Below are 57,671 nucleotides of genomic sequence, written 5' to 3' on the forward strand. Positions count from 1 at the left end.
GGTTAGAACCGTCGGCAACACTCACGACGGGAGGCCCGTGAGGTCACGAACGTGCTGGGCCGGTGCTGCCTCGCTCGGTCAGGCGCGGGGAGAGCAGCCGGACTTCGGGCCTGCCGTCTTCGTCGAGCTGACGCATCGCCATTTCGACCGCGAGTCTGCCCACTTCGCCAGCCGGGATGGCGATCGAGGTGAGCGGCGTCGAGTGGGCTTCGGCCATGTCTTCCGGGCAGACCGCGAGTACCGAGATGTCGCGGGGCACTTTCTTGCCGTGTCGGCTCAGTTCCGCGAGCAGCGGGCCCAGTATTGCTTCGTTGTGGACGACCAGCCCGGTCACATCGGGGTGCTTGGTGAAGATGTCGTCGAGGCAGTCGCGGAGCGCGTCGTAGGAGGGAGCGCAGGGGAAGGACCCGGCGTGCACCTTGCGTTTGGTGGCGGCCTTGCGGAAGCCGCGCAGGAAACGTCCGGCGTAGCTCGTGCCTCGCCGGTAGACGGCGGGGGACGGGCCGATCAGGGCGATCTCGGTGTGCCCGAGGTCGGCGAGGTGGGTGATGGCGGCCGCGCCCGCCGCGGTGAAGTCGAGGTCGACGCAGGTCAGCTCGCCAGGCTTGCCGGGTACTCCGATGAGCACAACCGGCCGGTTCAGCGAGCGCAGCACCGGAAGCCGGGGCTCGGCGTTCTCCACGTCCATCACGATCAGCGCGTCCGCGAGCGAGGACGCGGCCACCCGATGCAGGCCGTCCGGGCCTTCGTCCTTGGTCAGCAGCAGTACGTCGTTGTCGTATTTGCGGGCTTCGGTGACCGTGGCCGCGACGAACTGCATGACGACGGGAACGTTCAGGTCCGTCCGCAGTGGAACGACCAGTGCGAGGACGTTGGTGCGGTTGCTGGCCAGCGCCCGCGCGCCCGCGTTCGGGACGTAGCCCAGCGCGCTGATGCTGCGCTGGACCCGCTGTTGCGTGTCCGCGGAGATCGCTCGCCTGCCGGAGAGCACGTAAGACACCGTGCTCGGCGCGACCCCGGCCGCTCGGGCGACATCTGCGATGGTGACCATGCGGCGATGATAGTGCGTGGTCGAACCGTTTCGACCCCTTTTCGACGACAACGCGTGTGTTCGATCACGGACCCGTTACAGCCGACAATGAAAACCATTAATGTCTGACCGGTGAACGAAGCTGTCACGCGCCGTCAGACGGTGGCGCGGTTCGGGGAACTGCCGCCGGTCGTGCGGCTCCTGATTTCCACCCAGCTGCTGTTCAACATCGGCTTCTTCATGGTCCTGCCGTATCTGGCCGGGCACCTCGTCGACGATCTCGCGCTGGCAGGCTGGCTGGTGGGACTCGTGCTCGGCCTGCGGACCTTCAGCCAGCAGGGGATGTTCCTGGTGGGTGGCCTGCTCGCCGACCGGCTCGGCGCGAAGCCGGTGATCCTCGCCGGTATCGCGGTCCGGGTGGCGGGCTTCCTGCTGCTGGGTGTCTCGCCGAACCTGGCGGGCGTGGTCGGGGGCGCGGTGCTCACCGGTGCCGGCGGCGCGCTGTTCTCGCCTGCCGTCGAAGCGTCGATCGCTCGAGAAGCCGGGCCTGGGCAGCGGACCGCGGCGTTCGCGATGCTCGCCGTCTGCGGTGAGCTCGGCGCGGTGACCGGACCATTGCTGGGCGCTCTGGTGCTCAAGGACTTCGAGGTCGCCTGTCTGTTCGCCGCGGGCCTGTTCGCCTTGGTCGCTGTTTGCCACGCCCGGTTCCTGCCGCGGTGGCCTGGCGAGCACAGGTCCGAGCCGCTGCTCGCAGGCTGGCACGAGGTGCTCCGGAACCGCGCTTTCCTGGTCTTCGCCGTCGCCTACTCCGGCTACCTGGTGTCCTACAACCAGCTGTACCTCGCCTTGCCCGCCGAGCTGCGCGCGGTAACCGGTGACGAGGCCGCGCTCGGCTGGATGTTCGCGCTGGCCTCGGTGATCGTCGTTGTCGGCCAGCTGCCGACGACGGCGATCGCCCGACGGCTGCTGGGCCCCGCCAAGTCCGTGGTGACGGGATTCGGCCTCATGGCAGCCGCGTTGGCCGTCGTCGCGTTGCCGTTGCCAGGGCTCGTGCCCGCGGTGTCGATGGTCGTGTTGTTGACACTCGGCCAGATGCTCGCCGTCCCCTTCGCGCAGGAACTGCTGCCCACCCTGGCCGGCGAACGCCGATTGGGCGCCTATTTCGGGTTCCTGGCGTCGGTGGGCGGTGTCGCGGTGCTGCTGGGCAGTACCGCGAGCGGTGCCGTGCTCGATCTCGGACCGGGGGCGTGGCTCCTGCTCGCGCTCGTTCCCTTCGGCGGCGCTGTCGTGCTCGCCGTGCTCGTGACCCGCGGTGCGTTCGCCCGCTGATGGAAAGGCATGTCATGTTCCGAGCTCTCCGACTGGGAGCGTCGCTGCTCGTCGTCGCGATGGTCACCACCGGTTGTTTCGCGGGTTCCGCGGCGGGTGGTGACGACGGTGCCAGACTCCGGGTCGTCCTGCCGTTCCCGCCGGCGCAGGGGTTGTCGCCGTGGGGCGACGACGCGCTGTTGCTGACTCGCCTCGGCGTCGCCGAACCGCTGGTCGACCTCGACCAGGCAGGCTCGCCGGTCCCCGGTCTCGCGGAAAGCTGGACCAGGACCGGCGACACGACCTGGCGGATTCACCTCCGCGCCGGGGTGAAGTTCCACAACGGCGCCGTCCTCACCGCGGCGGACGCGGCGAACGCGCTCACCAAGGCCGGCGCCGCGAGCCCGGTTCCCCGCGCGCTCAAGGGCGTCGGCCTGGTCGCGGTCGCCGAGGGCGACCGCGATCTCGTCATCACGACCGCGAAGCCGGATCCGGTTCTGCCACAACGGCTCTCCTCGCCGAACCTCGTGATCCTCGCGCCGTCGGCGTACCGGCCGGATCGAGTCGACCCCGCCGGCGCGGCGACCGGACCGTTCGTGCTGAAGTCCCCGGTCAAGGACGTGGCCACACTCGACGCCTTCGCGGGCTACTGGGCGGGCGCGCCCCGATCGCCGGGCGTGGACGTCAGGTTCGTGCCCGACGGCACCACCCGGGCGAGCACGCTGCGCGCCGGTGAGGCCGACGTCGTGTACGCGTTGCCGGTGGCCGCGAGCGTCGACCCTCAGCGGGTGCTGGGCGTTCCGCTGCCGAGGACGGTTTCGCTGCACCTCAACACCGCCAAGGCGCCGTTCGCCGACGCGGGACTGCGCGCCGCCGTCCGCGCCGCCGTCGACCCGGCCACGCTGGCTCGAGGTGTCTACGAAGGACAGGCCGACGCCGCCCGCGGCATCTACGGTCCGGCCAGCCCGTGGGCACCGCCGCAACGGGAACTCGCGCCGGTTCCCACCCCGGCCGCCCCCGCTGGGCAAAAGATCGTGCTCGCCACCTACGGAGATCGGGCCGAGCTGCCTGAGGTCGGTTCGGTTGTCGCGGAGACATTGCGAGCCAAGGGTTTCGTGGTCGAGCAGGTGGTGCGCGCGTACAGCCTGCTCGAACCGGACCTGCTCGCCGGCAAGTTCGACGCGGTGATCTCGAGCCGCTCCTACCTGCTCGACACCGGTGACCCGTTCGCCTATCTGGGCACTGACCTGACCTGCAAGGGCGGCTACAACCTGTCCGGGCTGTGCGATCGGACGATCGACACCACGATCACCGAATCCGCGGCGCTGGCCGATCCGAAGGCGCGCGTCGCGGCCGCACTGAAGATCGAGGCCGACGTACTCGCGACCGGCGCGTTGATTCCACTGGTACACGAACGCGCTCGCATCGGCGTCGCCGCAGGCGTCGCGGACGTTCCGGCGGACGTGTACGAGCGTCATCTCATCACCAAGGGGACGCACCGATCGTGATCGTGCTGCGCCGGTGCGCACTGCTGCTGGCGGTCACGGTCACTGTCGGCCTGCTGCCCGTGCTCGCCGGGCGCGACCCGGCGCTCACGGTGCTGCGGGCGCGCCTCACCGACCGCGAGCCTGACGCGGCCGCGCTCGCTTCGGTTCGTGCCGAGCTCGGTCTCGACGCGGGGCCGTTCGGGCTGCTTCGTGACTGGCTCGCCGGACTGCCCCGCGGTGACTTCGGCCGGTCGTGGGTCTCCGGCGAACCGGCCGGGCCCGAGTTGCTCCACGCCTTGCTGGTTTCGCTGAGCCTGGCCGGGTTCGCCACGGTGGTGGCCGTGCTCGTGGCCGCGGTGCTGGTCTCCGTCCAAGGTGGACGGTCGGCGGCCGCGCTCGCGGCAGTGCCGGAGTTCCTGATCGCCGCGGTGCTCCTGCTGGTCTTCGCGGCGCGCCTGCGGCTGCTGCCGACGTCGGGGTGGGACGACCTGCGGTACGCGGTGCTGCCGTCGATCGCGCTCGGTGTGCCTGCCGGGGCGGTGCTGGGCACCGTCGCCCGTGACGCGGTGCGCGCCGCGCAAGCCGAGCCATGGGTGCGCACCTGGCGTGCCGCGGGCTTCACCCGCCACCGTGTGCGGGCAGCGGTCGCGAGGCGCGCGGCTTCGGTGGTCGGCGCTCAGCTGGCGCTGGTGGTGGCCGGTTTGCTCGGCGGCGCGGTGGCCGTCGAAGTCGTGTTCGCGGTACCGGGCATCGGCAGGCTCGCGGTGAACGGCGCGCTGGCGCAGGACATGCCCGTCGTCCAGGGCTGCGCGCTGGTGGTGCTGCTCGTCGGCACGGTCACCGGCGCCATCGCGGCCGGGGTGCAGCGGCTTGTGCTCGGCCCGGCTTTCGCGGAGCGCGGCATGCAGTCCCCGCCGATCCGCCCCGTCCCGCGTCCCGGCCGATTTTCACTCGTGCCCGTTTTCCTGATCGTGGCCGTCCTGCCAGCGGGTCTGTGGCGCGACCCGCTCGCCGTCGACCTCACGGCCCGGCTGCTGCCACCTTCCGCGCGGCATCCGTTCGGAACGGACGCACTCGGCCGCGACCTGCTCGCCAGGATCGCACACGGCACGGTGAGCACGGTCGGCCTCGCGATCGTGGTCACCGCGGTGGCGCTGCTGCTCGGGCTGGCCTGGGGCTTGGCGGTGCGTGGCTCGGGCGCCGCCGACCTGGCCAACGCCCTGCCACCGACGATCGCCGCGCTGCTCGTGGCCACCGTCGCGGGGCCCGGAGTTTTCGGCGCGGCGACGGCCGTCGCCTGCGTTTCCTGGGCGCCGCTGGCCGCACACGCTCGCTCGCTGGCGCTGGAACAGCACGCCGCCCAGCACCTCGACGCGGTGCGTGCCATCGGCGCGGGCCGGTTCTGGGTGCTCAGGCGGCATGTGCTGCCGGCCGTGGTGCCCGCGGTCACGCGCAACGCGGTCGTCCGGCTGCCCGGTATCGCGCTTGGCTTGGCTTCGCTGGGTTTCCTCGGCCTCGGCGCCCAACCACCCCGTCCGGAATGGGGACTGCTGCTCGCCGAAGGCATGACCTACGCCGAGCGAGCGCCATGGACGGTCGCGTTCCCGGTCGCGATGCTGGTCTTGCTCGGTGTTTCCGCCCTCACCCTGGCATCCCGCATTCGCTGAATCCGCGGCGGACACCTGTGTCGCGGCGCCTTGGTTCAGTAACCGCGGTACGCGCCGCCATGGGACATGGCGGTCAGTCCCGGCGTGTGCTGGATATCGCCGTACCGGCCGTAGATGTAGCGGACGCCGGCGATGATGTTGTCGACCGGGTTGTAGATGTCGTCGTGCCCGGGCAGTTTGTAGGCTCGGAACGTCGAGTCGATGGTCTGCATGAGCCCCTTCGACGGATGCCCTGCGGCGGCGTTGGAGTCGAACTTGTTGATCGCGTGCGGGTTGCCAGCGGACTCGTGCTGGATGATCGACTTGATCCTCGCGATGTCGGCGTCGGTCACCGGCACGCCATGGGCGCGCAGGATCTCGACGGCCTCCCTGACCCAGGCGTCGACGTCGCCAGGCAAGGCGATGGCAGGCGGAGAGCCGCTCGGGCCATCGGACACGGTGGCCGGCGGGCGGGCCGAGCCTGCCCCGGAGCCACCTCCGCCACCACCGCCGCCGGTGTGTCCCCGCGACGGCGGCGTGCTCGCCTTGGCTCCTGATACCGGCGTGCTGTGGCCAGTGGACTGCCGCGACGGAGGCGGCGTGGTGACGGTTTCGTTCGGCGTCCCCGCGCGACCGTCGGTGAGCGCGGGCATGGCGCCGTGCGGCGGCAGCTGGGAGTAGCCGCCGCCGATGTCCTGGGTCAGCCCGTCGGACACCTGGTCAAGGAGCGCGTCTGCCTTCTCGAGCAGCCCGTCGAGATCTTCGCCGGCGGTCGTGGCGGTCGCCGAATTCTTCGTGGACGCCTCGGCGAAGATCGCGTCGGGGGTCTGGGCGGGTGGTACCGCGCCCAGCACCTGGCGGTTCACCGCGTCCAGCCGGCCAGCCGCCCTCGCCGCGGCAGCCTCGGCGGCCGCGTTGGCCTGCTCGATCGCGCTTCTGGCCTGGTGGACGCGTTCGCCGATCCGGCCCCGCAGGTCCGAGAGGTCCTGTCCCAGCCGATCAAGGTCGTCGGCCGCCGAGACGAGGCGGTCGTGCAACCGGCCGGCGGCCTTGCCGACCTTGTCGACGTAGCCGAGGAAGGCGGTCGCGCTTTCTCCTTCCCAGCTGTCGTCGCGCAAGCCGTTCGTGGCCGCGTTCAGCTTGTCCGGGTGGTTCGCGGCGTTGGCGGCGGCCGTGCGGAGCGTCGAGGCGGCCGCATGGATCGTCTCCGGGCGCAGGCCTTCGACGCGCTGGGCCTTGGCTTCCACCTGGTGCCATTCGGGTGGCAAGCCGAGGCTCATCGGCCGGGCTCGTCGTCCGCGAGGGTGATGTGCCGAGCGTTGTCCAAGTCGGTTTGCTCGACCTCGATGGCCAGCGACCGCAGCCATCGCGCGGACTCGGCGAGATGTGCCGCGCCGGTGCCGAACTCGTCACGTACCTTGTCATGAAAGCCGCGGATCGCGGCACAGGCCCGTTCTCCCGCGTCGAGAGCGCCGAACGGCGTGCCAGGGAGCATGTCACCGGCGAGCCCGCCGCGGCACTGGTCGAACTCGTCGCGCAACGACTCCAGTTCGCCAGCGGCTTCGCCCATCGCCTGCAGGTCGTATCGGGGCACCGCACCGTCCTCGCGCTAGGAGACCACTACCGGTGATCATGGCCTGTCGTGGGCGTTGACAGAGGTGCTCGGCCTGCTACCGGCGGAGAGTGGGGAAATCCTCCATGAACGCGTGTCAGCGGTCCATGAAAAGCAAAGGGCCGCCAGGCGCAAAGCCTGACGGCACTTCCAACAGCTTCATGCCTACGGCCGCGGAGTACACTCGGTCGTGCCGGAGCGAACCGAGCACGAAGGGTCCACCGCGCCCGCGAGAGCCGGCGCCTGCGTCGCCAACAGGGCTCCGAAGACTCCCAGCGTGATGACGGCCGTCGTGATGACCCGGCGAGACTTACTGATGACACTGGTCATGGTAACGCTCCCATCTGCTACGGAATACTTGCTGATGAACAAGCTCGATCCGTGGACTGTTCCTCTCGAACTTAACGTGCTGAAACACAAAAATTGACATTGTCTGCAAGGCACGGAATCAATTCCGCAATTCGCGGAAGCCGGTGGTTCAGGCAGGGGGAGGGGCTGTGGTCGCGCGGACGATCAGGTAGGTGTCGAGCGAGCGGTCGGTGCTCGCCCGGGGTGCGTCGTCGAGTTGCGCGAGCAGGACCCCGACCGCGGCCTTGCCCGCCGCTTCGGCGGGCATCGCGACAGTGGTCAACGGGGGCGCGGAGATGGCGGCGAACACCAGGTCGTCGCAGCCGACCAGGCTGACCTCGTCGGGCACCGGCACGCCGCGGGCGTTGAGCCTGGCCAGCACGCCGAACGCGACCAGGTCGTTGTACGCGATGATCGCCGTCGCGCCCGCGGCGAGCGCGAGGTCGGTGCCCTGCAGGCCGCCCTCGAACCGGGGTGGGAACGGGCCGAACTCGACCAGCTCCATGCCGTGCTCGTGCGCGGCCGGTCGCAGGCCGCTCAGCCTGGCCGCGTTGGACCAGGAACCCTTGGGCCCGCCCAGATACGCGCACCGCTGGTGCCCCAGCGCCGCGAGATGCTGGATCGCCTGGCGCATGCCGCCGGGGCTGTCCATGACGACCGACGGGATGTCTTCGCAGTGCCGGTTGAGCAGCACCACGAACGTCTGCCTGGCCAGATCCCGGAGCTGCTCGTCGCTCATGCTCGGGCTGCAGAGGACCAGGCCGTCGACCTGTCTGGCCATGTTGCGCGCCAGGTTCTCCTCGGTGGCCGGGTCCTGGTCGCTGTTGGCGAACAGGACCGCGACGTCGTCCTGCCGCGCCCGGGCCTGCACTCCATTGAGGACACCGGTGAAGAACGGGTTCGCCAGGTCGGACACGATGATTCCGATATGCCCCGTGCGGTTCACCGGCTTTCGCGGGCCGGGGGCGGGCTGGTAGCCGAGTTCACCCGCCGCCGCCAGGATGCGGACGCGTGTCTCCGGCTTGACCAGGTCGGGGGTGGTGAAGGCGCGCGAGACCGTCGAGATGGAAACCTTCGCCAGATCGGCGACGTCATGGATGGTGACGGTCACGAGGCTCCCTCGGTGCGGACTTGTGCAACATCATGTAAATGGCCTGCGGCGGTGTCAATTCGGCGGTACTACCGTACTGCGCGGGCTCGCCCCGTAAACAGCCTGTTACCAGCGCATTGTCCTTGACACTGCGCGCGGCCGACCCCTAGCGTGGCTTTGCAGAAAATCACGGGTGTTTGCAGGATCGGAGACCCAATGCCGGGCACCGCACGCCTTGCCGTCGTCGGCACGTCCGGCTTCGCGTTCACCTATCTCCAGCGCGCGCGGTACCTGCACGAGGAGGGCCACGCGGAGTTCGTCGGCGCGTGTGACATCCGGGAACCGTCCGCGAAGGCGCTCGGCATGCTGCCGCGTGGCGCCGCCGTGCACCGCGACGTCGACACCCTGATGCGGGTCGCCAGGCCGGATGTCGTCGTGGTCGCGACACCGCCGCACGCACACCGGCCGGTCGCCGCCGCGGTGCTGGCCGCCGGTGGGGACCTGCTGATCGAGACGCCGCCGGTGCTCGACCTGGCAGGCTACGACGAGCTCACCGAGCTGTCCGCCAGGTTCGGCCGGACCTGCCAGACGGGGTTCCAGAGCTTCGGTTCCGCCGCGTTGCCGCTGCTTGCCGACGCGATCGCCCGGGGTGAGATCGGCGCGGTGACCGGGGTGGGCGCGGCGGGGGCTTGGGTCCGCACCGACGCGTACTACGCGCGCAATTCGTGGGCCGGCCGCCGCTGGCTCGACGGTGAAGCGGTGGTCGACGGCGCGTTGACGAATCCGTTCTCGCACGCCGTGGCCACCGCGCTGCTCGTGGCAGGCGTCGCCGAGCGCGACCCCTCGGACATCGCACTCGAGCTGTTCGGTACCCGCGACTTGGAAGCCGACGACACGGCGTGCCTGCGGCTCGAGTTCGACGGCGGCCCGGACATCGTCGTGGCCGCTTCGCTGTGCGCGGAACAGGATCACGAGCCGTACGTGGTCGTCCACGGAACCGAGGGCCGGGCGAAGTTCTGGTACAAGACGCACCGGCTGGAGATCAACGACATGCGGATCACCGCGGCGGAACCGACCGACCTGCTGCGCAACCTGCTCGACCACCGGGCGGACCCCGCGACGACCCCGTTGCTCGCGCCGCTGACCTCGACGAGGGCGTTCGCGTCGGTGGTGCAGGCCGTGCGCGACGCTCCGGAACCCGCGCCGATCCCGGACGGCTGGATCCGCTCGGTCGGCGATGGGCCGGGCCGTCATCCGGTGGTGCGCGGGATCGGCGAGGAGGTCGCCGTCGCGGCCGAACGGCTCGCCCTGTTCTCCGAGATCGGGGTGCCGTGGGCGAGCCCGGCCCGCTGGTGGCGTGGCGTGCACCGGACGCCCGTCAAGCCCTGACGCGGCCGGTCGTGTCCCGCACGACCAGCTCGGCGTCCAGCCGGATCACTCCACCGCGCGGTGGCTCATCGAGCCCGCACGCGAGGCGCCCGGCCGCGGCGCCCGCTTCCCGCAGTGGCAGGTGGACCGTGGTCAGCGGCGGGCAGGTGTCCTGGCAGCACTCGATGTCGTCGAAGCCCGCGACCGACAGCTGGGCCGGTACGGATCGGCCATCGGCCCGCGCGGCGGCGAGCGCGCCGGCGGCCATCAGGTCGTTGGCCGCGACGATCGCGGTGAGGTCCTTGTGCCGCAACAACATTTGCCCGGCATGCCAGCCGGATTCCCAGGTGAACTCCCCGCCGGTCACGAGCCGCGGGTCGTGCCCCGGCGCGGCGGAACGGAAGCCGGCCAGCCGTTCGGTGGTGGTGGAGCGCCGCGGTGGTCCCATGATGTAGCCGATCCGGCGGTGTCCTGCCGCGGTCAGGTGCTCGACCAGCCGTGTCGTCCCGCCCGCGTTGTCGAACGTGACCGCGGGCACGCTGGGAAGACCCGTGATCGGTGGGCGTCCACAAAGGACTACGCGGATGCCAGCCCGCAGCAGGCCCGCCAGCCGCTCGGTCAGCTCGGGCCGAGGTCCGTCGACCGCGCCGCCGACGAGTATCACGCCACCGGCTCCCAGTCGCCGCAGCTGATCGAGGTGCGTGAGCTCACCCATGGGGTCACCGCCGGTAGCGCAGATCAGGGCCAGCCTGCCTGCCGGGGACGCCTGATCCTGGACGCCGGCGACGACAGGGGCGAAGAACGGGTCGGCGAGGTCGCCGACGACCACGCCGATCACCTCGGAGGTGCCGCGCATGCGGGAACTCCCATCGTTTGCAGAAAATCCAGATGCATCTTCCACGGGTTACGCCAGCTGGTCAATATGGCCTCTGCTAGGCCTTTTGGCCGTTGACAGGCCGGGAGACGTCACCTTAGTGTTCCCGGCCATCGGCAGTGTTTTCTGAAAACCTGCAAAGCGCCGGGAATGATGGGTGGGAACCGGTATGAGCGCTCGGAGACCCAGTCGCCGGACGGTGATCGCGGCACTGGTGGTGTCATCGCTGCTGACAGCGTGCGGATCGGAACCGGGCGGTGGGGCCGGTGGCGACGTGACCATCTCCTTCGCCTGGTGGGGAAGCGACAACCGGGCGACGATCACCAAGAAGGTCGTCGAGCTCTTCGAACAACGCAACCCCGGTATCAAGGTGCAGACCACGTTCGCGGCGTACAACGCCTACTGGGACAAGGTCGCCACCCAGACCGCCGGCGGCAACCCGCCGGATGTCATGACCATGGACACCCGGTACCTGTCCGAGTACGGGGAACGTAAGGTGCTGCTGGATCTGGGCGCCGGCGCGGGCAAGCGGATCTCGCTCGCCGACGTCAACCCGGAGCTGGCCGCCACGGGCATGATCGGTGCCAAGCGGTTCGCTGTTCCCTGGGCGCAGAACGCGTCGTCGCTGGTGTACGACTCGGCGGCTTACGCCGCGACGGGTGTGGACATGAGCAAGCCGCTGACCTGGGAGCAGTTCCGAAACGCCGCGGAGAAGGTCAGCGCAGCGTCGGGCTTCTCGAGGCGAGGCGTGACCGACTTCGGCATCCTGGACAGCGCGCTGGAGATGTGGCTGCGCCAGCACGGGAAGGCCTTCTTCACCGACGACGGCAAACTCGGCTTCGGCGCGGACGACCTGCGTGAGTTCTGGAAGCTCGCGAACTCGTTCCGGGTCGGCAAAGCGAGTTCCGGGGCCGACGTCACGGCCTCGTACAACACCTCGCCGGAACAGGCGCCGTTCGGCAAGAAGCTCACCGCCGCCGAGTTCGCCTACGACGGCATCTACCCCAGCTACCAGAAGGTCTACGGCACGACGGAACTCAAGATCGCGCCGTATCCCAGCGACGTGGCAGGCAAGACCGGGCAGTACCGCCGACCGGCGATGTTCCTGTCCGTCTCGGCGAAGGGCAAGGCTCAGGAGGCGTCCGCGAAGCTGGTGGACTTCCTGATCAACGACCCGGAAGCGGGCAAGCTCCAGGGCACCGACCGCGGGCTTCCGCCGAACCTCAAGATCCGGGCCCAGCTGGCGGCCGAAGCCACCGGTCCCAACAAGGTGGTCTTCGACTACGAGACGGCGGTCGAACCACTGCTCGCGCCCGCACCGCCGGTTCCACCCAAGGGCGCCGCGGCGATCCAGAAACTCCTGCAGCGCACCTACGAGGAGATCGCCTTCGAGCGGCTCAGCGTCGACGAAGCGGTCAGCCGGTTCATGGCCGAAGCCCAGAAGGACCTGAACTGACCCATGACCGTCCTACGCACCCCGGCCAAGCCCGCTCCCGCGGCGCCGGCCCCGCGGAACCGCCGTCTCCGCGGGGCCGGTCGGCGCCGCGCGGATCATCAGCCACAGGCGTACGTCTTCCTCGCGCCGTGGATCATCGGCGCGATCGCGCTGACCGTCGGCCCGATGCTCGTCTCGCTCTACCTTTCGTTCACCGAGTACGACCTGTTCACCGAGCCACGCTGGGTCGGGCTCGGCAACTACGTCCACATGTTCACCGAAGACGACCGCTACCTGCAGTCGGTCAAGGTCACCTTGGTGTACGTGTTCGTCGCCGTCCCGCTGAAGATGCTGGTCTCACTGCTGATGGCGCTGGCGCTCAACACCCGGGTCGCGTCCAACGGCTTCTACCGCGCCGCTTTCTACGCGCCGTCGCTGCTCGGTGCCAGTGTCGCAGCGGCGCTGGTCTGGCGTGCGATGTTCAGCGAAGGCGGGTCTGTCAACAACGTGCTCGAAGGGCTTGGCTGGGACACGCCGAGCTGGGTGGACGACCCCGGCTACACCATCTGGTCGATCATCCTGCTCGCGGTCTGGCAGTTCGGCGCGCCGATGGTGATCTTCCTGGCAGGGCTCAAACAAGTGCCCCGCGAGCTGTACGAAGCGGCCGAAGTGGACGGCGCGGGCGTGCTGCGCAAGTTCTGGCATGTGACGCTGCCGATGCTCTCGCCGGTCATCTTCTTCAACCTGGTGCTGGAGGCCATCCATGCGTTCCAGGTGTTCACGCCCGCGTTCGTGATCGGCGGCGGGCGTGGCGGCCCGGCGGACTCGGCGCTGGTCTACACGCTGTACCTGTACCAAACCGGGTTCGAGGACTTCGAGATGGGCTACGCCTCCGCGATGGCGTGGGTGCTGCTCGCGGTGATCGCGATCGTGACCGCCGTCATCTTCCGCAGTGCGCGGCTTTGGGTGTTCTACGGGGACAAGTCGTGAGCGCCAAAGCCAAGACCGTCGCCTGGCACGCGGTGTGCCTGGCCGCCGTCGCGATCGTGCTGTATCCGTTGGTGTGGCTCGCGTTCGCCTCGGTGAAGCCGCCGTCGGAAGTCTTGTCCAGCATGAACCTGCTCCCGAGCCGGGTGGTGCTGGACGGCTACCGCCAGGGCTGGGAGGGCGCGGCGGGTATCGGCTTCAGCACCTTCTTCCTGAACTCGTTCATCGTCGCGTTCGCCTCGGTGCTGGCCAACATGTTCTCGTGCACGCTGGCGGCGTACGCGTTCGCCCGCCTGCGTTTCCGGCTCTCCAGGCCGCTGTTCGTGTTCATGATCGCGACCCTGATGCTGCCGCACCACGCGACGCTGATCCCGCAGTACGTGATCTTCCAGGAGGCCGGGCTCGTCAACACGTACGTGCCACTGATCCTGCCGAAGCTGCTGGCCACCGAGGCGTTCTTCGTGTTCCTGATCGTGCAGTTCATGCGGGGGATCCCGCGCGAGCTCGACGAAGCGGCCACCATCGACGGCTGCGGGGTCTACCGGACGTTCTGGCATGTGGTGCTGCCGCTGGCGAAACCGGCGCTGGTCACCACGTCGATCTTCACGTTCATCTGGACGTGGAACGACTTCTTCACGCAGATGGTGTACCTCAACGACGCGGAGAAGTTCACCGTCCCCTTGGGACTGCGCCTGTTCGTGGACACCAGCAGCCAGTCCAACTTCGGCGCGATGTTCGCGATGTCGGCGCTCGCGCTGGTGCCGATCGTGCTGTTCTTCCTGGCCTTCCAGCGGCTGCTCGTCGAAGGCGTCAACACCAGCGGATTGAAGGGGTGATCGTGATGTGGCGCGATCGGCTGACGGCGTTCGCCGACTGTCTCCAGCTCGGCATGCTGGTGTGCGTGGCTTCGCTCCCCGTGGTCACGGCCGCACCGGCGTTCGCGGCCGGCTGCCGGGTGGTGAGCCGATGGCGCGACGGTGACTCACCGCCGATGTTCGGGGTGTTCCGGGAAGAATTCCTGCGCAGGTTGCGCGGCGGAATCCCGTTCTCACTCGGCGTGGTGGCACTGGTGGTGGCGCTGAGCGTCGACATGGCGCTGCTCGGCGCCGGAATTCCCGGCGGGCGCCTGCTTTTGTTCGCGCTGCCGGTGTTGCTGGTCGTGTTGGCACTGGTGGCGCTGCGCACGTGTGCCGGTGTGGCTGTCCACAATGGATGGCTGCCCGCGTTGCGTGCCGCCGCGCGGATCGGCATGGACATTCGCGGGTCGGCGCTGCTCGGCGGTGCCGTGGTGACCGCCGGTGTGCTCGTGTGGATGCAGCCGCTGATGCTGATGCTGGTGGCAGGCCCGCTCACGCTCGCCGCTGTCGGGACCACGCGGTGACGCCGCCGAAGGTCGTCGTGTTCGGCACCTCCGGCTACGCGGAGGTCCACCTGCGACGAGCCCGTGCGCTGCACGACCGGGCCGAGATCGTCCTCGCCGGTGTCTGTGACGTGCGCGAACCCTCGGCAGAGGCCATCGGGATACTGCCGTCGGGCACCCTGGTCTTCACCGACGCCCAGCAACTGCTGGAGCGCGCCACTCCTGACATCGCGATCGTGGCGACCCCGCCGCACACGCACCTGATGGTCGCGCTCACGGCGCTCGCCGCCGGGTGCCACGTGCTGGTCGAGAAGCCGCCCGTGCTCGACCTCGACGCCTTCGCGCAGCTCGCGGGCTGTGCCGAGCGCGCCGGAGTGTCCTGTCAGGTCGGCTTCCAAAGCTTCGGCTCGCGAGCGTTGCCGACGCTGCGCGCGGCCATCGGCGATGGCGCGATCGGTGCGCTGACCGGGGTCGGCGCCGCCGGTGCGTGGATCCGCCGTGACGCCTACTACGGGCGAAACGCCTGGGCAGGCCGAAGGCAGCTGAACGGAGTGTCCGTTGTGGACGGTTCGTTGACGAACCCGTTCGCGCACGCCGTCGCCACCGCGATACTGGTGACGGGCCAGGCGAGCACACTGCCACGGGCGATCGAGGTCGAGCTGTACCACGCCCGCCAGATCGAGGCTGACGACACCGCCGCCGCCCGGCTGCTCTTCGACGGCGGGATCGAGGTCGTCGCCGCGGCCACGCTCTGCGCGGACGACGAGGTCGAGCCGTACGTGGTGGTGCACGGCACCCAGGGCAAGGCCAGGTGGTGGTACCGGACGAACATGCTGGAGATCAACGGACGGCCGGTGCCACTCGGCCTCCCGATCGGCCTGCTGCGCGATCTGGTCACGCACGTCAGGGACAAGACCCCGCTCGCGGCCCCGCTGGCGCACACGCGCGCGTTCACCGCGTTCGTGCAGGCCGTGCGTGACCATCCGGGACCGAAGTCCATCCCGCCCGCTTGGGTGGGCACCGCCGACGAGGGTACGGAACGCCGGTACGTGGTGGACCGGATCGCCGAGTCCGTGGAAACCGCGGCCGACGAGATGCTGCTCTACTCCGAGCTGGGTGTGCCATGGGCGTCGTGAACGAGGAGTTGCGGCTGGAGACCGGTCCCGGCGGCGTGCGGGTGAGCGCCGGTGCCGTCGAGCTCGCCGAGTACGTCGTCGAGCCGGACACTCCGCGGCCGGACTCACCCAAGCCCTATCTGCATCCATTGCGTACCACGGCGGGCGACGTCGTCACCGCGGTCCGGCCGCATGACCATCCCTGGCACAACGGCCTGCAGTTCACCGCGGCGAACCTGTCCGGCGAGAACTTCTGGGGCGGTCGGACCTACGTGCGCGGACAGGGATACACCGAGCTGGACAACAATGGTTCGATCCGGCACCTGCGGTGGCAGCGAACTCACTGTGCGAGCGGCCTCGCCGAGCTGCGGCACAGTCTGGTGTGGGAGACGCGCGCGGGGGAGTGCTGGCTGACCGAAGACCGGTCGATCGAACTGAGCGACGTCGACCTGTGTGACGGTTCTTGGTTGCTTACGTGGAAAACGAGTCTGTGTAACACAAGTGACCGCCTGCTCGAATGGGGCAGCCCGGCGACGGAAGGCAGGCCGACGGCGGGATACGGCGGCCTGTTCTGGCGTGGCCCGCGGTCATTCGTCGGCGGGACGGCGTTCTCGTCGACCGGAGTTCCCGGTGACAGCGCGATGGGCGGCCGTGCGCCGTGGCTCGCCTACACCGGACAGCACGACATCAGCCTTCGCCATTCCACGCTGGTCTTCGTCGACTGCCCGGCCAATGTCCGTCATCCGACACCCTGGTACGTCCGGACTGAACCGTTCCCCGTGGTCAGTTTCGCGACGACCTTCCACGAACCGTTGCCGCTCGAGCCCGGCGGCCGGATCGACCTCACCCACCACGCGATCGTCGCGGACGGTAGCTGGGAGCCCGAGCGGATCGAGAAGTACATCGCCACTCGCATCGCTGCCCGCTGGGGCTGAACCGAAGTCTCCGTTCGCGCGTCACGTTCGAACAAAGGAGAACAGCCGATGCTGGTCAAGCTACTCTCGACGGTCACCGCCGTCATGCTCTTGTCAGCAGGTCAAGCGAGTGCCGACTCCGGGCATCTCGGCAGGCAGACACTCGGCGCGCGCGACGGCTGGGCGGCCGCGACCACCGGCACGACCGGAGGTTCGCCGGCCACCCGCGACCACGTGTACACAGTGGACAATCGCGCCGAGCTCGTCGCGGCACTCGCCGACACCGAATCGAAGATCGTCTACGTTCGCGGCACGATCGAGGGCAACACCGACGACCTCGACCGCCCGCTTGGCTGCGACCAGTACGCGGACCCCGGCTACAGCCTGGCCGCGTACCTGGCCCAGTATGACCCGGCCACCTGGGGCAGGACCGATCCAGCCGGACCGCTCGAGGAAGCCCGCGCGAGATCGCAGGCCAATCAGGCGAAGCGGGTGGTGGTACCCGTCAAGTCGAACACCACGATCGTCGGCCTCGGTGACGATGCGACGATGCTCGGCCTGACGCTCCGAGTGTCGGGTGCGGACAACGTGATCATCCGCAACCTGCGGTTCGAGGACGCCTACGACTGCTTTCCGCAATGGGACCCGACAGACGGCGACACCGGCAACTGGAACTCCGAGTACGACAACCTGGTGCTGACCGGTGCCACGCACGTCTGGGTCGACGGCTGCGAGTTCAGCGACGGCGGCAACACCTCGCAGCCTGTCTACTTCGGACGTAAGTACGAGGTGCACGACGGGCTGCTCGACGTGGTCAACGGTTCCGACCTGGTCACGTTGTCCTACAACAACTTCCACGACCACGACAAGTCGATCCTGATCGGCAACACCGACCGCCCGACCTACGACGTGGGGAAGCTGCGCGTCACGATGCACCACAACCTCTTCGAGAACCTCGGCTCACGTGTGCCTCGCGTCCGCTATGGGCAGGTTCACGTGTATAACAACCTATATGTCGTGCCTTTCACGAATTCGTACGAATACTCATGGGGAATCGGCATCGAATCGAAGATTTATGCCGAGAATAACTTCTTTCAGGTCGGTCGTGGTGTCATGCCCGGAACGTTCGCGAAATGGTGGAAAGGCACGGCACTGCACGCCACGGGCACGTTGATGAACTGGCGTCCGGTGGACGTGGTCGCGGAGCACAATGCTGTTTATGACCCTGACCTGGGTGTCGATGTCGGCTGGACGCCCACTCTCGCGCCGCGGGTGTACCCGACCGCGCTCGTCCCGCTGCGGGTCCGCGTGCATGCGGGCGTCGGCCGGAATCGCTGATCCGCGCTATTCGGAATTTGATACGCAGGGGCCGGATCTCGTCGTCGGCCGAGTAGCCTACCCGCCGGGTGTCAGAATGGACCCCAAGGAATGAATAGGGTGTGATAATGACGAGTACTGCTCTGTTGCGACGTCGTGTCAAGCTGACCGTGCCGCTGATGCTTGCCATCGTATTCGGCTCGTCGGTGGTCGTCACGGCTCCCGCGGCGGACGCCGTGACCGGACGTCGAGTCTGCTTCTACGGCGAGAACATCACCGGAGAAAATGTTCGCACGATTGTCGCGCGCAAGGATGGTGCGAATGCGTACACCAACCCCAAAGTCAAGCGCGCGGTCGGCGTGAACTACACCAAGAACAAGAAGTGTCCTCTGATTACCGATCAGGTGAAGAAGAACAGCTTTGCGCGGACCTTCCAGGGCCCTCCTCGTGCCGAGGTGAGCGCGCTGGACTGCGGCAAGTGGCTCGCTGAGATCGGCGCGAGTGGCAAGCTGCACGTTCCCAGGGGTGACAGGATGCTCTTCGAATTCGCATCCGGTACGCACCCGGGCGACGTGTGCACCGGGATGCGGAAGGACATCTTCTACGAGTTCAACGTCATCATCGAGACCTTACCCAACATGGTGCCCGCGGTGAACGACTTCACCGTCCAGGGCCTGTCGACGATGACCGTCCAGGACATGACCTGAGCCACTCGTGGGGTGTCGCGACCCCGAAGCCGAGTTGAGTGAGGGCCTCCCTGACCCAACTCGGTTTCAATGCTGGGTAGTTAACGCACAAAAGCCACTTTTGTGGCGGTGAGCGACACATAGGCCGCGTTCGTACCGTCCGGGACGCCCGGAAACGCGTGTGAATACGACACTAAGGGGCAAAACGGTCGCATGTGGTCCTTTGTGGATGGTTGATTGAGGTGTTTCGGCGTGGCCAGACACCTGGTCGCGCCGAACACCGGCACTGGGGAAGCAAGTGAATTCACGCTTGTCCCCGACGCGGCGTTCGAGTTTCCCTCAATAGTCGTCCGCGACACCTGCGGTCCTTGACGGTGGGAAAGCGCTTTCCTAGGCTGGGACACGATCAGCGAAGACGAGGACCGCGCCGGGCGAAGTTCCCGACGCGCACGGTTCCCGTACCTCCTGCGCAGGCGACCCGGTCGGTCGACGTAACCGGGTGCGCTTGGCGGCAGGCCTGCTCGTCGACCACTTGGGAGAAAACCGATGAGAACGAAACTCGCCGTCACCGCTGCCGGCGCCGCACTGACCGCCGGACTTGTCGTCACACCGGCCACGGCGATGGCCGCTCCGGTTCGCTACGAGACTGAGACCTCGCCTGCCGTCTGCACGGGCACCATCGACACGAACTGGCCCGGTTACTCCGGTTCCGGTTTCTGCAACGGAAACAACGCGACTGGCGCCTACGCCCAGTTCACCGTCAGCGTGTCTTCCGCGGGCAATGCGACGCTCGCGATGAGGTACGCCAATGGCACCTCGAGCGGTCGGTCCGCTGACATTCTCGTCAACGGCACGAAGGTGCACTCCGTCGTGTTCGGTGCGACGGGCGCATGGTCCACTTGGGCGACGAAGTCACTGACGGTTCCGCTGCCGGCGGGCAGTGCTGCGATCCGGATCAGCCCGACCGATTCGGGTGGCCTGCCCAACCTCGACTACCTCGACCTCGAGACGGGCGAGGTGCCGTCGGCCAACGCGCTGTACGTGGCACCGAACGGCAAGGACGGCGCGAGCGGGACACCGGCGGACCCGACGACACTGACTTCGGCGATCACCCGGATACCGGCCGGTGGAACGATTTACCTGCGCGGCGGAACCTACAACCACACGCAGACGGTCACCATCGCGACCGGCAACAACGGCACGGCGAGCGCCCGTAAGCGGCTGGCCGCCTATCAAGGTGAGACCCCGGTGCTGAACTTCTCGGCCATGACCGAAGATCCCGCGAACCGCGGACTTGCCGTGAACGGATCGTTCTGGCACATCTATGGCATCGTCGTCCAGCGCGCCGGTGACAACGGAATCTTCGTCGGTGGCAGCAACAACATCTTCGAGCGTACGGTCACCCGGTTCAACCGCGACTCGGGGCTGCAGATTTCGCGGGCACTGTCCAGCACCCCGAAAGACCAGTGGCCGGCCAACAACCTCGTGCTGAGCTCGGAATCGCACGACAACGCCGACTCGGACGGCGAGGACGCCGACGGTTTCGCCGCGAAGCTCACCGTGGGCACGGGCAACGTGTTCCGCTACACCGTCTCCCACAACAACATCGACGATGGCTGGGACCTCTACACCAAGACGGAAACCGGTCCCATCGGCGCGGTGACCATCGAGGATTCGCTGTCCTACAAGAACGGCACGCTCACCGACGGTTCGCAGGCAGGGAACGGCGACCGCAACGGCTACAAACTCGGCGGTGAGGACATCGGGGTCGACCACCTCATCCGGCGGAACATCGCCTACGACAACGGGAAGCACGGGTTCACCTACAACCGCAACCTCGGCACCATGTCGGTGTCGGGCAACGTGGCGATCGACAACGATCAGCGCAACTTCTCGTTCGACGGCGGCACTTCGGTGTTCCGGAACAACGTCTCGTGTCGCGGCGGCAGCGGATCGAACGACAAGGTCGTCGGGGACGCCGACGGCTCGAACCAGTTCTGGACCGGCACGAACGGTTCGCGCTGCGCCGGCTATTCCGGGGCACTGAAGTGGTCCTTCGCCGCGGACGGCCGCCTCGTGGTCAGCTTTGGCGGCTGACGATCCGGTCGGGTCGTGTGCGGCACTCGCAGCCGGAGGAACGGTTCGCCGTTGGCGTCACCCGCCGGGTCCCCGATCAGCGCCGAGAACTCGTCCGTGCTGACGAGCAGGCGCCCGGGGGTGGCGTTCACGGCGGCCCGGAATGGCCCGTCGGCCGGCGGGCCGTAGCGCACGGCGAACACGGCGACCTCCGGCGGCGTGCCGGGCAGCGGATCGGCGAGCAGCCGGTTGGTCTCCGTCACCCGCTGCCAGCCGCTGTCGGGATTTCCGTAGCCGCGCGGGTCGTCGGCCAGGGAGAACGCCATTTCCTCTTGGGTGAGGCCCGTGGTGAAGTGGGTGGCGCCAGGCGCCGGGTTGATCACCCGCATACCAGAGCCGGAGCTGATCAGGAGGCTCCCGGCGAGCAGCGCTCCGCCGGTGTCCAGAGCCGCGTACGGGACGTCCAAATCGAACGGCATGCCCGAGGGGGCCGCCACGGTCCGGATTCTGCGCTGCCGCTCCCCGTCGGCTTCGGCATAGGGGAGCCCGGCCAGCAGGCTCAGCCGCGCGTCGGCGGGGAGCGCGGCGCGGGGGACCACGGTGACCAAGGTGATCCGCTGCCCGTCGCAGACGGCGAGTTGCTGGACGCTGAGCATCGACTGTTCCCTGGTGACGACCGCTTTCGTCACCAGCTTGGCGACGAGACCGCCTGCCCGTGCGTCACGGGTGCGGGTAGGGCCGAGCGGCCGGGTGAGGAGCAGTGATGTGCCGTCGGCGTACTCGAGCAGTGGCCCGATGCCGTGCTGGCGATCGGCGACGGACTCGATGACCGCCGTGCCGGCTGCGTCGATCAGATACGGCGTGAAGGCACTCGTGAAGGAGATCGACGCGCTCGTGCCACGCAAGGAATGCGTGGTGATGACGGGCTTTTCGTCGCCACGAAACCACTCGGTGTCGTCTTGGCACAGCCAGACGGTGGTGAAGGCGAAGTGGCCGCTGGGCGCGCCGGTGGCCGCGGCAGGGTAGTACGTGACCCGCCGATCGCCGAGGTAGCGGCCGAGGTCGGCTTGGATCCGGCCGCTGAAGTAGCGCAGGCCCAGCATGCCTTCGGCGCCGACGTGCTGCTCGCTGTAGCGGGGGCCGCCGTAGTCGAAGCCGCGGGCGGACAGCCTGCACTCGAGGTGGCGGGCGATCTCGATGCCGTCTTCGAGAAAGAGCCGATCTCCGGTGACCCGGTGAGCTTGGGCCAGGAAGGACAGCGAGATCGGAAGGTAGTTCTGGTCGTGCCCGCCGCCGTGCTCCACCGGGAGCGCGAATCCACGGTCGAAGACGCGGGCGGGCCGGATCACGTCGGTGTACCAGCGCATCGCGGCCGCGCTGAGGTCGCGGCCTTCCCTGGTGCGGGACAGCGCGCACAGGCGATCGCCGAGCATCAGGCCCGCGGCGACGGCGCCGATCGCCTGGTTGGCCGTCTGCTGGGGGTTGAACAGACTGGCTTCGGTGAGCCAGTGCCAGTACCCGACCGCGACCTTGGTCAGCTCGGCGTACTGGACCGTGGTGAGCAGGCCACGGCCGAGTTCGAGAACGTTGACCGCGTGCAGGAGCGCCCAGACCGTGCTTGGCCAGTCGCCGAAAGGATGCTCGCCTTCGCCAGGCAGGTAGCGGGCGTAGGGCAGTCCACTGTGGCGGAGCCGGAGGAACGGTTCGCCGGGGTTGTCGGTACGGAAGACCCGATGGCGCAGAAAGAAATCCAGCCCTCGGCGGACGGAGTCCGGCTCGACGCGCTCGGGTTCGCGGTGCCACGCCAGGCACAGCAGCGAGACGACACCGAGTCCCATGTCGCCGATGTCGTCGTCGGCACCCGGGTCTTCGAAGTTGCCGTCCGGCTGCTGATGGGTGAGCGCCGTGCGCGCCGCTTCGGCGAGCATCTTGTCGAGCCGCTCGTGGTCGTCAGGGATTTCGTGCAGGCAGGCGTGCTGGCTTGGCAGGAAGACCTCGGAGTCCACGGTGGCGAGCAGATGGGTCTTCGTGTCACCGATGTCCAGTCCGACCGGTGCGCCGAAGTTCTGTGCCGTCAAGGAGTTCCTCTCGGGGACATAGGGCGGACACGCGGCTGGGACCCGCAATTCCATTGGCCAGTAAACAAACCGAGCGGTCTTGTTGTCAATGGTAGTGGATCAAGCCGGGTGAACTCGTCCATCGACTGTCGAAATCGTCGAATACATTGACACTGTTTCGGCGTCTCCCTACAGTCCGGCGAAAGCGTTTCCACTTTCCCTGGGACGGAAATCTCCGGAACCGCGCGACACCGACGTCCCAGGAGCGCCGATGCGAGAAACTCGGAAGCCGAAGCGTGAGAACAGGGTCGCTTATGCGTTCCTCACGCCGTGGCTTCTCGGCCTCTTCGGCTTCGTGCTTGTCCCGATGGGCTATTCGCTCTATCTGTCGCTGACGAAGTTCGACCTGCTCAGCGCCCCTCGCTGGATCGGTTTCGCCAACTACCTCGCGATGCTGGGCGACGAGAAGTTCCTGCAGTCGGTCAAGGTCACGCTGCAGTACGTCGTGTTCTCGGTGCCGTTGAAGCTCGCGGCCGCGCTACTCGTCGCGGTCGCGCTGAACCGCGGGCTGCGCGCGCTCGGCTTCTACCGGTCGGTGTTCTACCTGCCATCGCTGCTCGGCGCCAGCGTCGCGGTTTCGGTGATGTGGCGGCAAATCTTCTCCCAGCAGGGCCTGCTCAACCAGGTGCTCGGCTGGTTCGGCGTTCGCGGCGCCGACTGGATCGGTGACCCGCGGTTCGCGCTCTGGACACTGATCCTGCTTTCGGCATGGCAGTTCGGCACGCCGATGCTCATCTTCCTCGCCGGGCTCAAGCAGATCCCGAAGGAGCTGTACGAGGCGGCCGAGCTGGACGGCGCAGGCCGGATACGGATGTTCTTTCGGATCACCGTCCCGATGCTGTCGCCGGTGATCTTCTTCAACGTGGTGCTGGAGACGATCAACGCCTTCCAGACGTTCACCCCGGCCTACGTGGTCAGCGGTGGTTCCGGTGGGCCGATCGACTCGACCATGCTCTACACGCTTTACCTGTACCGGAAGGGCTTCACGAGCCTCCAAATGGGATACGCGTCCGCCATGGCCTGGGTGCTGTTCGCGGTGATCGGCGTGTTCACGGCGGTGTACTTCGCGTTGTCGCGACGCTGGGTCACCTATGCCGAATGACCCACGAAAGGAGCGAGATGTCGCGCAACCACTGGCGGGCGCACGTGTTGCTGCTCGGCTGTGTCGTCGTGATGATCTATCCGCTGGTGTGGCTGGTCGGTGCGTCGTTCAAGCCGGAGAACCAGATCTTCAGCACACTGAACCCGTTCCCGTGGGGCTTCACGGTGGACAACTACGTGGGCGGCTGGACGGCGACCGGCACGTCGTTCACGGTCTACCTGGCCAATTCCGCGACGATCGCGGTCTGCGTCGTCGTGGGCAACGTCGTATCGTGCTCACTCGCCGCCTATGCCTTCGCGCGACTGGACTTCACGCTGCGGAGGGTGTGGTTCGGGCTGATGCTGGGCACGCTGATGCTCCCGTTCCAGGCCACGATGATCCCGCAGTACACGATCTTCTACAAGCTGAACTGGGTGAACACCTTCCTGCCGCTGGTGGTGCCCCAGCTGCTCGCGTTCGATTCGTTCTTCATCTTCCTGCTCGTGCAGTTCATCAGGGGCATTCCCCGCCAGCTGGACGAAGCGGCGGCGATCGACGGCGCCGGTCACGCGCGCGTCTTCCGCTCCGTCATCCTGCCGCTGCTGCGCCCGGCGCTGCTCACGACCGCGGTCCTCACGTTCATCTGGACCTTCAACGACTTTCTGCGTCAGTTGGTCTACCTCTCCGACAAGACCCGGTACACCGTCCCCTTGGGACTGAACTCGTTCATCGACCGGGCGAGCGGGTCCAGCTACGGCGGCATGCTCGCGATGTCGGTCGTGACACTCGTGCCAACCGTCCTCGTGTTCCTGGTGTGCCAGAAGCGGCTGGTCGAGGGCGTGGCGAACACCGGGATCAAAGGCTGATTAGTCTCTTTCGCAGAAAGTGAGCCATTCATGTCCCACCAGTTTTCCAGGAGGGGATTCCTCGGGATCGCCGCCGTCACGCTCGCGGGTTGCGGGTTCGCGCCTCCTGAAGACGCGAGCAAGTCGCTGACCTTTCGCTGGTGGGGCGGCAACGCTCGTAACGAGGCCTACCAGAACGCGGTGAAGATCTTCACCCAGAAGACCGGGATCGCCGTCACCACACAGTATTCGGGCTACGACGGCTACTTCGACAAGCTGAACACCGAGTTCGCGGGCGGCAACCCGCCGGATCTGTTCCAGATGGACACCGCGCTCGTGAGCACCTATGCCGGGCGTGGCGTGCTGACCGACCTGGGGACCCATGTGCCCACGACGATCGGCCTCGACACGCTCTATCCGGCCGTGCGGTCGGCAGGCGTGGTCAAGGGCAAGACCTACGGCGTGCCGTCCGGTTCGGGCTTCGCCCCGGTGATCTACGACAAGACGGTACTCGACCAGCTTCAGATCCCCGTGCCGTCCGACGACTGGACGTGGGCCCAGTTCGGTGAGATCGCCGGTCAGATCGCGAAGGCATGGGGTCCCGACCACTTCGGCGCGGTGGACGCGTCAAAGGACGACTCCGGCGCGCTCCAGCCCTGGCTGCGCCAGCGCGGCAAGGATCTTTACACCGCCGACCAGGCGCTGGGCTTCGGACCGGACGAGCTGACCGAGTGGTTCACCTTCTGGGACGGCCTGCGTAAGTCCGGCGCGGTCTGCCCGCCGACCTTGCTGGCCAACGTCGACGCCGCGACCGGAAACCATCCGCTGATCGCGGGCCAGGTCGCGCTGACCACCGGCTGGGGCCTGGCGCAGATGCAGCCACTGACCCAGCACAACCTCAAGGTGGTCGTGGCGCCGCGCGGGGCCGACGGCAAGAGCGGGCAGGCGCTCAGCGGTGGTGTGCTGTTGAGCATCCCGGTCAAGAGCCGGAACCCGGCGAGCGCGGCTAAGCTGATCGACTTCTTCCTCAACGACGTCGACGCGATCAAGACCATGGGGCTGCAGCGCGGGCTTCCGCCGTCGGAAAAGGCCAGGAAGACGCTCGCGCCCTCGATCACGGCGAGCGAGAACGCGGACGTGGATTACGGCCAGTACGTGGCCGCGCAGGTCGCCAAGGACGCATTGCCCGCCGCACCGGCCGCGCCACCTGGCTACGGCGACGTGAAGACGGCGCTCGAGTCCGCGGCCAAGCAGATCGCTTTCGGCAAGGTGTCGATCAGCGCGGGCGTGACCCAGTTCTTCAGCGAGGCGAAAACCGCCCTCACCGAAGCGAAGTAGCCGCCAGCGAGCGCATCCGAGGCCAGTCCCGGCGGACGGAGGTCGTGAGTGTTTGGGGGCGGGGGGGGGAGAGGGCCAGACCCCCGCCCCCACCCCCCGGCAGGATGGAGGGGCGGGGGCGCGGCCCCCGGCGGGTGGTGGGTTGTTTGGGTGGGGTGCCCCCCCCCCCCCCCCCCCACAAAACCCCACGACCCCTGCGGCTAGATCTTGCCGGTGCCGGCGCCGCCGCTCACGGTGGACTTCACCGAGGAGGCGGAGTCCATGGTGTATGAGTACGGGATGCTCTTCACACTGCCGCCGGCGGCACCGGCGCCGGAGTTGACGAACTGGTTGCTGCGTGCGACCAGGTTCGCGGCCGGCGAGTCGCCCTCGCCGCGGTGGAACGGGTCCTTGGTGTTCTCGAAGTAGTTGCCCTCCACGAGGACGCCCGCTTCCTTGGTGGACGCGACGCCGTAGCCGCTGACGCTCGCGTAGTAGTTGTTGTAGACGTGGACGGGGTTGCCGAACCGCACCCGCGGGTGGCGCTGGTTCGTGCCCGCGAACCAGTTGTGGTGGTACGTCACGCGCAGTTTGCCGCGGTCCTCACCACCGTTGTCGTCGCTGTGCCCGAGCAGCATTGTCTTGTTGTGCGAGAAGAACTTGTTCCACGACACCGTGACGTAGTCCGACGCGCGCTTGATGTCGACCGCGCCGTCGTAGCCGTTCGAGAAGGTGTTGTGATCGATCCAGACCCTGGTCGAGTATTGGACGTTGATCCCGTCGTCCGACCAGTTCTTGAAGTTCAGGTTCCGGATGATGACGTTGGACGACTCGCTGATGTTCAAGCCGCCGCCGGTGATCGTCGCGCCCGAGCCGACGCCGATCACCGTCTTGTTGGACGTGACCTTCTGCATGCCGGAAAGGGAGATCGACCCGGAAACCTTGATGACGGCGGGTCCGGCGGCTTTCATCGCCGAGATCAGCGCCGAGGACGTGGTGACCGTGGTCGGGGCCGCGCCGCCGCCGCCGGTGGTCCCGCCGCCCTGGGTGGCCCAGCCGGTCAAGGCGAACGAGGCAGCGGACGCAGGTTGGACCGTGACCGCCGCGCAGGTCAGTAGGACCGCGGACAGAACGGTCGTGCGGAATGTCTTCGTTGACATAGGTGATCCTCCCGTCGAGCGGGGGTAAGGACGCCCGCTCCACGACTTCAGGGGACTGGGGTCGGAAGAGAATCCGAGCGGAGCGGGAAAGCGCTTTCCCGATCTGACGGTAGGTAGGCTCGACTTTGGTGTCAAGCGCCGACGCTGAATTGTCTGCCGACGTTAGTCGCTTTCCAAGCCGCACACCGGATGTCATGCTGGCCTGGCGAACGGCGCGGGTACGACGGCAATTGTGTCGAAACGCTTCGATTAAGCGACCGGTCCAGGGAGGACGCTGATGTCCAAATTGCGCGGGGTCTTGCTGGTACTCGCGACCGCGGTGAGCGGCTTGACAGGCGGTCAGGCCGACGCGGCCACCGGGGACGGCTCCGTCACCGACGCCAACATCAGTTACGTCGGCCGGTGGACGAACAGTTCGGCGCAGGCCGTGCCGAACTGGGCGGGCGCCTACCTGGCGACGAAGTTCACCGGCACGACGGTCAAGATCAAGGCGAGGGACGCGGTGAACTTCTACGCCAGCGTCGATGGCAAGCCGGATGTCTTCTACGCCGGTGTGCGCGGGACGGTGAATCTCACGCCGACCCCGCTGGCGTCCGGCACGCATTCGGTGCGCATCTCCTATCGTTCGGGCGATACGGTCTTCCTCGGTCTGGTACTGGATTCCGGTGCGAAGACCGTCAGCCCCCAGCTCTCGCCGAAGGTGATCGAGTTCGTGGGTGACTCGATCACCTTCGGCGCGTTGACGGACAAGCAGGCGTTGAACGCCTACGGCTGGGTGCTCGGCGAACGGCTCGGCGTCAAGCACACGCAGATCGCGCGCTCCGGCTACTGCCTGGTGGCGCAAAGCGGCTGTGTCGGGCAGGGCGGTCAGTTCTTCAAGGTGTCCAGCACGGGCACGGCGGACTGGGATTTCTCGCGCTACCAGGCGAGCGCGGTGGTGATCAACCTGGGCACCAACGACGCGGGCCGAGGTGTCACCGCGGCGAATTTCCAGTCCGCGTACACGACTTTCCTGCGTGCCGTCCGCACGACGTACCCGAACGCGGTGATCTTCGCGATGCAGACGTTCAAGAAGCGCTACGTCGCTGAGACTCAAGCCGCCGTGAAGGCGTTGAACGACAGCAAAGTCCGCTACCTCAACACCGACGGCTGGCTGACGGCGGGCGCCGACTATGAAGACACGGACGGTCATCCCAGTGAGGCAGGCCACGTGAAGGTCGCCGACCGGCTCGCGTCGATCATCCGGTCCGCCATCGGCCTCTAGGAGCGCTCATGTCGATCAGCACGACACCCCGCCTGTTCGCGATGACCATGATCGCGGTGGTGGCCTTCACCGGCACGCCGCAGCTCGCCGCGGCCGCGACCGGTGACGGATCGCCCGCCGACTCGAACATCAAGTACTTCGGCCGCTGGGACACCCGCTCGTCGAGCGCGTACGTATCGGAGTGGGCCGGCGCCTACGTGCTGATCGGGTTCACCGGCACCAAGGTGAAACTGAAGCAGCGCAACGCCATCGACTTCTTCGCCAGCGTCGATGGCGGTCCTGACGTGTCCTACAAGAACGTCAGCGGCACGGTCGACCTGACGCCGGCACCACTGCCCTCGGGCACACACACGGTGCGGGTGTCCTATCGTCCGGTCGCGGGTTCGTACCACGGCGACGCGGTCTTCCGCGGGGTCGCCCTCGATGCCGGCGCGCGGACGGTGGCGCCCAAGATGCCGTCGCGGATCATCGAGTTCGTCGGCGACTCGATCACCGTCGGCCAGCTTTCGTCCAAACAGGCCCTCACCGCCTACGGCTGGCTGGTCGGCGAGCGGCTCGGCGCCGGCCACACGCAGATCGCGGTCGGCGGAGCCTGCCTCTATCCCGCGGCCGACGGCTGCATCGGGATGAGCAGCCGGTTCCTGAAGACCGGCCTCGCCGCGGACGCGCCGAACTGGAACTTCTCGAAGTACCAGGCCAACGCGGTGGTCATCAACCTCGGTACGAACGACGTCGGCCACAGCGTCACCTCGGCGCAGTTCCGCGACGCCTACGTCACGTTGCTGCACAACGCCCGCGCGAAATATCCCAGCGCGACCATCTACGCTCTGCAGAATTTCCGCAAGCGGTACGTCACGGAGACCCAGGCCGCGGTCAAATCCGTGACCGACGCCGGTGACGCGAAGGTGCGCTACCTCAACACCGACGGGTGGATCAACGAAGCCACCGACACCGTGGACAAGGTCCATCCGAACGATGCCGGTCACCGCAAGATCGCCGACCGGCTCGCCCCGCTACTCGGCTGATCGGAGAGACACATGCGTACCTTCGCCGTCGCTGTCACCAGCCTGCTCATCGTCGTTCTGGCGCCGTCCGCCGGTGTCGCCGCCCAGCAGGTGCCGGACAAACTCGGGCGTGGGGTCATCAACGTCCATGCCGCCGACGGGAACCGGGTGAGCTGGCGGCTTCTCGTGGACGACCCGCCCGGCGTGAAGTTCACCGTCTACCGGGACGGCGTCCGGCTGGCCGAGGTGAGCGGGCCGACGAGCTATCACGACAAGGGCGCTCCGGCGGACGCGCGCTACACCGTGCGTTCGGTGGTGGACGGCGTCGAGCGGATGGCGGCGGCGTCAGAGGAGTCGCTGAGCTTCGCCGCCGGTGCCGAGGCGAGTACCCGTGATGTGCCCTTGCAGATACCGCCGGGCGGAACGACGCCGTCGGGGGAGAGCTACAGCTACGCCGCCAATGACGCGAGCGTCGGCGACCTCGACGGTGACGGGCAGTACGAGATCGTCCTCAAGTGGAACCCCAGCAACGCCAAGGACAATTCGCAGTCCGGGTACACGGGCAACCAGATCATTGACGCCTACCGGCTCAACGGCACCCGGCTGTGGCGGATCGACCTCGGCCGCAACATCCGGTCCGGCGCGCACTACACCCAGTTCCAGGTGTTCGACTACGACGGTGACGGGAAGGCCGAGGTGGTCATGAAGACCGCGGACGGCACCCGATCGGGCACCGGCCAGGTGATCGGCAACGCGAACGCCGACCACCGCAACTCGAGCGGCTACATCCTCACCGGGCCGGAGTTCCTGACCGTGTTCCGTGGCACCGACGGCGCGGCACTCGCCACCGCCGACTACGACCCGCCGCGTGGCACGGTGTCATCGTGGGGTGACAACTACGGCAACCGGGTGGACCGGTTCCTCGCCGCGACGGCCTATGTGGACGGTTCCCGCCCCAGTATCATCATGGCGCGCGGCTATTACACCCGCGCGGTGATCGCCGCGTGGGACTTCCGCGGCGGGCGGCTCACGAAGCGCTGGACCTACGACACCGGCAACAGCAACGTCGGCGCGTACGGGCAGGGCAACCACAACCTGTCCGTGGCCGATGTGGACGGTGACGGCCGCGACGAGATCGTCTACGGCTCGGCGACGATCAACGACAACGGCTCGCTGATGTACCGGACGGGCTTCGGTCACGGTGACGCACTGCATGTCGGGGACCTGGTGCCGGCACGACCGGGCCTGGAGGTGTTCACCGTGCACGAGTCCACCAGCGCCCCGTCCATGGACGTGCACGACGCCCGGACCGGCCAGGTCCTCTATCGGGCGCCGTCCTGCGGTTGTGACACCGGCCGCGGTGTCGCGGCCGACATCTGGTCCGGCAATCCGGGAGCGGAGATCTGGTCGTCCACCGACGGCGGGCTGCGCAGCGCGGCCACCGGCGCTCAGGTGTCCGCCCGCAAGCCGGGCTCGATGAACTTCGTGCTCTGGTGGGACGGTGACGCGCAGCGTGAGCTGTTGGACGGCACGGCCATCAGCAAGTACGGCACCGGCGGCGACACACGGCTGCTGACCGCGTCGGGTGTGCACTCCAACAACGGAACGAAGGCGACCCCCTCGCTGTCCGCCGACATTCTCGGGGACTGGCGCGAGGAGGTCATCTGGCCGACGACGGACAACCGGGCGCTCCGGATCTACTCCACGACGGACCCGACCGGTATCTCCCGGCCTTCGCTGATGCAGGATCGCCAGTACCGCGTCGCGGTCGCCTGGCAGAACACGGCGTACAACCAGCCGCCACACCCCGGCTTTGCCATGTGAACGGTTCAGCGAGGTGCGCGGCAGGACCGATCAGGAAGGCTGTCGGCAGACGGGCGACATGGCGCCGACGCTAGTTTTGACGGCAGGTCACGATGGCCACGGCTTGCCAGCCTGCCCCTTCGAAAACCTGGTGGAACGCGACCTCGGAACGGACGTAGCTGCCGTTCTTGGCGACGCACTGGGCGATGAGTGCGGGGATCTCGTTCCCGGCCGCAGCCTGCGCGTCGCCCAGATCGGGTGCCTGATGGGTGCCGCCGCGGATTTTCCACTCGCTTACCGGAGTAGCAGCCGAGGCGGTGGCGGCACCGCAGAGTACAGCGGCGGTGGCGAGTACGCCCGCTACGACGGTGCGGACCAGCGTTGTCACATCAGCCATGGTGCAAATCCCTTGCTCGTTCTTGCTGGAGGAAGTTTCGACCTGAGCAAAGTATGCACAGGAAAAGAGGACCGGCGCTCGCGGCGACCAGCGGCGCGGGGGAAACCCTCACAAAGCCGGATTCCATGGTTCGCGGATGATTTCCCTCGCATGTCGGAAACCTGGCCCGGTTATCTCATGGCTGCGTCATCGTTGAAGTTTCAAACGTCCAACTCCTAGCAGGTCATCGGCGACCGGCTGTTCTTCGGCTCCCGAATGACTCCAGTGAGGACTACACAGCGATGGCCATCTACTTCGTGCGTCATGGTGAATCCGTGGCGAATGAGCAGAATCTGTTCGCCGGTACGCAGAACACGCCGTTGACGGAACTCGGTGTGCGGCAGGCGCACCAAGCCGGGAAACGCGTCGCGGCGCTGGGGGTACGGTTCGACGAGGTCCATGTGTCCACTCTGGACCGGGCCGGTGACACGGCGGCGATCATCGCGGGGGAGCTGGCCACCCGGCCGGGTGAGACCGTGGTCTCGGGGGAGCTGGTGGAGCGTGATTTCGGGGTGTTCACCGCGCGGAACAAGAGCCTGATCAAGAAGAGTGTCGGGTTCCGGGCTTACACCGAGTATTTCCACAGTCATACCGGCTGCCCTCCCGGTGGGGAGAGCTGGGCGCGGATGTATGAGCGGGTGCGCGACTATTACGAGTCCGTGCTGCGTCCGCTGTCCGAGGCCGGCCACAATGTGCTGGTCGTGACCCACAAGTATGTGGTGGAGATGTTCGCGCTCGTGGTGTCGGGGATGCCGCCGGAGAAGTATCGCGACCTGAAGATTCCCAACGCCAGGCCGTTGTCGGAGGCGGATCTGCGGCGGATCTGCGCTGCTCCGGCGGCGTCGGCGGCGGTGCACGATTTCGGTGAGATCGTGGAGATCCGGCTGCCGGTGCTCGTCGCGGGTTCGGCCGTGTTCGGTGTGCTCGCCCAGCTCACGCTGCGGGTACCGGTGCCGCCGGTGGTGTTCTCCGTGGTGCTGACCGCGCTGCTGGCGGTCAGCACGTTCTTCGGCATGCTCCGGGTGCATTCCGGGGTCGCGCGGGGACTCGGGCACAGCCTGCGGGTGATGCTGCCGCTGACGCTCGTCCGGCTCATCGCGGGACTGGCCCTGATCTGGAGCAGCGCCAGTGTGCCGCTGGTGCTGCTGGGACTGTTCCTGCTGCTGCCGCCGGCGCTGCTCACCCCGGCCTTGTCGCTGCTGTGGGACGGCGACTACTTCACCTGCGTCCGGCAGGCGATCGCCGCGTCGGTGGTGCTCCCGGTGGTTCTGCTGGCGGCGGCGTGGTGGCTACCTGACCGGTTCGGCGCGGTCGGCCCGGCGCTGGCCGGCTACGCGGGGGTGCTGCTCGGCGCGATGGTGCTGCCCGCGGTGCTGGCCCAGGGGCTGCGCAGGCGTGACCCGATCAGAGCAGGGCAGCTCAGCACGAACTGGAATTGGCTCGGCGGGCTGTCGCTGATGCCGCTGGCCGCGTTCGCGACTTTCGCGCTGAGCCCGGCGACCGGGTTTTCCGGGCTCGCCAGCTCAGCGGAGCTGGCGGGGCTGGCGGGGCTGGCCGAGGACGCCGTCGCGGTGGTCGCGGTGCTGGTGGCCGTGCGGCTGGCGGTGCTGGGATTCTCCCGGTGGCGCGCGCTGGGCCCGCGGGTCGCCCGCGACCTGTTCATCACCCAGAGCACCCCGAACATCTTCCTCTGGTTCGCGCTCGCCGGCGGGCTGCTGCACGCCACCAGCGGGTACTTGACGCTGCTGGCGCCCACGGTCGCGTGCGGCTTCTTCCTGGCCATGTACGCGGACGAACTCATCTTCGTACGCAAACACACCCGCGACCTGAAACTGGCGGTCACCTCCACCGGAAACCCAACGCTACGCCTGGCCATGGCGTAGCGTCGCGTGATCCTGGTGGCTTTACGTTGATGTCTCGCCATCTGTCGACAGGTGGCGTAACCCGGAACAGGGATCAAGGCCATCTGTCGACAGATGGCCTAAAACGGGCAGGACCACCTTGTGAGTTCGTCAGCCTGGTCGGACGGGAAGGTTGGCGATGCCCTCCCAAGCCGCGGTGGCTCCGCTGTGCCCGATGCGGACGACCTGGACCACGGTCACCGCGGAAAGCAGGACGGTGAGGACGCTGACCGCGACCAGTGCGACCTTGACTCGGTCGGGCCGGGCTTGGGGACTGGTGAGCGCGAACAACACGATCGCCACCACCGCGAGCCCGATCGTGAACCATCGCAGCTGGTTGCCGAGTGCCGCGTGGCGTTCGACCAGGTCGTTGACCGGCAGTTGCCGCCGCAGCCGGTCACCCGACTCGGTGGTGACGAACACGGTGGCCACGGCGACGAGCGAGCCGGCGAGCGTGGCCAACCGCAGCTGACGGCGAGTGCGGGGAACCAGCGCCTGCAGCGCCAGCGCGAGTGCCACCAGTGGGACCAGCACGACCGTCAGATGGATGACCAGTGGGTGCAGTGGCAACCCGAAGAAGGTGTACTGCACCGTGTCAGGCGTCCAGTACGAGCTGGCCGTCGCGCGAGGTGACCGTCACGGTGGGCAGCGGGGCGGCGGCGGGGCCGGTCTTGACAGAACCATCGGCGACGTTGAACTGGCTGCCGTGGCACGGGCAGGCGATCACGCCGTCCTTGATGGCGTTGACCTCGCAGCCCTTGTGGGTGCAGATGGCGCTGAAACCCTTGTAGGTTCCGGCGGACGGGCAGGTCACGACGACCTTCTGCTCGGTGAAGATCTTGCCACCGCCGACGGGGATATCGGCGGCCGCACCGAGTACGGTGCCGCCCGCGGAACCCGCGGCTGGGCTCGGTGCCGGTGCGGTGCCGGCCGACTTGCTGGTTTCGGTTGCTCCGGAACAGGCAGCGAGACCAGCCGCCGTCGTGCCCGCGGCCGCCACAACGGCGGCCGTCTTGAGCATCGTCCGACGGTCGAGGTTCGGCGTTTCGTTGGCCATGGGTGTTCTCCTGCCGTGGTGGGAAATGTGGTCATAATCGGTGGTCCCGGCCCACTACGCGAGCCGGGACCGCCTGATCCACACTTTCGAGGTTGATCGGGATCATCGGCCATGACCTTCCGTGTCTCCGTCTCCCGATGCCTTTTCGTCGCAAGAAGGGGGGAATCCCTCGGTTTGCTCGCTACTGCCGCAGGGGTCGTCGCGGCGGCAGTGCCGTCCGGGCTGCTCGGCGCCGGACGCGGTGTCATGGCAGACGGCCGCATCGACGGACGTGCCTGCGGACTGGAACGCAATCCGCGCAATGCGGAATATCTGTGTCAGTATTCTGAATTCCATAGTCTGCTTTTGTGAACGTAATGTTGACGATATGGGGCGTTAACGGACCAAGTGGACGAATAATTCATTGATTGCGAGCCGAAAAGTGTTGCGGGTCTCGATTGGCGGGTGTCATGATGCCACTGTGTCCGCTGGCCAACGTTCGTCCCGCGATCGCGTCCCGACGGTGTCCGCCGTCGTCGGGGAGCGCTGCTGTGTGTTCTGGTCTGTCCCAGGTTTCACGTCCTGGTCGCCAGTTCAGCCGCCCGGCCGGTCGTTCATGGGTCCGCGGTGCCGATCCCGTGAAACTTTCGCGGTCCTGTACTTTCTGCTGAAATTCTGAGCGAGGGGAACCATTATGGCTGGCATCACGCGTATCGATGTCGAGGCTGTACGGCACAAGGCGGATAAACTACGAGCCATCCACGGCGAATACGTCAGCCTCGTGTCGACCCTGCGTGGCACGCTCCAGCAGCACGAAAAGTGCTGGGGTTCCGACAAGTTCGGGCAAGCATTCGAAAAGGGTTACCTCGGCAACCTTACGACGTACAACGGTAACGCCGACGTCGTCGGGAACAACTTGAATGCGACGGCAGGCAACATCGACAGTGCCGTCACTTCCCTTCTGGAACAGGACGAAGCGAACGCCGCGACGCTCCCTTGAGCCGCGCGCCGAGAAATTCGACCTTAGTGGTCGGTTTCGAAACCAACCACTAAGGAACCCGGGTGCCCACGCATCTTCCGCACGGCCTGCAGAAGCTACTCGAAGTCACCGTCGGCATGCCGTGGCCGGAGGGAGACGAGAGCGGGCTGCGCGCGATGAGCGCCGCGTGGGCCCAATTCGCGGAGTCTCTTTTGTCCATCGGGCCGGTACTGCAGTCGGAAGCGCAGACCTTCTCCGACGCGATGGACGGAGATACCGCCCGGAAGATCGGGGAGAACCTCGACAGTTTTCCGGCCGGTATCGAAGAACTGCGGCGAGGCGCGGGGGACTTCGCCAAGCTGACCGAGAACGCCGCTGCGGACATTCAAAAAGCCAAGATCATGATCATCGTGCAGCTGGGCCTGCTGGCCGTGGCGATCGCGGAGCTGCTGGCGTCGCTGTTCGGCGCTGTCTTCGTGCCCGTCGTCGTCGCCGCGGCCAGGCTCGGCATCGGCGCGCTGCTGCGGCTGCTGTTGAGCCGCCTCGCCCAGCTCGGGCTCGTGAACATCGCGCGCACCCTGGCCACGAACATGGTCAAGTACGCGGTGATCAACACGGCCATCATGGAGGGCTTGGACCTCGGGATCCAGGCAGGGCAGATCCTGGCGGGCCGTCGTCAGGGGCTGGACACGGAGTCGCTGAAGAACACCGCTATCGGCGGAGTCATCGGTGGCGCCGCGTGGGGGCTCGGGGCAGGTGTGTCCAAGGTGCTCTCGCGCGCGCTCACCGAAGGACGGCTGGTCGCACCCGGCTGGTTCAAGCCGTTCGCGCATCTCGGCTACTCGGCAGGCCAGATGGCGCTGATCACCGCGCTCGCACCGGGGATCAACAAGGCCACGCACAACAGCGGATCGGCGTTCGACGGGCTACTGGGGAACCTGTCGAGGGCCGACGTGCACGCGCCGCGGATGAAAGCGTCCTCCATCAAGCCCATCAGCAAGATCGACGCTATCGAAAGCCTGCCTGTTTTGCCTGGCAAGAGCAGTGGCGCACCCGTGCACAGCGTGCCGTTGCCGCGCGCGGGCGTCGGGTTCGTGTCCGAGGCCGCGGGTAGCGCGCCCAGTGCCAAGGCGCAGGTGCCGACGACCGCCGCGCCTGTGGTGCCAGGCAGCCGCTCGGAGCGGGACGCCACAAGGCCGGAAAGCGGGCATGCCCCCGGCTCGCGTGACAATCTGGCGACGCGGGCAACGGCTGAGGCGAACCAGCCGCGGGCCGAGAGCGGTCGGCCTGTAGTCACCACTGAGGCGAACCAGACGCGGGCCGGGGGTGGTCAGCCTGTGGTCACCTCCGGTGGCGTGGACGGCGGCACCACCGCGCGAAGCTCGCCGGTGACTCACAGCGGCACGCGGACCGAAGGCGCGGGCACGGCGCGGAATATCCCCGGCGTCAGGACGCCGCCTCAGGTCGCGGTGCCCGGCGAGCGCTCCGCGCCGGACACCCGCAGGCCTTCCGGGCTGCGCGACTTCCTCACCACGCCTGTGGACCAGTCCAAGCCCGCGAACACCGCCGGTGCGCCCTCCGCCGTATCCGCAAGCGGGCAGCACACGGCCGGACAGCCGCAACCTGGCCACGCCGCGGCCGCCGCGCCGCCCGAGACGTCGCACGCGACGGGTAGCCGGGAGCCTGCGCAGCTGGTACATCCGGTGACGAATCCGGTGCGGCCTGAGCAGTGGCTGTCCCGCAGGGAAAACGCGCCCGCCGGTCACTTGCGGACGGAGCGGTTCGAGCCAGCCAGGGGCATGCCTGCCGGCGATGGCACGGTGCCCGGTCGCGCCACGCGGATCTCGGCCGAGGTCCGCAGGATCCAGTCGGACGACGGCCGCTGGGTGCGTGACATGACGCTCGCGCTGCCGGTGCGGTTGGGCGAGGGAGTCTCGCCGGAGCGGCTGCCGGAGTTCGAAAGCCGCTGGAGTGCCGCGCTCGACCGGCAGTTCAACGGCGGGCTGCTGCTGCCGCGGTCGGGGGACCAGTTGCACGTCGGCCTCCGGCTGACTTCGGCGACACCAGGGCAAGAGGCCATCGAGCTGACCATGTCGGCAGCGCCCGGGGGATCGGATCAGCTGCATTTCCGCTTGCAGGACGAGAACGTGGCGCAGGCAGCGGCACGCAACGACCGGCTGGCGCTGCACGAGCTGAGCCACTTCGCCGGGCTGCCGGACACCTACCTCGACCCGGACTCGGTCTTCCGGGACACCGCGGCGAAAGCCGACAACTCGGGAATCATGTCCGACATCACCCGGGAATCAGGACCGGCCGTTCCCCAGAAATACCTGGCGACGATCGAGAACGTGATCGACTCCGGTCCGGTGGTGCGCGATCACCCGCTACCCACCGAGCTCGAGTACGGCAGGCCGCTGGCCACCATCTCCGAGGAAGCGGTGCGGCAACCGGCACTGCACGCGCCCGCCGTGGGTTTCGAATCCCTGCTGCGCGACCTGAACGTGCGTGTCTCCGAGGGGGCGGGCCACAGCACACACGCGGTCGAGTTGACCGGTCCGGCCGAAGCGATGCGCCGCTACCGCGTGGAGCCGGTTGACGGGCCGCTCGCCGAGCGTCTGCCTGCCGGTTTCACGGTGTCGGACACAGCCACGGGCAGCCGCTTCCATTTCAGCTCCGAAGGCGCGCTCACCACCACGGAAGTGAGGGTGGAGGGCGACCGCGGCACCCTGCGGCAGGACCTCACGGCACCGGAGCAGGCTCCGACGCTGGTGAGCTCGGAGCAGCGCCCGCAAGAGCGGTTCCCGGTCGACGTACGGCCGGACGGCACCATCGCGCTGGTGTCGGTGTCAGCGGACGGCCGGGCACTCGAGCGACTGGTCGTGGACCCCGCTGACGGCCGGGTCGTCGAGACGACCGGGTTCGGGCGGCATATCCAGTTCAAGGAAGGATCGAGCAGGCTGTCGTCGGAGGAGCTCCGTGCCATCGACGCGCTGGCGGCATCGACCGTGCGAGAGGGCTTGACGGCGTTCGACGCGAAGCGGCCACTGCCCGAGGTCACCGTCGAGGGACATGCCAACGGCACCGTGCTCGGGCAGCCGAGCGACGGACGCGCCAACCGCAACGGTTTTGATCGTGCCAGGGCGGCCGAGAAGGCTTTCACCTACAGCCTGGAGAAGTATCTGGCCAGGGCGGCCGCCGAACGGCCTGTCACCCCCACTGTCGCGGATTTCTCGGTGGAAACCAGTTCACAGGGGCGGAAGTATCCCGCCGGTGTCACCCCGGAGGACGGCAGGTCCGGACGCAGGCGGGCCGTGATCACCGTGACCCTGACGCCGCACCAGAGCGTGACCGAGGTTGTCGCCGAATCTCCGCGGACGGCACTTCCCGATTCGCCGGACGGTGCTCGTGAGTCTGCCGGAGAGCCGGAGAGCCCTCAGCTGACGATCGGCGAACTGGTGAAGCGTGAGGCCGAGGCCCCGCCCGTCATCGCACCGCCCCATGCCGAACTTCCCTGGTACGTCAGCGAAGAAGGCATGGATTCGCTCGGCGAGGTGGCCATCAGCGAGGCAGATCGCTGGGGCGAGAGCCAGGTTCGGCACTGGACGGCCGAGATCGCGAACGGCGTGGCGCGCGGTGAGGACAGTCCCGCGCTGGCCGCGGGTATCCGATCCGCGCTGGACAAGTTGCTCAAGGGCCCGCAGACCGGCACCACGTCCGGCGACCACAGCGCGCACGAAGCCGAACGGAACAAGGAACTCGACTTCTGGGAGACGGCGCTGCAGCGTGGGCAGCTGACCACGGCGGACGGTCACACCGTGTGGCTGCGGCCGGTGCTGCGCGACGTCCAGCCGCTGCCACCGGCGGAAGCCACGCCGATCCAGCGGTACAACGTCAACTGGGGGACGCTGACCACCACCGAGGTTTCGGACTCCCTGCGCGGCATGTCGGCCGACGCGATGATGCTGTCGACCGCCAGTACGGGTGCGCACCTGGTCTCCACGGTGGCGTCGACGCCGTACGTCGGGATGTCGGCGCATCGCACCGAAGGGACCAGCACCAAGCGCTACGTCATCTTCGACCGCAAGATCTGGATGCTGCAGGGCAGGCCGTTCCGCGGCGGCCTGCACGTGCGGGTGTTCGTCGACGGCGAGGAACGGCTCCACGACGTGGTGACGGAGCCGCGGGTGACGGCTGATCTGCCGAAGGTGCTGACCAACCCTGGCGCGCTGAAACCGGCGCCCCATGTCGTCCCGCCCGAGCCGGGCCCGGTCGCGGGCCCGCATCGGGCACACGAGGTCGTCAACGCCATCGACCTCATTCCGATCGCCGCCGAGTTCCAGCGACGGCTGCGTGCCGCGGGCCTGCCGCCGGAGGGCACGCACGCACTCGCGGAGCACACCCTCGCGCTGCTGAACGAGCGTGCGGTCATGAACCGCAGCCGGTTCCTGTTGGGCAACGAGGTGGTCACCGACCGGGTGAGCTTCCCTGTCGGGCTCGGGCGCTCGTTCAAGGGCCATGTCGCTCTGCACGCGGTCGTCGAGGGCCTGGAGTATCTGGGGGACACCCCCAAGGTCGCGGTGCGCGAGGACTCCGGCGGCTCGGTGAAGGTCCAGCGGGAGCGGGGCGGGAAGAGCGGCTTCGAGCTCGGGGCACGCGTGAACGTCGCGCCACTGGAATTCGTGGCGGTCAGGGCGGGCATGACCCGTGCCACGGGCCATGGTCTCACCGAAGAGACCAGCATTCACACGGTGCTGCAGACGGTCGACGACCAGTCCCGCTACCGGGCCTGGCTGCGGGTCACGGTCGAACCGCGGTCGACCACCCACGAGATCGAACCGGTCGTGCGTATCGTGCCGACCGAGATCGGGGTCCCGGCCATCGAAGCGGCCGATTTCGAACGCCGGTTGCTGGGGGAGGACGCGCACCTGCTCCGGGGCCAGGACGGCGCGCGGTCGTACGTGCGTGCCGCGCTCGCCGACGTGAGCGAGCACGGCGCCGGCCTGCCGGAGTCGGCCTACCAACGTCCGGCGCGGCTGGACGCGCCGCTGGCGGAGCCGGACCCGCGTGAGTCCATCGCGCTGGCGTCACGCCGCGGCATCGGGTTCGCCTCGGCCAACGGCCTCCCCGGTGCGGAGCTGATCCACGACCAGCTCCGCACGGTTCTCCTGCAGAAGCACCAGGAGTGGACCGGCAAGCGCAGGGTCGACCTGTCCGGAGTGGACCGCGTGCTGCTGAGCGGGTTCGGACGGCCGGTGCTCGAAGGCGACCTGCCCCAGCTGCTCGCGGGCGTCGAGCATCCGGTGCGGGTCGGCGACGAGACGTACCACCTGTCGGCGACCGCGACGCTGCTGGAGCGAGTCGGTGGCGTGACCGGCGGCGACGCACGCGCCATGTCGATCAACATGCGTGCCTCGCAGATCATGACCGTCGACGGGCACCGGGACACCAGCTGGACCATCGGCGGCTTCCTGGGGGTGCGCGCCAGGGTGGAGCTGACGCCGGAGTTGAAGGTGCAGCTCGGGCAGGCAGGCCTGATCGGCAGCTTCGGCGGCGGCACCAAGCACGAGTTCTCCGGCTCGGCGAAGTCGTCGCAGCGCACCGAGATGGGCGGCAAGGCGGACGAACACGTCTACAACGTCGTGTACGAGCTGTCCGTGCGCCGCGGTGACCGGTCGGTGCGGTGGTGGATCGACAAACCGGGCGAGGTGGTGGCCCGCGTCGCCCTTCCCCAGCTGCATACCCCGCCGCGGCCGATCCCCGTGGACGTGGCGGCCGGGGTCGGCCGGATCACCCTGTGGCGGAAGCTCCCGACCGAAGGCACGGTGGACTTCCGCACCAACGGCACGGGCGCGGTCTTCCGGTCGTTCCTCGCCGTGTCCGAGGTGCCGAGGATGGCAGCGCATCTGTACCGGCAGGCCAACCAGCTCACGGAGGACTGGCTGGCGGAGCGCGGAAACTGGCCCGCCGAGCTGCGGAAGATGTTTTCTCCGACCGAGTTGGCGACCCACTTCACGGCGCTGACCAGCGCCGGCGGACGGTTGATGGAACTACCGGACGGCACCGACGGCCGGCACCAGGCCCTGCGGGTACGGGTGGTGTTCAAGGATCCTCGCCACGTCATGGCGCACGGTGAGGGCAATACCTTCCAGATGTGGCAGAACACCAGCACCGCGGCGAAGTACGCGCGCACGGACAAGCGCGTCCGCGCAGGCGGTGTGGGAGCGCATGTGGGGCTGTCGGTGAAGCTGGGTGCCGCTGCCGACATGATGGATGACGAAGGCGTGAGCACGCGTGCGGCCGCCGAAGGGGGCGGCCACGGTCTGGCCGGTCATCTCTACGCGCTCGGTGGCGGGTCGGTGGTGCGAGAGCACGAGTCGGAGAAGGGCTCCGCGACCTATCCGGTCGGGATCACCCGCGGCACTTACAGCGGCCCGATGCACAGCTACCGCGCCGACCCGGTCTTCGAGATCACCTTGAGCCGCTGGAAGAAGGGAAGTGTGGTCGACCGGCTGACCGGCCGTCCACACGGCATGCAGGAAACGACCCGGGTGGTGGAGGTCGAGGACGGGGTGGAGTTCGTGCTGCCGCAGCGGCGGATCTTCGACCTGGGATTGCCGGTGCCGGACGGTGTCTCCCTCGTCGAGCCGAAGGCGCCGGAAGGCCACTTCGACCTCGCGTTGCTGCCGGGCGGGACCCATCCGGAGGTGCTGCACGCGGAGGGTGTGCTGCCTGCGATGAAGCAGTGGCTGACCGAGCAGGGAGTGCTGCGGTCCGGTGTCGACGGCGTCGCACACGTGCCCACCCCGATCCTGCGTGAGCTCGAGGCTTCGTTCTCGTCCAGCGCGTTGCTGAACCAGTTCACCCTGCTCAACACCAGCGGTGTCATGCGGTGGTGGCCGCTCGAATCGGCTTTCGGTTCCACCCGGTATCTGTGGGCGCGGGTCACCGCGGAGACGCTGGAACCGATGTCGCAAATGGATCGGCCGGAGATGGCCGCGATGCTGCGTGGGAAGGCGTTCACCGAAAAGTCCACCAGCGAGTCGCGGTCAACGGAGGGCGAGGTGGGCGCCGACCTGCGTGCGTGGCTCGGTGGATCGCAGTCCGGGGGGCTGGAAGGCAAAGCCGGCTACTTCGAAAGCTCGGAGAAGAGCCATGAGAAGAGCGACAAGAATGTGGACATCTACTGGGGTCAAACCAAGGGCCCGTCCGTCGAACTCCAGCTCCGCCAGCGTTTCCGAGTGCAGATGCGCCTCAGCCGCCAGCAGCCCGAGCTGTTCAGCGCCCCGGTGCGGGGCCTGCGCAAGGTCTCGCACACGGCAGGCTGGACCGGGAACCGGCACGAAGTGGCGGCCGGGCGGCAGAACGCTTCCTTGACGGACAAGCGGTTCGAGGCCGTGTCCGAAGGCGATGTGCGCGTGATCGTTCCCCGGCACCTGATCGTTCCCGGACCGCCACTGCCCCGGAGCCTGGCCGAAACAGGCGGCGTCGACCCGGCGTGGGAGTCCTCGGAGCCGCAACCGCTGAACCAGGAACTGGTGGACCTGGCCATCGAGCACGGCCACCCGTGGGCGTTGCCCGCGGTCGCCGCCGTGCACCGCTGGGCCGCGGTGGCCGGAGCATCGTCGCTGTCGAGGCCCGGCTTGGCCGAGCCGGGGGCCTGGCGGCCGGAGGCCACCACAGTCGAAGGGATGCTGTACGACCTCTTCACCAACGAGGTGTTGATGCGACTTAACATGCCGTCCCTGCTGCGGCTCGGCTACTCGGTGCCGGTCGGCGCGGAGGAGGTGCACGTCGGCCTGCGGATCAAGCAGGTCACGCCCATGCCGGAATACGACGTGGACATCCTGTCACGCCACTACAACCAGGGGCGGGAACTCGACGAGCACATTCGCGGCGGGAACCGTGGCGGCCGATTCGGGCTCGGACCGATCGTCGCAGGCCACTCGGAGGAAGGCACGGGAGCGACGGGGCGGCTGCCGCTGGAGTACGAGACGGAGGTGGCCGGTGAACAGGCCACCGAGTCACAGGAGATCATGGAGCGCAACGTCAGCAGCACGCGGCCCTTCCGGTACTACCGGAGCGACGTCGATGTCGTGATCCGATCCGCCCGTCACGGCTGGCTTCGGGTGCATGTCCCCAACGGCCTGTACCTGATGCTTCCGACTTCGCTCAGCGAGGAACCCGCGGTCCGCGCTGCCCACGCACCGGAGGAAGGAAACCCGAAGGACAGCGATGTTCCCGAGTGATCCCCGCCAGGACGCCAAGGCGCCGCTCACGACCCCTGCGGCTCATCGGCCGGGCGCCGGCTGAGGGAAGGAAGTGGTAGGCGGCGATCAGCGCGGAGGCAGCACGTTGGCCCTGAACTCGCCCACCACGTTGCCCGCGGGAGCGAAGTTCACCACCACGTAGGTACCGTTGCGGCCCTGCGAGATGCCCACACCGACCCGGGTGGACGACTTCCAGACCAGCGCGGTGAAATGCAGCGCGCCGTTCGAACCGGTGTAGTCCTGTGCGTAGTTGTAGCCGCGGCCTTCGCCGTACCAGGAGTCGACGGCCAGGCGTGCCACTCGCTCCACCGATTCGCTGCCGCTGCTGCCCCAGAAGAGGTTCTCCCCGTACTGGGTGTCCGGACGGTGCTGGAGTCCACCCCTGGACTGGAGCTGTGCGGCCCAGTCCTGCGCCACTCGGCTGACAGACGGGTCGAGCCGCAGCGGTGGGACATGGTGGCGGGCGCGGTAGTTGTTGGCAGCGGTGACAGCGGCACCGACGGGGTCGGCGGCCTGCGCGGCAGGAGCCGCGGCGCAAAGGGCGACGGCAATGGTCATCATGGCAATAAGTTTTCGCATGGTGAATTTGTGACACAAGCGTAGAAGGAAAGCAATAGTTCACGCGCTGTGGTCATTTGAAATTGTTTTTGGCGAATGGCTGAAATTTTTCCTGCTTTCGCGGATATGAGATTCGCGGCTGCCACCGCGTGGATGGCGCGTGTCACAGAGGGTAGATATTCGGCCGACACGCTCTCTACTGTCCACATGCGCGTTCGACCGGGCGTCAGTCCGAAAAGGGGAGATGTCGGACGTGGGCGAGTGGGCACGATCCTGGCTGATGGCCGGGATCGTGCCCACTTGCTTGAGTGGCAGGGTGAACGTGGCATGCCCGAAAATCAGAGGCCGTAGCGGTTCTTCATATGCCGCCAGAAGTCGCGGAACATCCACTTGTCGAACTCGGTGATCTGGGTCGCGCTGCCCGCCTTCATCAGGAAGCCGCCGACGCCGGTCGGTGTCCAGTCGTAGAAGTCGTCGAGTCCGAACGAATGTCCGATCTCGTGCAACAGGATGTGGATGTTGTCGCTGTTGAGCGCGTTGACGTAGTACTCGCTGCCGATCCGCTGGCCCCAGTCTCCGCCTGCTCCGCCGCCGAGTCCTTTGGTGAGCCACAACGACATGTCGTAGTGACGGGCCGCTCCGCCGGGGCAACGGGGATAGCTGCCGTTCTGGTTGAAGAACCGGCCACACTCCGGGGCGCACTGCGGTGCGTTCTCGTTGATGTTTCCGGTGTAGATGTCGACGGAGTTGTCCGTCCACTGCAGTGTGTTCCGATCGCGCACGGCCCAGCCGACGACCTTCAGCGGGATCTGCTGGTACGGCCAGTTGTTGTAGCCCTGGCCATTCTCCAACTGAACGTCCATCCACTTCTTGAACTGCCGGGCCAGCGCGGTGTGCACCCGGTCGCGCAGCGCGGCGGAGACCGGCTGGTCGGAGTCCCACCGCACGCAGTAGTTGATGCTGCCCCGGTTGGCCATGATCTGATCCCAGCCATAGTTCCGGAAGCCGTAGAGGTTGCCATACGTGCTCTCGACATGCTGCCAGACCTCGTTCACCGGCCTGACCAGAGTGGACGGCGGGTTCCATTGATTCGCCGCGACAGCGGGCGCGGTGGCCAGTGACAGCGCGGTGGCGAGCGCGGCCAGTAAGGTGAAGCCCTTTCGTGCCTTCATGGAATCACTACTCCTAATGTTGCGTGATTCTGCTTGCACTACGCCATCTGTCGACAGATGGTGATGATCCGTGTTTCGAAAGGGCCACCGGGCGTACACGAATGGACGACACGCCGATCTCAGGTGTGCGAGAGGCGGGAAGGGCTGCTGATCTACGCATACGCGTCACGTCCCGGGGGCGGTGGGGAGGCAGGGCGAGCGGACCGTTCGGAAAATCTTTCGGAACTTTAACCGCGATGTAAAGTGAGTGTCAACCAATGGCTGGGACAAGAGCCGCCTTTGCTGAAAGCGCTTTCGCGCGATTAGTCGATCGGCCGTCGAATCGGACATGAATAGCGGACGGATGGCGGGTTGACTCGCGCGCGACCAGTGCTAGAATGGGAGCGCTCCCATGTTGCCGGCGGCCGGGAACTCGTCCACTTGTTCGGCGAAAGAATGCGGAAGGCGACGGCCCTCTTTGTGAACGGCACCGGCTGCGTACGCGAGGACCCGGCAAGTCGCCTGGCGTGGTGACGCCCCGCGTTCCAAGGTGCACACTGACGCGGGAACCAGGGCGTACTGGCAGGCCATGACGTCGTAATTCCTCAATCAGCGCATGTACAGGCTCTCGCTCGTCCTTTTACTGTTCGGGAAAGATGCCGTTGAGACCCGATCGTGATGGGTGTGGCTTAGGAGGTTTTCATGCCTGATTCTGTGCCGGATCCGGGAGCAGCTTCCGGAGGCCGCTGGGTGATGGCGGGCTCGGGAGCGGCTGTCGCGCTGAGCGTGGTGGGTGTCCTGGTGTTCGCCCCTGGCGAATCGCCCACTGACCAGACAGGCCGGCCGATGGCGGCTCATCCAGCTGCGACGTCGTCGGGCACGAACGTGCGGCCAGCGCCGGAGGCACCGGAAATGCCGAACCCGGGTTCTGCCAGGGATGGCGGCTCAGGCGTGCTGAACGGCCTGATCGCGGATGGCAAGTCCGATACCAGCGGACCGGCGGAGCCGGAGGCCGACCCTGTCCCGCAGGAGGTCTCCATCCGGAAGATCGCGCAGGGCGGCGCGGGCAAACCGGCGGCGCCGAAAGCCCAGCCGGTCGTGCACGTGGACGTCCAGCCTGCTCGCGTCGCCGCCCCCGCCCCGAGGCAGGCCGCGCCTGCCAAGGTCGCGGCTCCGCAAACCACGGCCCCCAAGGTCGCGACCGCGAAAACCGTGGCTCCGAAAACCGCCGCGGCACCACAGGCCCCGGCCTACCCCGATCCGGCCTTCTACGGTTACCCGGGCTACAACCCGTACGGCCCCACCCCGTATGGCGCCTACCCCAATCCCTACGGCGCTTACCCGTACGGCGGTGGCCCGATGTATGCCGCGTACCCCTGCCCCTACTGACTTCTCCCAGTGCGGGACACGGCGAACATTCCGTGTCCCGCACTGTGGCGCCTTGGGTGCTAATGCCGCGTGATCCTGCTTGTCTTTCGCCATCTGTCGACAGATGGCGATGACCCGTGTTCCGGAACGGACGCCGGGCGCACGCGGATGGACGCCACCCGTACCGGGATGGACGACACACCGATCTGGGGTGCGCGATGTTTTCGCCGAGTGTCGTCCATCTGCGCACGCGACAACGCCACCTGTCGACAGATGGCAAGACGTGAACGTAAAACCACCAGGCGCACCAGTTGAGTGGAAGGCCAAACGCGGCGTGTGAACCGTGTCGTGAGTGTTGCCCGTCGGCGACACTCACGACCCATGTGCGCGCCCTGACTGGCTGATCTGGACGACATGACCGTCACTTCCCGCAACGTCGAACGTTGCGGAAAGTGGCTTTCCTGCGTTCAGCCACGCCCGAGGACGCACACGCTCGCCTCAGGCCGGACCCACCACGTTCGGCTTTCCGCCCCAATATCCCTGAGCAGGCCAGGCATCAGATGGCGTATCGCCACACGGTCAGGCCGTAGCCGCTGATCCAGGCGCCGGCCAGCACATAGGCCGCGAGCGTGACGTACACCGTTCGGGGTTTCAGCTTGATGATCCCCAGCGCGAGCGGAATAAGCAGCGTCGCGGCGGGCAAGAGGAAGCGCATTTTGGCCGCAGGCAGGCCCATCGTGCCGATGATCAACAGCACCACGCCGATCGAATAGGCGGCCAGTGGCCACGGAATGCGGCGGATCGAGACCGCGGCCAGCACCACAGCCCCGACCACGGTGAGCCAGACGAGCAGCATCCACAACGGGTAGTCCGGCATCAGCAGCAGCCTGGTCAGCTCGGTGGCCGATTCCCTGCCGAAGTCGAACCGGGTGTTCCAGCCCCGCGACTCGATGTCCGTCCAGCCGGTCAGACTGCCGGTGCGCTGCGCGACGAAAGCCCAGTAACCGAGCAGGCCCAGCGGGCTCAGCACTGCGGCGAACGACACGGGCCAGGTAGCACGGCGGTGGATGAGGTCGATCAGCGCGGCCACCACCACTACCGCGATCAGCACACTCGCGGTGGATCGGCAGAGCCCGGCGAAGAAGGCGCAGACGCCGGCGAGATACCACTGTTTCTCGACGACCCCGACGAGCGCCCATACAGCCAGCGCGGTGAAGAGGGACTCGGTATAAGCCATCGACTGAGTGATCGCCATCGGGGCCCCTGCCCACAACGTCACCAAGATCCACCCGGTGTGCGGACTGGAGCTCACGAACCTGGCGAGCCGCCCCAGTCCGGCGGCGGCGGCCATCCCGGCCGCCGCGCTGATGGTGAGCGCGGCGCCGGTCGGGCTCACGCTCGGCAGTTTCGACACCAGCGCGATGAGGTCCGGATACAGTGGAAAGAAGGCCATCGGCGCGTCGGGGTAGGGCTTGCCTGCCGCGTCCAGCAGACCATCGAGGCCGGCGGTGTAGCCGTATCGGGCCAGGTGCAGGTACCACCAGCCATCCCAGGCGGTCAGCCGGTCCAGCAACGACATGTCACGGTACGAGGCCATCAGGGCGAGGATCGCGACGCCGAACGCGCGCACCGCGAGGTAGTGCGCCATCAGCGGCAAGTACGGGTGTTTCGGCGGGCTGGGCGATGCCCGGTCGGCGTGCGTCTCGACAACCGGCAGTTCCAGCACTATCCGATCCGTTCTGTGGTACCGGCTCACGCCGAAAGTCTGTGAATCGTGGCTCTTGTTCGAGAGTGGCTCAGACGGAGCAGGACAGTGGCGCGCCGTTGTAGGCGATCGCGTCGCCGAGCGCGGCCGCGACGTCGACGTCCGAGCCGTTGGCGTCCGCGTAGGCCCGGTGCAGGTTGAGCACGAGCCGTTCGGCGTCCGGCAGGTCCGCGAACTCGCCGAGGTCGACGTCACGGGCCGCCTGGAGCGGGGTCAGGTCGTTGTGCCTGCCGTATTCGGCCGTGTCCTTGATGAATTCGTAGTAGCGGGTGTGCGCGGCGAGCACCGCCGTGAACTCCGTGGCGTCGACGAGCGGGCCGTGGCCGGGCACCACCAACGCGGGATCGAAGGCGGCCAGCCATCGCAGTGACCGCAGCGCGCCGTCCAGTGAGCCCATCGCGATCATCGGGGTGACCTGGTGGAAGAGCAGGTCACCCGCGAACAGCACCCGCTCGTCGGGCAGCCACGCGACCGCGTCACCGACGGTGTGCGCCGGATAGCCGGGATGCCGCAGCACCACGGGCTTGTCGCCCGCGTACAGGGTGATCTCGTCCTGGAAGCCGATCCGCGGCACGCGCACCGTGTTGATGCCCCAGTCCGGTGCGGGCGACCAGGCAGGCGGTGTGTTGGCGAGGATGGTGTCCTGCAGCATGCCGAGCCGGGTGTTCTCGTGCGCGACGATCGTGGTCGACGCGGGCAGCAGCGCGTTGCCGTACACATGGTCGCCGTGCAGGTGTGTGTTCACCGCGAGCCGGATCGGTGCCCCGTCCGTGACGTTGTCGAGCGCGTCGAGGAAGGCATTGGTGCGGCGGGCGGTCGCGCAGGGGTCGATGAGAACGATCTCGCCGCCGGAGTGCACGGCGCCCGCATTGTTGATCCACCAGGTCCCGTCCGGTTGGATCCACGCGTAGACGCCCGCCGCTATTTCCCGCAGTGCGGTTTCCATCGCCGTCAGCCCCGTTCGCCGCGGGAAAGAACCGGAAGGTCAAGCTCGCCGCGGCGGTACTCGGCGCTGGTGAAATCCGGCCTCGTCAGCACGGCAGCGAGGGAGCTGATGATCATGGCGCCGAGCTTAGATCCGGCGTCGGATCGTCGCAGGCTGCGCAGGTCGATTTCCGCATTTTTCGGATGGCGTACCTGCCCCGCGTGCGGTGTTGATGAGATATATTCGGGTTCTTCTCCGTCGGGGGCGTGATCGACGGGGTCCGGTTCTTGTCGAGCCCGGTCGAGTGTTGCTGAAGCGGTTTTCGAACGCACTCGGCGATTTGTTCATGCCGTGGAGGAAGTTCGCGCAATTCTTGACTCTTTGGTGAATTGCTCTGCTCCGGCGATATCCTGCCAGATGGTATGGATGAAAATCGACTGCGCGTTCATGGCCTGGCGCGGCCCTCGAATCGGCCGAGTTCTGGCAGACCTTCATCCTTTTGGCGGATTGCCCTGCGAAGAAAGCGTCGTTCGAATCGGAGCGTGTCGAAATCCTGGTCGGCGACGGGGTCTTGGCCGCAGGGTGTCGACCGCTCACTCCGGTCCGCTGAGGCGAATACCTCCACTCGCGTCGCGCAACTGCCGCTCGATTCGAAAGTTGTCCTTCGACGGTTTCGATCGATAATTCGACGTTCGACGCGAAGAAGAAGTCGAATTATGCGAACTGCGCCTGCGCCGTGTCGGAGCGCTTCTGGATATACCGGAAAATTCCGGCAAGGCCTGGTGGTGCGACGCTTTTTAGGTCCATAATTCAGGCGGCGACAAAGTTGCCACTTCCGCTTCCGGTCTGGAGCTGAATCATGGTGTTCGCTCGTTCCAAAATTCGTCTCGGGGGAAAAGCGATGCGTGCTCATAGGATACATCGTGTTGCGTTACCGGTGGTGGCGGTCGTCGGTCTCGGGGTCGGTGTTCCGGCGGTGGCCACGGCCGCGTCGATGACTCAGTGTGCTGTGCGGGTGGAAACCGGTGAACAGGCTTGTTTCACGGGGACGGCCGCGCAGGGGAACCGTCTTGCCACGGTGGAGGGTGACGTGGTCATCGGCAGGGTGTTCGAGGACCAGGACTTCCATGGTGCCTCGTACACGTTCATGGGGCCGCATCCGTGCAAGAACGGCAACGGGAAAGATTTCAGTGTCAAGCTCGCCAACTACAAGTGGGCGAACCGGATCTCCTCGGTCGAGGCGTGGGGCAACTGCTGGTTGTACCTCTACACCGGCGCGAATCTCGACGGCAAAAAGGATGGCCCGTACAAGTCCGACACGCCCTACGTCGGGCCCCAGCTGGACAAGCGCGCCCAGTCCATCGCGTTCGACTAGGGCGCGCCTAGAACGTGTCGTCCGGATCGCGGCTGCCGCGCTCATCGCGGCCGCAGATCCACGGCACAGGCGTTTCTCATTTCTCACGTCGCCAAGAAGGGATCCACGACCATGCGCTTCAGAAAAGCTTTGACGCTTGTCATGATCTCCATCGTCACACTCGGCCTGGCCACCCCGATCGCGCAGGCCGACTCCGATCCGACCGAACGCGAGCGGCTGGAAAAGTGCAACAGTGGCACCGACTCCTGCGTGTTCCACGCCAAGTCACGCAAGGAGTTCGCCGGCAAGCGCCGCCAGGTCGGCCGCACCGTCTTCAACTGCAGCAAGGTCGAACAGCGTGAGTCGATCTCATGGGCCGACGCCACCGGCGGCTCCAACAGCATCGGCATCACCATCGAGACAGGCATGAAGTTCGCCGACGTCTACACGGCCACGGTGACGGCCACCTACAACCACAGCTGGGACTGGTCGCACACCGTCACCCGCACCGACATGTTGAGCACGCCCGCATGGAGTGTCGGTCAGATCTTCCACGCGCCGACGATGCAGACCATCACCGGCGACTACGAACTCCACTTCGGGAAGAGGTGGCGCGGCCACTACATCTGGTACGTCTGGGGTTTCTCCGCCACCTCACCGATGCCGGACGACGGCTCAGTCACCTTCTACACCCGCAACATGACGGCCGACGAGCGCAACCGCTGCCCGCACTGAGGCCTCTCGAGAGAACGTCGGCGTGATCGATGTCGCCTCAAGGGCTTGGCCGTGTCCGGTGAATCCGCCGGACGCGGCCGAGGCCGTGTCGTGACCTCTCAGTAGTGCCCGTTGTCCTCGTACTTCACATCGGAGCCATTTTTGGTGATCTTGTACATGATGTCGTTGTTCATGCGTGGGCACGGATCATACGAGACGCCGAGAAAATTGCTCGCGAAGCCCTGGCACGTAATCGATTCCGTAGTTTTCGTCAACGCTCCGGCTCGCAGCGCGACGCTGTTCTTGTTCTCGGGACACGAGCTGTCGCTCGTCTTCCGCCAGTCCATTGCCCAGATTGGGAAACTGTTCGTGCCGGTCGAGGAAGAGTAGACGCAGACGCGGCGTCCTTCCTCGGCGTTGGCGACGGGTGCGACGGCGGCGGCGGTTCCCAGCATCATGAGGAATGCCGCACCGGCACTGGCTGCCTGGCGCGTTCGGCTACCGTGAAACTTCATGTGTTGCTCCTTGGTCGCTCGGATCACCGTGCGGGTAGGGAATCTTGCCGGTTGCTGATCAGGCATATGCAAGATCGTCGCCGACGCGTGGCGCGCAAGCCAGGGTGCGGAGGGTTTATCCGCGTTTTTCGCAAAACTTTCCGATCCGCACGCTACGGATCGCGTTCATGCGCGCGAAGACATCCGATGAACCTGGTCGGGGTGTCGTAGCGCGGACGGCGGACGCTGTGGATCGACTGCTAGGGCGGAGAGGTGGGGGGATCGTGGCGTCGCGCTCGCTGAAGCCTCTCCGGGCGGTGCCGCGCTGCTCAGTACCCTTGTCATGGCGGCGGACTCGACTGTTCGGCGGTGGGCGAGAGTGCTCGTTGCCGACGAGCACCGTCCAATCTTCCCCTGCGCGTCGTCGAGCTGCGGAGGCGAAGACACCCGATGAATGGCTTGCGCGGAGCAGTGCGATGCCCTCTAATGTTAGCGATCACACAAAAGCGAATCCGCTTCGACTGTCACTCGCTGTAACGCCCTGTAATCGAGGGTCGAGTGCCCATCGGCCCTGCTTTGCCGTGCGTCCGTGCGGCACTCCCTTCGCTTTGAGGAGCACTGATGCGCACGCGTTCAAGGCTGAGCGTAAAGCGTCTGATGGTCACAGCCGTGGCGGCAGCGGTGGGTTTCACTGTGCCTTTGCCTGCCGCTGCGGTTCCGGTGAGGGAGCTGTACGCCTCCCCTGCCGGTTTCGGCAGCGCGTGTACGAAGGCGGCTCCGTGCGATCTGGCCGGCGTCCGGACCAAGGTGCGCGCCATGGTCGGCTCGATGACCGCCGACATCAACGTGCGCCTACGCGGCGGCACGTACCGGCTGGCCGAGCCGTTCACCCTCGGCCCGGCGGATTCGGGCGCCAACGGCCACCAGGTCGTGTACGCGGCCTACGGGACAGAGCGGCCCGTGTTCAGCGGCGCGCGCCAGGTGAGCGGTTTCAGCCTTTACGACGGCACTCGCAACATCTACCGGGCTGTTGTGCCGCCCGGAACGACGAGCCGTCAGCTGTTCGTCAACGGACAGCGGGCCCAGCGCGCCCGCGGGCCGCTCAACCCGGGCGGGTTCACCCTGAAGAACTCCAGTTTCGTCACCGGGGACACGTCGTATCGATCGTTCACCATCACCTCCGCCGTCGAGGTGGCCTACAACCGCGACTGGAAGCACATGCGGTGCCCGCTGGCGGGTATCACCGAAGCCGACGGCGGTGGCTCCAGCCTCGACGTGGCACCGGCCTGTTTCGCCAACAACAACACCTCGGTGCCGAACCTGGGCTTCCCGTTCAACGGCGCCGGGCTGCCGAAGCTCGAGGGCGTCAGCTGGGTGGAGAACGCCTACCAACTGCTCGACGAGCCGGGTGAGTTCTACCTCGACACCAACACGAGTCACCTGTACTACAGGCCGCGACCCGGTGAGAACCTCGCCACCGCTCAGGTGGACCTGCCGGTACTGGACAAGGTCGTGGACCTCAGCGGAACGCCGGGGCACTTGGCGCCCGTCAACGACACCGACCCACGTGCGACGTACTCGCCGTCATGGCGGACCTCCGGCGGGCGTCCGCACGGCGACTTCGACAACGACGTGCACTACACCACGGTCAACGGTGACTCGATGACCTTCACCTTCACCGGTACGGGCTTGGACGTGCTCACCGAGGTCAACACCGACGGCGGTGCCATCGACGTGTACGTCGACGGCGCAAAGATCAAGACCGTGTCGGCGAACGGACCGGTCCGGCTGGCGCAGCAGCCGGTGGTGTCGGTGACCGGGCTGTCCACGGGTGGGCATACCGTCAAGCTGGTCAAGGCAGGCGGCGACTATCTGGTGGTGGACGGGTTCACGGTGATCCCCGACCGGATCGCCCCGGTGCACGACATCACCTTCCGCGGGGTCACCTTCGCGCACACCACCTGGAATCTGCCCTCCACCGTCGGCTACATCGACAACCAGGCCGGCGTGCTGTGGGATGCCGCCACGCGCCGCTCCATCCGTATCCCCGCGGCGGTGCAGGTGCACCGTGGGCGCGGCATCGCCTTCACCGACGTCGAGATCGCCCACACCGGAGGCACCGGTATCGACCTGGCCGACGGCACCCGTGAGTCGACGTTCACCGGTAGCCGGATTCACGACACGTCCGGTGGCGGCGTGTCACTCGGTGAGGTCGACGATTACTACGTCACCGACCCGACGCGGATGACCAGCGGCGACACCATCTCGCAGAATGTCATCGAGTACGTCGGGCAGGACTACCAGGACGCGGTGGGCATCTGGGCGGGCTACACCCGGGGCATCACCCTCGCGAACAACGAGATCGCGCACACCCCGTACTCCGGCATCTCGATGGGCTGGGGCTGGGGCTGGGCCGCGAGCTGCGAGTTGCAGGCGAAGCAGAACAACTTCCCGGTCGGCTCCTGTCGTCGCGGCACCAACTACGCCGGTGCCAACAAGATTGTCGAGAACTACGTCTACGACGTCATGGGCGTGCTGCACGACGGCGGGCACATCTACACCAACGGCGGTCAGGGCGGTCACGATGACACGCTGACCTCGGAGTTCCGGGGCAACGTGCTGAGCGGTGGCACCCACACCAACAACATGGTCTACCAGGACGAAGGCAGCTCGAACTGGGACACCCGCCACAACGTCATCCACTTCGCCAACGGCTCGTGGACCGGCATGTGGACCCCGACCATCCATGACATCCGCATGCACGACAACTTCTATGCACCGGCGGGTAGCTACAACAACGGCACCAACGTCGTACTGAGCAACAACACGGAGGTCAAGAACGGCGACTGGCCGCCGGTGGCCCGGGAGATCATCAAGACCGCAGGACCGTCCCGCGCGCTGCGAGCGAACCGGAGCCGCCTCGACGACTTCGACCTGTCCATCGAGTACCGCGGCTCGTGGATCGCACCAGGATTCCGAGGCCTCGGTGACTTCCACGAGACCGTGCACGGCGCGCACAACGACGGCGACTCGGCCACCTTGACGTTCACCGGTGCCGGCGTCGGCGTGATCGGGGAGAAGAACTCCGACCAGGGCGACATCGAGGTCTTCGTCGATGGCGTGTCCCAGGGTGTGATCAGCACATCGGCGGCAGGCAGGCAAGTCCAGCAGACGTTGTACAGCACCGACGACCTGGACCCCGCCACCCCGCACACCGTGCGGGTGGTCAAACGCAGCGGCCAGTACGCCACCCTCGACGGGTTCCTTGTCTGCGCCACGCTGTGCGGTGACAAGTAGTTCATCGTGGCCGCGGTCGCCCCTGCCGCGGTGGCGCTCAGGTGATCACCCTGTCTGGTCAACATGCGGAATTTATTCGAACTATCGGGAATATCGAAACCGTCCGTTGACCTGGTCGTCGTACGCCTGTACAAAATTCGAGTTGTGAAGAGATTGGCGAAATCGGCAGTAATGCTCTGTGTCCTCGGGTTACTTCCCGTGTCGACCGCTGCTCCGGCTGTGGCTGATATCATTAACGGACTGGAGCACAAGAATTCCGTCAGGGTGAGCAATAGATCATTCAGTGGTCACACGGTTTGCGTGTACCTCGACAACGTCTATGTCAATAGTCAGGGCCCCGTTAAGGCCTCCCAGGACTGCCGCAAGATCGGCGTGCGGCGTAAGTTCACCTGGTATTACGACTACTATGACAAGCATCCAAAGATCTCCGTCGTCGTGGAAAGCGATAAAAGGGTTTTTCCTTTTTCGTTCCCGTCTGACAAAGTTGCGCGCGACCTTTGCTTCCGGTTCAGTGCCAGTGGAAGTTTTCATGAGGCCAAGGACTGCGATATGTGATTTAGTGGGCGGAAAACCGAGCGTGGCGGTTTCGGCCTGAGGTGAGCGTGTGCGCCCTTGGGCGTGGCTGAACGCATGAACGCCACTTTCGCAACGTTCACTGTTGCGGAAGTGGCGTTCATGCCGTCCCGCAATCAAGTGTCCGGCCGCTTCCTGGTTACCTACGCGATCGGACGCCGGCACGCTCTGTGGGCAGATGGCGATGTTTCCATTCGCGATCTGCCCACAGAGGTGAAAGAAGCGTCAGGTGCAATTGCCGTTAATGCTGTCTCCGGTGTATTTGGCGTGGCCCCGTGCGTCGATCTGGAAGCAGTAGTTACGGTCCAGTGTGAGGCCCGTCTTGGTGATCCCCTCGGGCCTGCTGCCGGCCTTGACCAGTCCCCGTACGCCGACGTCGAGCCAGCCGCCGTTGTCGCCGTTCGAGGTGAAGTTCCACCGCTCGCTGCCGCCGCTCGTGCGGCCCACTTTCCACTTGTACACCTGCTTGCCGCCCGGCAAGTACAGTTCCGCGTTCGCTTCCCAGATGGGCAAGCCGTGGGTGGTGATGTGGATGAAATGGCGCTGGGTGGCCGCGTTGGCCGGTGCCGCGGAAATTCCCAGCAGAACACCTAAGGAAAGGACGATTCCCATCGAGCGGGTGAACAATTTCGACCTGCGCATGCTTACCCCTTTAATTTCACCTGGCCGGTCGTTCCCGGCGTAGGGAAATCATTGCATCTAGATCTGCCGAACTTCACTCGCATGGCCCAATCCAAGGGGAAACCCTCACGAGTCCATTACCTTGAGTTTAACCCGCGCGTTCCGGGGCTCACGTCACAGCCACACAGGCTGGGGCGCCATCTGTCGACAGGTGGCCGCAGGCGAGGGAATGTCGACCTGCGCGACCCCCTGCGGTCGCTCTCGCTCCAGTCTTGCGATCTCGGCATGGTCGGGGCCTGCTTGGTCAATCTCCGTCGGATGAGGGCCGAATGCGCCCCATATAGCTGAGTGAGACCCTCCTTCGTCCAGTCAAGCTTGGTGAAGGAGGGCCTCACTCGGCCTGCGACTCGGTTCAGGCCAGCATGGCTGCCGAGCGCTTAACGTTTCTTGACGGTCACCCAGACATAGTTGAACTTGTCCGCGTAGCTCACGTTAAAGGTGTAACGCTCGGGGGGAAGCACGGCGCCACATTCGTTATTCCAGGAGGGCTCCACGGAAATCGTGTTCAAGCGGTCGGGAAGGAAGCGTTGGGGGTTCGGGGTCCGCGCCCGCCCGCCACTGTGTCCAATGCCTGTAATGCATGCGCCGTTGACGCGAATTGACAGAACGTCGGAAATATGGTTTTTGATCCCGATGCAGGAATTTCCCTGTGGCGCTTGACACTTCGGCGGGTCGGCGGCGTAAGCCTGTCCTGGTAGTGCCACCGCTGCGAGCACAGTTGTGGTCACAGCGAGAAACCCCGCTGAAAAAGTTTTCGAATTCAATTGAAGCTCCTCAGTTGCTCGGCCCTGGTGGGCAGGGTCAAACATGGCGACCGGAACAGCCGCTCCGCTGGACCTCTCCGGTAAGACCGGAATGCTGTTGTCGTTGTGCGCATGCAATAGTGAGTCTAGTTGCCGGCAAGTACGGTCAACAGGCAAAACGGTCA

45 protein-coding genes (1 of these 45 running past the window's edge) are annotated in these 57,671 nt (G+C 66.9%); 27 read left to right on the plus strand and 18 right to left on the minus strand.

Translation table 11 applies throughout. The features are described from left to right. Positions 1-43: 43 nt before the first annotated feature. Positions 44-1,051 (minus strand): LacI family DNA-binding transcriptional regulator, encoded by a 1,008-nt coding sequence (locus tag ACFV15_RS07260; protein ID WP_378349289.1) that lies wholly within the window; start codon positions 1,049-1,051, stop codon positions 44-46. Between the two features lie 111 nt (positions 1,052-1,162). Here ACFV15_RS07260 and ACFV15_RS07265 point away from each other — a divergent pair, with 111 nt between their 5' ends. The 3 genes from ACFV15_RS07265 to ACFV15_RS07275 are packed head-to-tail and all read left to right on the plus strand — an operon-like array spanning position 1,163 to position 5,492. After that, complete coding sequence (locus tag ACFV15_RS07265) at positions 1,163-2,359, plus strand: MDR family MFS transporter (RefSeq protein WP_378349290.1); 1,197 nt, start codon at positions 1,163-1,165, stop codon at positions 2,357-2,359. Between the two features lie 14 nt (positions 2,360-2,373). Beyond that, positions 2,374-3,846, plus strand: coding sequence for an ABC transporter substrate-binding protein (locus ACFV15_RS07270; RefSeq protein ID WP_378349291.1), 1,473 nt, complete (start codon positions 2,374-2,376; stop codon positions 3,844-3,846). Beyond that, the gene (locus ACFV15_RS07275) at positions 3,843-5,492 is read left to right on the plus strand and encodes an ABC transporter permease subunit (protein WP_378349292.1); all 1,650 of its coding nucleotides are present in this window, start codon (positions 3,843-3,845) and stop codon (positions 5,490-5,492) included. The genes ACFV15_RS07270 and ACFV15_RS07275 overlap by 4 nt, the downstream gene beginning before the upstream one ends. 35 nt (positions 5,493-5,527) lie before the next feature. Here the strand turns inward: ACFV15_RS07275 and ACFV15_RS07280 are convergent, their stop codons facing one another. The 3 genes from ACFV15_RS07280 to ACFV15_RS07290 all read right to left on the minus strand — a co-directional run bounded on the left by ACFV15_RS07280 (position 5,528) and on the right by ACFV15_RS07290 (position 8,542). Then, positions 5,528-6,751 carry a transglycosylase SLT domain-containing protein gene (locus tag ACFV15_RS07280; RefSeq protein ID WP_378349293.1) on the minus strand — a complete coding sequence of 408 codons (1,224 nt, stop codon included), beginning with the start codon at positions 6,749-6,751 and terminating at the stop codon, positions 5,528-5,530. After that, entirely contained in the window at positions 6,748-7,065 is a 318-nt protein-coding gene (locus ACFV15_RS07285; protein WP_378349294.1) for a hypothetical protein, read from the minus strand. The genes ACFV15_RS07280 and ACFV15_RS07285 overlap by 4 nt, the downstream gene beginning before the upstream one ends. 496 nt (positions 7,066-7,561) lie before the next feature. Beyond that, positions 7,562-8,542 carry a LacI family DNA-binding transcriptional regulator gene (locus ACFV15_RS07290; protein ID WP_378349295.1) on the minus strand — a complete coding sequence of 327 codons (981 nt, stop codon included), beginning with the start codon at positions 8,540-8,542 and terminating at the stop codon, positions 7,562-7,564. A 195-nt stretch (positions 8,543-8,737) separates the two neighbouring features. Between ACFV15_RS07290 and ACFV15_RS07295 the strand changes: the two genes are divergently transcribed. Beyond that, complete coding sequence (locus ACFV15_RS07295) at positions 8,738-9,910, plus strand: Gfo/Idh/MocA family protein (protein ID WP_378349296.1); 1,173 nt, start codon at positions 8,738-8,740, stop codon at positions 9,908-9,910. Here ACFV15_RS07295 and ACFV15_RS07300 read toward each other — a convergent pair. After that, positions 9,900-10,745, minus strand: coding sequence for a LacI family DNA-binding transcriptional regulator (locus ACFV15_RS07300; protein ID WP_378349297.1), 846 nt, complete (start codon positions 10,743-10,745; stop codon positions 9,900-9,902). The two genes, ACFV15_RS07295 and ACFV15_RS07300, sit on opposite strands and share 11 nt — an antisense overlap. A gap of 187 nt (positions 10,746-10,932) precedes the next feature. On the opposite strand from ACFV15_RS07300, the gene ACFV15_RS07305 reads away from it, so the two are divergent. The 9 genes from ACFV15_RS07305 to ACFV15_RS07345 all read left to right on the plus strand — a co-directional run bounded on the left by ACFV15_RS07305 (position 10,933) and on the right by ACFV15_RS07345 (position 20,674). Further along, positions 10,933-12,219 (plus strand): ABC transporter substrate-binding protein, encoded by a 1,287-nt coding sequence (locus ACFV15_RS07305; RefSeq protein WP_378349298.1) that lies wholly within the window; start codon positions 10,933-10,935, stop codon positions 12,217-12,219. A gap of 3 nt (positions 12,220-12,222) precedes the next feature. Beyond that, complete coding sequence (locus ACFV15_RS07310; protein ID WP_378349299.1) at positions 12,223-13,188, plus strand: carbohydrate ABC transporter permease; 966 nt, start codon at positions 12,223-12,225, stop codon at positions 13,186-13,188. After that, entirely contained in the window at positions 13,185-14,021 is an 837-nt protein-coding gene (locus ACFV15_RS07315) for a carbohydrate ABC transporter permease (protein WP_378349300.1), read from the plus strand. The genes ACFV15_RS07310 and ACFV15_RS07315 overlap by 4 nt, the downstream gene beginning before the upstream one ends. Positions 14,022-14,023: 2 nt before the next feature. After that, positions 14,024-14,566, plus strand: coding sequence for a DUF624 domain-containing protein (locus ACFV15_RS07320; protein WP_378349301.1), 543 nt, complete (start codon positions 14,024-14,026; stop codon positions 14,564-14,566). Next, positions 14,563-15,681 carry a Gfo/Idh/MocA family protein gene (locus ACFV15_RS07325; protein WP_378349302.1) on the plus strand — a complete coding sequence of 373 codons (1,119 nt, stop codon included), beginning with the start codon at positions 14,563-14,565 and terminating at the stop codon, positions 15,679-15,681. The genes ACFV15_RS07320 and ACFV15_RS07325 overlap by 4 nt, the downstream gene beginning before the upstream one ends. Continuing rightward, positions 15,669-16,595 (plus strand): PmoA family protein, encoded by a 927-nt coding sequence (locus ACFV15_RS07330; RefSeq protein WP_378349304.1) that lies wholly within the window; start codon positions 15,669-15,671, stop codon positions 16,593-16,595. The genes ACFV15_RS07325 and ACFV15_RS07330 overlap by 13 nt, the downstream gene beginning before the upstream one ends. A 48-nt stretch (positions 16,596-16,643) precedes the next feature. Next, a complete protein-coding gene (locus tag ACFV15_RS07335; RefSeq protein ID WP_378349305.1) occupies positions 16,644-17,912 on the plus strand; it encodes a polysaccharide lyase family 1 protein in 1,269 nt (422 codons plus the stop codon). A gap of 107 nt (positions 17,913-18,019) precedes the next feature. Beyond that, the gene (locus tag ACFV15_RS07340) at positions 18,020-18,598 is read left to right on the plus strand and encodes a hypothetical protein (protein ID WP_378349306.1); all 579 of its coding nucleotides are present in this window, start codon (positions 18,020-18,022) and stop codon (positions 18,596-18,598) included. 525 nt (positions 18,599-19,123) lie between these two features. Beyond that, positions 19,124-20,674 (plus strand): carbohydrate-binding protein, encoded by a 1,551-nt coding sequence (locus ACFV15_RS07345; RefSeq protein ID WP_378349307.1) that lies wholly within the window; start codon positions 19,124-19,126, stop codon positions 20,672-20,674. On the opposite strand, the gene ACFV15_RS07350 is transcribed toward ACFV15_RS07345, so the two are convergent. Then, a complete protein-coding gene (locus tag ACFV15_RS07350; RefSeq protein WP_378349308.1) occupies positions 20,608-22,731 on the minus strand; it encodes a hypothetical protein in 2,124 nt (707 codons plus the stop codon). The two genes, ACFV15_RS07345 and ACFV15_RS07350, sit on opposite strands and share 67 nt — an antisense overlap. Positions 22,732-22,981: 250 nt before the next feature. Here ACFV15_RS07350 and ACFV15_RS07355 point away from each other — a divergent pair, with 250 nt between their 5' ends. From ACFV15_RS07355 to ACFV15_RS07365, 3 genes are read left to right on the plus strand one after another with little or no spacing between them, the layout of a single operon-like run. Continuing rightward, a complete protein-coding gene (locus ACFV15_RS07355) occupies positions 22,982-23,872 on the plus strand; it encodes a carbohydrate ABC transporter permease (protein WP_378349309.1) in 891 nt (296 codons plus the stop codon). Between the two features lie 17 nt (positions 23,873-23,889). Continuing rightward, positions 23,890-24,717: a carbohydrate ABC transporter permease gene (locus ACFV15_RS07360; RefSeq protein ID WP_378349310.1), complete on the plus strand. Its 828-nt coding sequence runs from the start codon at positions 23,890-23,892 to the stop codon at positions 24,715-24,717. Between the two features lie 30 nt (positions 24,718-24,747). Next, on the plus strand, positions 24,748-26,034 hold the full coding sequence (locus tag ACFV15_RS07365) for an ABC transporter substrate-binding protein (RefSeq protein ID WP_378349311.1): 1,287 nt from the start codon (positions 24,748-24,750) through the stop codon (positions 26,032-26,034). A gap of 200 nt (positions 26,035-26,234) precedes the next feature. Here the strand turns inward: ACFV15_RS07365 and ACFV15_RS07370 are convergent, their stop codons facing one another. After that, entirely contained in the window at positions 26,235-27,173 is a 939-nt protein-coding gene (locus ACFV15_RS07370) for a polysaccharide lyase family 1 protein (protein ID WP_378349312.1), read from the minus strand. A gap of 277 nt (positions 27,174-27,450) precedes the next feature. Between ACFV15_RS07370 and ACFV15_RS07375 the strand changes: the two genes are divergently transcribed. Genes ACFV15_RS07375 through ACFV15_RS07385 form a run of 3 tightly spaced genes read left to right on the plus strand, consistent with a single transcriptional unit; the run spans position 27,451 to position 31,265 of the window. After that, positions 27,451-28,437 (plus strand): GDSL-type esterase/lipase family protein, encoded by a 987-nt coding sequence (locus tag ACFV15_RS07375; RefSeq protein ID WP_378349313.1) that lies wholly within the window; start codon positions 27,451-27,453, stop codon positions 28,435-28,437. A gap of 8 nt (positions 28,438-28,445) precedes the next feature. After that, on the plus strand, positions 28,446-29,462 hold the full coding sequence (locus ACFV15_RS07380; protein WP_378349314.1) for a GDSL-type esterase/lipase family protein: 1,017 nt from the start codon (positions 28,446-28,448) through the stop codon (positions 29,460-29,462). Between the two features lie 12 nt (positions 29,463-29,474). After that, positions 29,475-31,265 carry a rhamnogalacturonan lyase gene (locus ACFV15_RS07385; protein ID WP_378349315.1) on the plus strand — a complete coding sequence of 597 codons (1,791 nt, stop codon included), beginning with the start codon at positions 29,475-29,477 and terminating at the stop codon, positions 31,263-31,265. Between the two features lie 70 nt (positions 31,266-31,335). On the opposite strand, the gene ACFV15_RS07390 is transcribed toward ACFV15_RS07385, so the two are convergent. Further along, positions 31,336-31,641 (minus strand): hypothetical protein, encoded by a 306-nt coding sequence (locus tag ACFV15_RS07390; RefSeq protein ID WP_378349317.1) that lies wholly within the window; start codon positions 31,639-31,641, stop codon positions 31,336-31,338. 281 nt (positions 31,642-31,922) lie between these two features. Between ACFV15_RS07390 and ACFV15_RS07395 the strand changes: the two genes are divergently transcribed. Further along, positions 31,923-33,563: a histidine phosphatase family protein gene (locus ACFV15_RS07395; protein WP_378349318.1), complete on the plus strand. Its 1,641-nt coding sequence runs from the start codon at positions 31,923-31,925 to the stop codon at positions 33,561-33,563. A 129-nt stretch (positions 33,564-33,692) separates the two neighbouring features. Here ACFV15_RS07395 and ACFV15_RS07400 read toward each other — a convergent pair whose 3' ends face one another. Together ACFV15_RS07400 and ACFV15_RS07405 are read right to left on the minus strand one after the other, a co-directional pair. Further along, a complete protein-coding gene (locus ACFV15_RS07400) occupies positions 33,693-34,172 on the minus strand; it encodes a DUF2231 domain-containing protein (protein WP_378349319.1) in 480 nt (159 codons plus the stop codon). 4 nt (positions 34,173-34,176) lie between these two features. Next, a complete protein-coding gene (locus ACFV15_RS07405; protein WP_378349320.1) occupies positions 34,177-34,638 on the minus strand; it encodes a Rieske (2Fe-2S) protein in 462 nt (153 codons plus the stop codon). A gap of 673 nt (positions 34,639-35,311) precedes the next feature. Between ACFV15_RS07405 and ACFV15_RS07410 the strand changes: the two genes are divergently transcribed. After that, a complete protein-coding gene (locus ACFV15_RS07410) occupies positions 35,312-35,617 on the plus strand; it encodes a hypothetical protein (RefSeq protein WP_378349321.1) in 306 nt (101 codons plus the stop codon). A 62-nt stretch (positions 35,618-35,679) separates the two neighbouring features. Continuing rightward, the gene (locus ACFV15_RS07415; protein ID WP_378349323.1) at positions 35,680-43,842 is read left to right on the plus strand and encodes a hypothetical protein; all 8,163 of its coding nucleotides are present in this window, start codon (positions 35,680-35,682) and stop codon (positions 43,840-43,842) included. 87 nt (positions 43,843-43,929) lie between these two features. On the opposite strand, the gene ACFV15_RS07420 is transcribed toward ACFV15_RS07415, so the two are convergent. Together ACFV15_RS07420 and ACFV15_RS07425 are read right to left on the minus strand one after the other, a co-directional pair. After that, positions 43,930-44,424, minus strand: coding sequence for a CAP family protein (locus ACFV15_RS07420; protein WP_378349325.1), 495 nt, complete (start codon positions 44,422-44,424; stop codon positions 43,930-43,932). Positions 44,425-44,759: 335 nt separating this feature from the next. After that, entirely contained in the window at positions 44,760-45,593 is an 834-nt protein-coding gene (locus ACFV15_RS07425) for a hypothetical protein (RefSeq protein ID WP_378349326.1), read from the minus strand. 681 nt (positions 45,594-46,274) lie between these two features. Here ACFV15_RS07425 and ACFV15_RS07430 point away from each other — a divergent pair. Next, the gene (locus ACFV15_RS07430) at positions 46,275-46,961 is read left to right on the plus strand and encodes a hypothetical protein (protein WP_378349327.1); all 687 of its coding nucleotides are present in this window, start codon (positions 46,275-46,277) and stop codon (positions 46,959-46,961) included. A 535-nt stretch (positions 46,962-47,496) separates the two neighbouring features. Here ACFV15_RS07430 and ACFV15_RS07435 read toward each other — a convergent pair. The 3 genes from ACFV15_RS07435 to ACFV15_RS07445 are packed head-to-tail and all read right to left on the minus strand — an operon-like array spanning position 47,497 to position 49,962. Then, positions 47,497-48,696 (minus strand): hypothetical protein, encoded by a 1,200-nt coding sequence (locus tag ACFV15_RS07435; protein ID WP_378349328.1) that lies wholly within the window; start codon positions 48,694-48,696, stop codon positions 47,497-47,499. Between the two features lie 40 nt (positions 48,697-48,736). Beyond that, entirely contained in the window at positions 48,737-49,651 is a 915-nt protein-coding gene (locus tag ACFV15_RS07440; RefSeq protein WP_378349330.1) for an MBL fold metallo-hydrolase, read from the minus strand. A gap of 5 nt (positions 49,652-49,656) precedes the next feature. Next, the gene (locus ACFV15_RS07445) at positions 49,657-49,962 is read right to left on the minus strand and encodes a hypothetical protein (RefSeq protein ID WP_378349331.1); all 306 of its coding nucleotides are present in this window, start codon (positions 49,960-49,962) and stop codon (positions 49,657-49,659) included. A gap of 758 nt (positions 49,963-50,720) precedes the next feature. On the opposite strand from ACFV15_RS07445, the gene ACFV15_RS07450 reads away from it, so the two are divergent. After that, a complete protein-coding gene (locus ACFV15_RS07450) occupies positions 50,721-51,005 on the plus strand; it encodes a peptidase inhibitor family I36 protein (protein ID WP_378349333.1) in 285 nt (94 codons plus the stop codon). Positions 51,006-51,146: 141 nt separating this feature from the next. Continuing rightward, positions 51,147-51,719: a hypothetical protein gene (locus ACFV15_RS07455; protein ID WP_378349335.1), complete on the plus strand. Its 573-nt coding sequence runs from the start codon at positions 51,147-51,149 to the stop codon at positions 51,717-51,719. Positions 51,720-51,817: 98 nt separating this feature from the next. Here the strand turns inward: ACFV15_RS07455 and ACFV15_RS07460 are convergent, their stop codons facing one another. Further along, entirely contained in the window at positions 51,818-52,213 is a 396-nt protein-coding gene (locus ACFV15_RS07460; RefSeq protein WP_378349336.1) for a hypothetical protein, read from the minus strand. Between the two features lie 648 nt (positions 52,214-52,861). Here ACFV15_RS07460 and ACFV15_RS07465 point away from each other — a divergent pair. Continuing rightward, positions 52,862-55,489, plus strand: coding sequence for a hypothetical protein (locus tag ACFV15_RS07465; protein ID WP_378349338.1), 2,628 nt, complete (start codon positions 52,862-52,864; stop codon positions 55,487-55,489). 144 nt (positions 55,490-55,633) lie between these two features. Beyond that, positions 55,634-56,044 carry a hypothetical protein gene (locus tag ACFV15_RS07470; RefSeq protein WP_378349340.1) on the plus strand — a complete coding sequence of 137 codons (411 nt, stop codon included), beginning with the start codon at positions 55,634-55,636 and terminating at the stop codon, positions 56,042-56,044. A gap of 243 nt (positions 56,045-56,287) precedes the next feature. On the opposite strand, the gene ACFV15_RS07475 is transcribed toward ACFV15_RS07470, so the two are convergent. Continuing rightward, entirely contained in the window at positions 56,288-56,704 is a 417-nt protein-coding gene (locus ACFV15_RS07475) for a hypothetical protein (RefSeq protein ID WP_378349342.1), read from the minus strand. A gap of 416 nt (positions 56,705-57,120) precedes the next feature. Beyond that, positions 57,121-57,671 carry the 3' portion of a hypothetical protein gene (locus ACFV15_RS07480; protein ID WP_378349343.1) on the minus strand. 1 nt of this gene lie beyond the right edge of the window, so the window shows 551 of its 552 coding nt (coding positions 2-552); its start codon straddles the right edge of the window (only 2 of its three bases are visible, at positions 57,670-57,671); its stop codon occupies positions 57,121-57,123.

The sequence above is a fragment of the Amycolatopsis sp. NPDC059657 genome (assembly GCF_042734395.1).
Lineage (GTDB): Bacteria > Actinomycetota > Actinomycetes > Mycobacteriales > Pseudonocardiaceae > Amycolatopsis.

What these genes read in the sequence shown, in the direction of transcription:
- ACFV15_RS07280 (WP_378349293.1), bottom strand. Translation starts at nt 6,751, where the DNA reads ATGAGCCTCGGCTTGCCACCCGAATGGCACCAGGTGGAAGCCAAGGCC.
- ACFV15_RS07385 (WP_378349315.1), top strand. Translation starts at nt 29,475, where the DNA reads ATGCGTACCTTCGCCGTCGCTGTCACCAGCCTGCTCATCGTCGTTCTG.
- ACFV15_RS07405 (WP_378349320.1), bottom strand. Translation starts at nt 34,638, where the DNA reads ATGGCCAACGAAACGCCGAACCTCGACCGTCGGACGATGCTCAAGACG.
- ACFV15_RS07355 (WP_378349309.1), top strand. Translation starts at nt 22,982, where the DNA reads ATGCGAGAAACTCGGAAGCCGAAGCGTGAGAACAGGGTCGCTTATGCG.
- ACFV15_RS07365 (WP_378349311.1), top strand. Translation starts at nt 24,748, where the DNA reads ATGTCCCACCAGTTTTCCAGGAGGGGATTCCTCGGGATCGCCGCCGTC.
- ACFV15_RS07380 (WP_378349314.1), top strand. Translation starts at nt 28,446, where the DNA reads ATGTCGATCAGCACGACACCCCGCCTGTTCGCGATGACCATGATCGCG.
- ACFV15_RS07390 (WP_378349317.1), bottom strand. Translation starts at nt 31,641, where the DNA reads ATGGCTGATGTGACAACGCTGGTCCGCACCGTCGTAGCGGGCGTACTC.
- ACFV15_RS07330 (WP_378349304.1), top strand. Translation starts at nt 15,669, where the DNA reads ATGGGCGTCGTGAACGAGGAGTTGCGGCTGGAGACCGGTCCCGGCGGC.
- ACFV15_RS07455 (WP_378349335.1), top strand. Translation starts at nt 51,147, where the DNA reads ATGATCTCCATCGTCACACTCGGCCTGGCCACCCCGATCGCGCAGGCC.
- ACFV15_RS07360 (WP_378349310.1), top strand. Translation starts at nt 23,890, where the DNA reads ATGTCGCGCAACCACTGGCGGGCGCACGTGTTGCTGCTCGGCTGTGTC.
- ACFV15_RS07460 (WP_378349336.1), bottom strand. Translation starts at nt 52,213, where the DNA reads ATGAAGTTTCACGGTAGCCGAACGCGCCAGGCAGCCAGTGCCGGTGCG.
- ACFV15_RS07345 (WP_378349307.1), top strand. Translation starts at nt 19,124, where the DNA reads ATGAGAACGAAACTCGCCGTCACCGCTGCCGGCGCCGCACTGACCGCC.
- ACFV15_RS07305 (WP_378349298.1), top strand. Translation starts at nt 10,933, where the DNA reads ATGAGCGCTCGGAGACCCAGTCGCCGGACGGTGATCGCGGCACTGGTG.
- ACFV15_RS07410 (WP_378349321.1), top strand. Translation starts at nt 35,312, where the DNA reads ATGGCTGGCATCACGCGTATCGATGTCGAGGCTGTACGGCACAAGGCG.
- ACFV15_RS07430 (WP_378349327.1), top strand. Translation starts at nt 46,275, where the DNA reads ATGCCTGATTCTGTGCCGGATCCGGGAGCAGCTTCCGGAGGCCGCTGG.
- ACFV15_RS07370 (WP_378349312.1), bottom strand. Translation starts at nt 27,173, where the DNA reads ATGTCAACGAAGACATTCCGCACGACCGTTCTGTCCGCGGTCCTACTG.
- ACFV15_RS07300 (WP_378349297.1), bottom strand. Translation starts at nt 10,745, where the DNA reads ATGCGCGGCACCTCCGAGGTGATCGGCGTGGTCGTCGGCGACCTCGCC.
- ACFV15_RS07260 (WP_378349289.1), bottom strand. Translation starts at nt 1,051, where the DNA reads ATGGTCACCATCGCAGATGTCGCCCGAGCGGCCGGGGTCGCGCCGAGC.
- ACFV15_RS07340 (WP_378349306.1), top strand. Translation starts at nt 18,020, where the DNA reads ATGACGAGTACTGCTCTGTTGCGACGTCGTGTCAAGCTGACCGTGCCG.
- ACFV15_RS07375 (WP_378349313.1), top strand. Translation starts at nt 27,451, where the DNA reads ATGTCCAAATTGCGCGGGGTCTTGCTGGTACTCGCGACCGCGGTGAGC.
- ACFV15_RS07295 (WP_378349296.1), top strand. Translation starts at nt 8,738, where the DNA reads ATGCCGGGCACCGCACGCCTTGCCGTCGTCGGCACGTCCGGCTTCGCG.
- ACFV15_RS07420 (WP_378349325.1), bottom strand. Translation starts at nt 44,424, where the DNA reads ATGATGACCATTGCCGTCGCCCTTTGCGCCGCGGCTCCTGCCGCGCAG.
- ACFV15_RS07395 (WP_378349318.1), top strand. Translation starts at nt 31,923, where the DNA reads ATGGCCATCTACTTCGTGCGTCATGGTGAATCCGTGGCGAATGAGCAG.
- ACFV15_RS07475 (WP_378349342.1), bottom strand. Translation starts at nt 56,704, where the DNA reads ATGCGCAGGTCGAAATTGTTCACCCGCTCGATGGGAATCGTCCTTTCC.
- ACFV15_RS07440 (WP_378349330.1), bottom strand. Translation starts at nt 49,651, where the DNA reads ATGGAAACCGCACTGCGGGAAATAGCGGCGGGCGTCTACGCGTGGATC.
- ACFV15_RS07335 (WP_378349305.1), top strand. Translation starts at nt 16,644, where the DNA reads ATGCTGGTCAAGCTACTCTCGACGGTCACCGCCGTCATGCTCTTGTCA.
- ACFV15_RS07425 (WP_378349326.1), bottom strand. Translation starts at nt 45,593, where the DNA reads ATGAAGGCACGAAAGGGCTTCACCTTACTGGCCGCGCTCGCCACCGCG.
- ACFV15_RS07310 (WP_378349299.1), top strand. Translation starts at nt 12,223, where the DNA reads ATGACCGTCCTACGCACCCCGGCCAAGCCCGCTCCCGCGGCGCCGGCC.
- ACFV15_RS07270 (WP_378349291.1), top strand. Translation starts at nt 2,374, where the DNA reads ATGTTCCGAGCTCTCCGACTGGGAGCGTCGCTGCTCGTCGTCGCGATG.